Origin of the sequence: Litoribacterium kuwaitense, from assembly GCF_011058155.1 — a bacterium.
In the GTDB taxonomy this organism is placed as follows: domain Bacteria; phylum Bacillota; class Bacilli; order Bacillales; family DSM-28697; genus Litoribacterium; species Litoribacterium kuwaitense.
The window spans coordinates 1-57,671 of the sequence record NZ_JAALFC010000017.1; the positions used below are offsets into that span (position 1 = coordinate 1).

Annotated in this window: 52 protein-coding genes, 1 tRNA gene, 1 other RNA gene and 7 pseudogenes (1 of these 61 running past the window's edge); 5 read left to right on the forward strand and 56 right to left on the reverse strand. The window is 43.3% G+C overall.

All coding sequences use genetic code 11. The features are described from left to right. Both G4V62_RS10145 and G4V62_RS10150 read right to left on the reverse strand, forming a co-directional pair. Positions 1–128 (reverse strand): helix-turn-helix domain-containing protein (locus G4V62_RS10145; RefSeq protein ID WP_165201845.1); only part of this gene is annotated, 128 nt, incomplete at its 3' end. Positions 129–142: 14 nt separating this feature from the next. Next, a pseudogene (locus tag G4V62_RS10150) lies at positions 143–268 on the reverse strand (transposase); the annotation flags it as partial. Between the two features lie 193 nt (positions 269–461). Between G4V62_RS10150 and G4V62_RS10155 the strand changes: the two are divergent. Beyond that, positions 462–605 (forward strand): hypothetical protein, encoded by a 144-nt coding sequence (locus tag G4V62_RS10155; protein ID WP_165201847.1) that lies wholly within the window; start codon positions 462–464, stop codon positions 603–605. Here G4V62_RS10155 and G4V62_RS10160 read toward each other — a convergent pair. The 22 genes and pseudogenes from G4V62_RS10160 to G4V62_RS10260 form a co-directional block, all read right to left on the reverse strand. Beyond that, positions 599–1,558, reverse strand: a complete 960-nt coding sequence (locus tag G4V62_RS10160) for a D-2-hydroxyacid dehydrogenase (RefSeq protein WP_165201849.1) — start codon at positions 1,556–1,558, stop codon at positions 599–601. The two genes, G4V62_RS10155 and G4V62_RS10160, sit on opposite strands and share 7 nt — an antisense overlap. Before the next feature lie 57 nt (positions 1,559–1,615). Continuing rightward, positions 1,616–2,578 carry a peptide-methionine (S)-S-oxide reductase MsrA gene (gene msrA, locus G4V62_RS10165; protein ID WP_165201851.1) on the reverse strand — a complete coding sequence of 321 codons (963 nt, stop codon included), beginning with the start codon at positions 2,576–2,578 and terminating at the stop codon, positions 1,616–1,618. A gap of 227 nt (positions 2,579–2,805) precedes the next feature. Continuing rightward, positions 2,806–2,943: a GNAT family N-acetyltransferase gene (locus G4V62_RS20835; protein ID WP_376768307.1), complete on the reverse strand. Its 138-nt coding sequence runs from the start codon at positions 2,941–2,943 to the stop codon at positions 2,806–2,808. A gap of 303 nt (positions 2,944–3,246) precedes the next feature. Beyond that, positions 3,247–4,854 (reverse strand): DUF2334 domain-containing protein, encoded by a 1,608-nt coding sequence (locus G4V62_RS10170; protein ID WP_165201853.1) that lies wholly within the window; start codon positions 4,852–4,854, stop codon positions 3,247–3,249. A gap of 653 nt (positions 4,855–5,507) precedes the next feature. Further along, a pseudogene (locus G4V62_RS10175) lies at positions 5,508–5,783 on the reverse strand (group II intron maturase-specific domain-containing protein); the annotation flags it as partial. A gap of 15 nt (positions 5,784–5,798) precedes the next feature. Further along, a complete protein-coding gene (locus tag G4V62_RS10180; protein ID WP_312855478.1) occupies positions 5,799–6,608 on the reverse strand; it encodes an ABC transporter ATP-binding protein in 810 nt (269 codons plus the stop codon). Between the two features lie 27 nt (positions 6,609–6,635). Further along, the gene (locus G4V62_RS10185; protein ID WP_165201855.1) at positions 6,636–7,646 is read right to left on the reverse strand and encodes an ABC transporter substrate-binding protein; all 1,011 of its coding nucleotides are present in this window, start codon (positions 7,644–7,646) and stop codon (positions 6,636–6,638) included. Between the two features lie 24 nt (positions 7,647–7,670). Continuing rightward, positions 7,671–8,699, reverse strand: a complete 1,029-nt coding sequence (locus G4V62_RS10190) for a FecCD family ABC transporter permease (protein ID WP_165201857.1) — start codon at positions 8,697–8,699, stop codon at positions 7,671–7,673. Further along, positions 8,699–9,757, reverse strand: a complete 1,059-nt coding sequence (locus G4V62_RS10195; RefSeq protein ID WP_376768308.1) for a FecCD family ABC transporter permease — start codon at positions 9,755–9,757, stop codon at positions 8,699–8,701. Before G4V62_RS10195 ends, G4V62_RS10190 begins: the two co-directional genes overlap by 1 nt. A 169-nt stretch (positions 9,758–9,926) precedes the next feature. Then, a complete protein-coding gene (locus G4V62_RS10200) occupies positions 9,927–11,474 on the reverse strand; it encodes an AraC family transcriptional regulator (protein WP_165201859.1) in 1,548 nt (515 codons plus the stop codon). 422 nt (positions 11,475–11,896) lie between these two features. Then, positions 11,897–12,260, reverse strand: a transfer-messenger RNA (tmRNA) gene (ssrA, locus tag G4V62_RS10205). 82 nt (positions 12,261–12,342) lie between these two features. Further along, positions 12,343–12,810 carry an SsrA-binding protein SmpB gene (gene smpB / locus G4V62_RS10210; RefSeq protein WP_165201861.1) on the reverse strand — a complete coding sequence of 156 codons (468 nt, stop codon included), beginning with the start codon at positions 12,808–12,810 and terminating at the stop codon, positions 12,343–12,345. Between the two features lie 35 nt (positions 12,811–12,845). Continuing rightward, complete coding sequence (gene rnr, locus G4V62_RS10215) at positions 12,846–15,152, reverse strand: ribonuclease R (protein WP_165201863.1); 2,307 nt, start codon at positions 15,150–15,152, stop codon at positions 12,846–12,848. A 51-nt stretch (positions 15,153–15,203) separates the two neighbouring features. Then, entirely contained in the window at positions 15,204–15,950 is a 747-nt protein-coding gene (locus G4V62_RS10220; RefSeq protein WP_165201865.1) for an alpha/beta hydrolase, read from the reverse strand. Between the two features lie 83 nt (positions 15,951–16,033). Then, complete coding sequence (gene secG, locus G4V62_RS10225; RefSeq protein ID WP_165201867.1) at positions 16,034–16,267, reverse strand: preprotein translocase subunit SecG; 234 nt, start codon at positions 16,265–16,267, stop codon at positions 16,034–16,036. A 146-nt stretch (positions 16,268–16,413) separates the two neighbouring features. Further along, positions 16,414–17,700, reverse strand: a complete 1,287-nt coding sequence (eno, locus tag G4V62_RS10230; protein ID WP_165201869.1) for a phosphopyruvate hydratase — start codon at positions 17,698–17,700, stop codon at positions 16,414–16,416. Positions 17,701–17,806: 106 nt separating this feature from the next. Next, complete coding sequence (gene gpmI / locus G4V62_RS10235) at positions 17,807–19,348, reverse strand: 2,3-bisphosphoglycerate-independent phosphoglycerate mutase (RefSeq protein ID WP_165201871.1); 1,542 nt, start codon at positions 19,346–19,348, stop codon at positions 17,807–17,809. After that, complete coding sequence (gene tpiA, locus G4V62_RS10240) at positions 19,341–20,102, reverse strand: triose-phosphate isomerase (RefSeq protein ID WP_165201873.1); 762 nt, start codon at positions 20,100–20,102, stop codon at positions 19,341–19,343. Before tpiA ends, gpmI begins: the two co-directional genes overlap by 8 nt. Positions 20,103–20,118: 16 nt before the next feature. Next, positions 20,119–21,300 (reverse strand): phosphoglycerate kinase, encoded by a 1,182-nt coding sequence (locus G4V62_RS10245; RefSeq protein ID WP_165201875.1) that lies wholly within the window; start codon positions 21,298–21,300, stop codon positions 20,119–20,121. Positions 21,301–21,412: 112 nt separating this feature from the next. Next, the gene (gene gap / locus G4V62_RS10250; protein WP_165201877.1) at positions 21,413–22,420 is read right to left on the reverse strand and encodes a type I glyceraldehyde-3-phosphate dehydrogenase; all 1,008 of its coding nucleotides are present in this window, start codon (positions 22,418–22,420) and stop codon (positions 21,413–21,415) included. 33 nt (positions 22,421–22,453) lie between these two features. Beyond that, complete coding sequence (locus G4V62_RS10255; RefSeq protein ID WP_165201879.1) at positions 22,454–23,491, reverse strand: sugar-binding transcriptional regulator; 1,038 nt, start codon at positions 23,489–23,491, stop codon at positions 22,454–22,456. Between the two features lie 197 nt (positions 23,492–23,688). Further along, positions 23,689–23,928 (reverse strand): glutaredoxin family protein, encoded by a 240-nt coding sequence (locus tag G4V62_RS10260; protein ID WP_165201881.1) that lies wholly within the window; start codon positions 23,926–23,928, stop codon positions 23,689–23,691. 253 nt (positions 23,929–24,181) lie between these two features. Between G4V62_RS10260 and yvfG the strand changes: the two genes are divergently transcribed. Together yvfG and G4V62_RS10270 are read left to right on the forward strand one after the other, a co-directional pair. Then, complete coding sequence (gene yvfG / locus G4V62_RS10265) at positions 24,182–24,397, forward strand: protein YvfG (protein WP_165201883.1); 216 nt, start codon at positions 24,182–24,184, stop codon at positions 24,395–24,397. Positions 24,398–24,542: 145 nt separating this feature from the next. Further along, positions 24,543–24,618 (forward strand) — tRNA-Arg (locus G4V62_RS10270). A gap of 349 nt (positions 24,619–24,967) precedes the next feature. On the opposite strand, the gene G4V62_RS10275 is transcribed toward G4V62_RS10270, so the two are convergent. Next, complete coding sequence (locus G4V62_RS10275; protein ID WP_165201885.1) at positions 24,968–25,624, reverse strand: hypothetical protein; 657 nt, start codon at positions 25,622–25,624, stop codon at positions 24,968–24,970. 22 nt (positions 25,625–25,646) lie between these two features. Continuing rightward, positions 25,647–26,153, reverse strand: a complete 507-nt coding sequence (locus tag G4V62_RS10280; RefSeq protein ID WP_165201887.1) for a hypothetical protein — start codon at positions 26,151–26,153, stop codon at positions 25,647–25,649. A gap of 351 nt (positions 26,154–26,504) precedes the next feature. On the opposite strand from G4V62_RS10280, the gene clpP reads away from it, so the two are divergent. Beyond that, a complete protein-coding gene (gene clpP / locus G4V62_RS10285) occupies positions 26,505–27,086 on the forward strand; it encodes an ATP-dependent Clp endopeptidase proteolytic subunit ClpP (protein ID WP_165201889.1) in 582 nt (193 codons plus the stop codon). A 56-nt stretch (positions 27,087–27,142) separates the two neighbouring features. On the opposite strand, the gene G4V62_RS10290 is transcribed toward clpP, so the two are convergent. The 29 genes and pseudogenes from G4V62_RS10290 to G4V62_RS10430 form a co-directional block, all read right to left on the reverse strand. Next, a complete protein-coding gene (locus G4V62_RS10290) occupies positions 27,143–27,406 on the reverse strand; it encodes an HPr family phosphocarrier protein (protein ID WP_165201891.1) in 264 nt (87 codons plus the stop codon). A gap of 106 nt (positions 27,407–27,512) precedes the next feature. After that, a pseudogene (whiA, locus tag G4V62_RS10295) lies at positions 27,513–28,465 on the reverse strand (DNA-binding protein WhiA). Between the two features lie 21 nt (positions 28,466–28,486). Further along, a complete protein-coding gene (gene mgfK / locus G4V62_RS10300) occupies positions 28,487–29,470 on the reverse strand; it encodes a gluconeogenesis morphogenetic factor MgfK (RefSeq protein ID WP_165201893.1) in 984 nt (327 codons plus the stop codon). After that, positions 29,471–30,354, reverse strand: a pseudogene (rapZ, locus tag G4V62_RS10305) (RNase adapter RapZ). A 36-nt stretch (positions 30,355–30,390) separates the two neighbouring features. Then, positions 30,391–30,848 (reverse strand): annotated as a pseudogene (locus G4V62_RS10310) (NUDIX hydrolase). Between the two features lie 406 nt (positions 30,849–31,254). Next, on the reverse strand, positions 31,255–32,208 hold the full coding sequence (gene trxB, locus G4V62_RS10315) for a thioredoxin-disulfide reductase (RefSeq protein ID WP_165201895.1): 954 nt from the start codon (positions 32,206–32,208) through the stop codon (positions 31,255–31,257). Between the two features lie 38 nt (positions 32,209–32,246). Further along, positions 32,247–33,776: a tetratricopeptide repeat protein gene (locus G4V62_RS10320; protein ID WP_165201897.1), complete on the reverse strand. Its 1,530-nt coding sequence runs from the start codon at positions 33,774–33,776 to the stop codon at positions 32,247–32,249. A 786-nt stretch (positions 33,777–34,562) separates the two neighbouring features. Next, positions 34,563–35,210, reverse strand: a complete 648-nt coding sequence (gene hisIE / locus G4V62_RS10325) for a bifunctional phosphoribosyl-AMP cyclohydrolase/phosphoribosyl-ATP diphosphatase HisIE (protein ID WP_165201899.1) — start codon at positions 35,208–35,210, stop codon at positions 34,563–34,565. Beyond that, complete coding sequence (gene hisF / locus G4V62_RS10330; protein ID WP_165201901.1) at positions 35,207–35,965, reverse strand: imidazole glycerol phosphate synthase subunit HisF; 759 nt, start codon at positions 35,963–35,965, stop codon at positions 35,207–35,209. Before hisF ends, hisIE begins: the two co-directional genes overlap by 4 nt. Continuing rightward, positions 35,962–36,693, reverse strand: coding sequence for a 1-(5-phosphoribosyl)-5-[(5-phosphoribosylamino)methylideneamino]imidazole-4-carboxamide isomerase (hisA, locus tag G4V62_RS10335; protein WP_165201903.1), 732 nt, complete (start codon positions 36,691–36,693; stop codon positions 35,962–35,964). Before hisA ends, hisF begins: the two co-directional genes overlap by 4 nt. After that, complete coding sequence (gene hisH, locus G4V62_RS10340; RefSeq protein ID WP_165201905.1) at positions 36,690–37,331, reverse strand: imidazole glycerol phosphate synthase subunit HisH; 642 nt, start codon at positions 37,329–37,331, stop codon at positions 36,690–36,692. Before hisH ends, hisA begins: the two co-directional genes overlap by 4 nt. A gap of 1 nt (position 37,332) precedes the next feature. After that, positions 37,333–37,923: an imidazoleglycerol-phosphate dehydratase HisB gene (hisB, locus tag G4V62_RS10345; protein ID WP_165201907.1), complete on the reverse strand. Its 591-nt coding sequence runs from the start codon at positions 37,921–37,923 to the stop codon at positions 37,333–37,335. Beyond that, positions 37,920–39,209 (reverse strand): histidinol dehydrogenase, encoded by a 1,290-nt coding sequence (gene hisD, locus G4V62_RS10350; RefSeq protein ID WP_165201909.1) that lies wholly within the window; start codon positions 39,207–39,209, stop codon positions 37,920–37,922. The genes hisB and hisD overlap by 4 nt, the downstream gene beginning before the upstream one ends. After that, positions 39,210–39,845 carry an ATP phosphoribosyltransferase gene (gene hisG / locus G4V62_RS10355; RefSeq protein WP_165201911.1) on the reverse strand — a complete coding sequence of 212 codons (636 nt, stop codon included), beginning with the start codon at positions 39,843–39,845 and terminating at the stop codon, positions 39,210–39,212. Further along, a complete protein-coding gene (locus G4V62_RS10360) occupies positions 39,842–41,020 on the reverse strand; it encodes an ATP phosphoribosyltransferase regulatory subunit (RefSeq protein ID WP_246218377.1) in 1,179 nt (392 codons plus the stop codon). The genes hisG and G4V62_RS10360 overlap by 4 nt, the downstream gene beginning before the upstream one ends. A gap of 103 nt (positions 41,021–41,123) precedes the next feature. Continuing rightward, on the reverse strand, positions 41,124–42,062 hold the full coding sequence (locus G4V62_RS10365; protein WP_212508742.1) for a hypothetical protein: 939 nt from the start codon (positions 42,060–42,062) through the stop codon (positions 41,124–41,126). Between the two features lie 90 nt (positions 42,063–42,152). Then, entirely contained in the window at positions 42,153–42,656 is a 504-nt protein-coding gene (locus G4V62_RS10370) for an acyltransferase (protein WP_165201915.1), read from the reverse strand. Next, positions 42,649–43,293, reverse strand: coding sequence for a pyrophosphatase PpaX (gene ppaX, locus G4V62_RS10375; protein ID WP_165201917.1), 645 nt, complete (start codon positions 43,291–43,293; stop codon positions 42,649–42,651). The genes G4V62_RS10370 and ppaX overlap by 8 nt, the downstream gene beginning before the upstream one ends. Beyond that, positions 43,283–44,206 (reverse strand): nucleoside recognition domain-containing protein, encoded by a 924-nt coding sequence (locus tag G4V62_RS10380; protein WP_165201961.1) that lies wholly within the window; start codon positions 44,204–44,206, stop codon positions 43,283–43,285. The genes ppaX and G4V62_RS10380 overlap by 11 nt, the downstream gene beginning before the upstream one ends. A gap of 32 nt (positions 44,207–44,238) precedes the next feature. After that, a pseudogene (gene lgt / locus G4V62_RS10385) lies at positions 44,239–45,059 on the reverse strand (prolipoprotein diacylglyceryl transferase). Between the two features lie 12 nt (positions 45,060–45,071). Next, positions 45,072–46,007: an HPr(Ser) kinase/phosphatase gene (hprK, locus tag G4V62_RS10390; protein ID WP_165201963.1), complete on the reverse strand. Its 936-nt coding sequence runs from the start codon at positions 46,005–46,007 to the stop codon at positions 45,072–45,074. Between the two features lie 278 nt (positions 46,008–46,285). Further along, positions 46,286–46,645 carry a phage holin family protein gene (locus G4V62_RS10395; protein ID WP_165201921.1) on the reverse strand — a complete coding sequence of 120 codons (360 nt, stop codon included), beginning with the start codon at positions 46,643–46,645 and terminating at the stop codon, positions 46,286–46,288. Further along, on the reverse strand, positions 46,621–46,779 hold the full coding sequence (locus G4V62_RS10400) for a hypothetical protein (protein ID WP_165201923.1): 159 nt from the start codon (positions 46,777–46,779) through the stop codon (positions 46,621–46,623). The genes G4V62_RS10395 and G4V62_RS10400 overlap by 25 nt, the downstream gene beginning before the upstream one ends. Continuing rightward, positions 46,776–47,924 (reverse strand): DUF4097 family beta strand repeat-containing protein, encoded by a 1,149-nt coding sequence (locus G4V62_RS10405; RefSeq protein WP_165201925.1) that lies wholly within the window; start codon positions 47,922–47,924, stop codon positions 46,776–46,778. The genes G4V62_RS10400 and G4V62_RS10405 overlap by 4 nt, the downstream gene beginning before the upstream one ends. A gap of 132 nt (positions 47,925–48,056) precedes the next feature. Beyond that, positions 48,057–50,921 carry an excinuclease ABC subunit UvrA gene (uvrA, locus tag G4V62_RS10410; protein WP_165201927.1) on the reverse strand — a complete coding sequence of 955 codons (2,865 nt, stop codon included), beginning with the start codon at positions 50,919–50,921 and terminating at the stop codon, positions 48,057–48,059. A gap of 5 nt (positions 50,922–50,926) precedes the next feature. After that, positions 50,927–52,903: an excinuclease ABC subunit UvrB gene (uvrB, locus tag G4V62_RS10415; RefSeq protein WP_165201929.1), complete on the reverse strand. Its 1,977-nt coding sequence runs from the start codon at positions 52,901–52,903 to the stop codon at positions 50,927–50,929. 462 nt (positions 52,904–53,365) lie between these two features. Further along, positions 53,366–54,244 (reverse strand): carbohydrate ABC transporter permease, encoded by an 879-nt coding sequence (locus G4V62_RS10420; RefSeq protein WP_165201931.1) that lies wholly within the window; start codon positions 54,242–54,244, stop codon positions 53,366–53,368. Then, complete coding sequence (locus G4V62_RS10425) at positions 54,234–55,106, reverse strand: carbohydrate ABC transporter permease (protein ID WP_165201933.1); 873 nt, start codon at positions 55,104–55,106, stop codon at positions 54,234–54,236. The genes G4V62_RS10420 and G4V62_RS10425 overlap by 11 nt, the downstream gene beginning before the upstream one ends. Positions 55,107–55,197: 91 nt before the next feature. Then, complete coding sequence (locus tag G4V62_RS10430) at positions 55,198–56,496, reverse strand: ABC transporter substrate-binding protein (protein WP_165201935.1); 1,299 nt, start codon at positions 56,494–56,496, stop codon at positions 55,198–55,200. A gap of 291 nt (positions 56,497–56,787) precedes the next feature. On the opposite strand from G4V62_RS10430, the pseudogene G4V62_RS10435 reads away from it, so the two are divergent. Continuing rightward, a pseudogene (locus G4V62_RS10435) lies at positions 56,788–57,066 on the forward strand (transposase); the annotation flags it as partial. Positions 57,067–57,164: 98 nt separating this feature from the next. Here the strand turns inward: G4V62_RS10435 and G4V62_RS10440 are convergent. Next, positions 57,165–57,671, reverse strand: the 3' end of a protein-coding gene (locus tag G4V62_RS10440) for a glycosyltransferase family 2 protein (RefSeq protein ID WP_246218379.1). The gene runs 948 nt beyond the window's last position; 507 of the gene's 1,455 nt are visible here — the last part of the coding sequence; its start codon lies beyond the right edge, outside the window — the gene reads right to left on this strand; the stop codon is at positions 57,165–57,167.

The window sequence follows — 57,671 nt, forward strand, 5'->3', positions numbered from 1 at the left end:
TATGTATCGTTCCAACGTGCTAAAAAGTGATTATATACGAAACGAGAACAACCAATCGTCTTTGCGATTAAGATTTCTTGTTCTTTGTTTGGGTAAATACGAAATTTGTATGCTTTGTTGACCAACATTGCTTTTCACCTCACTTTACAAACATATCTTTTGCATAGTCAGACATGTCGTCGTCAAAGACTTTTCTACGGTATTTAACAACGAATACAAGGTGGTAGTACATCAGAAACACTGAATGATTATTACTATCTAATTCCATCCAAATATCAGCCTTCCTTTTGTATAAGACTGATGATATCATAGCACAAAAAAGAAACAACTTTTAGGCTGACGCCTAACCGACATTCATCTCCCACTTACTCATTGGACAACGTCCTAACATTCCTTGAAGTGGGAGTCTTCTGTCAGAAAACGATAAAAAAATCGTTGCATCAGCACTCAATAGCTTACACATGAGTTTGCCAGAGCTGAAAGAGTTATTAGCTTCATACGGCTTAAAAACGGATACGCTCTTATATGTCGGTATTAATGAAAATCGAGAGCTCGAATGGTCTGCCTTGAATGAAATTAATTATACCGACCCTGCTATTCAATAACCTAACTCGACATTGACGAGATTTTTATCTAACGTTCCATTCGACGTAAATGATGACATGTTTTCGTGAAGGATCTTGCATACACGTTCATCGTAATAGCGTGTAGACCCTGCCGTATGAGGTGTCATGATGACGTTGTCCATTGTCCAAAAAGGATGATCTTCGGGGAGTGGCTCTGGATCAAAAACATCAAGGCCCGCTCCTGCAATCTCTTCATTCTTTAACGCGTCTAAGAGCGCCGCTTGATCGACCGTTTGACCACGGCCAATATTCACAAAGAACGCGCCTGCTTTCATTTGCTGAAAATGCGCTTTATTAAAAAAGCCAGCTGTCGCTTCGGTCAATGGCAGTGTATTTACGATATAATCCCCTTCGTGTAAAGCTTTTTCCGCTTGGTCAACAGTAAATATTGTATCGAATCCACTGACTGACTTTCCGCTACGGGATACGCCGACCGTTTTCATTTGAAAGGCTTTACACAATTCTGCAGTGCGTTGTCCAATAGCGCCTGTCCCGAAAATAACAACTGTGCGATGATGCATTTCATCCCTTAAACCTGCATGATGCCATATGCCTTCTGCCTGCTGGCGAACATACTGTGGGATTTTACGCGTCCAACTGAGCATCATCGCTAAAATGGTTTCTGCAATTGGCAATGCATGAACACCGCTCGCCGTCGTCATTTTAATTCCCTTAGAAGCAAACGTTTGGATGGGAAGGTTGTCTACACCAGCACTCCACATTTGCAGCCAGTTGATCGAAGTCATTTCACTCACTGCCAACATATCCAATAATTCTTTCGTTGGCGCCGCCACAGCAGTCGCTTGATTAATGATTTCTGTATAATCTGGTTCAGGAAGGTCCGCTCTTGTTGTGATGGTCCATGACGGATGTGTTGTCTTTAGAAGCTGAACAAGCTCTTGTGTCAACTTTTTATCAATAAATAAATGCAATATTCTTCCCCCTAGAGTAAACGAGCCCTAGCAAGCGCCAGGGCCAGTGTTTATTTTTTATTTAAACAAAACTTCATATGCTTCATAGCCCTCTTCTTTTAAATCCTCTTTAGGAATGAAGCGGAGTGCTGCAGAATTAATGCAGTATCTCATTCCCCCTGGCCCTGGTCCATCATTAAATACATGCCCTAAATGCGAATCCGCTTCTTCACTTCTCACTTCTGTGCGAATCATGCCGAGAGACATATCTTTTCGTTCAATGATTTCTTTTTCATCAATCGGTTTAGTAAAGCTCGGCCAACCACACCCCGCATCATATTGATCCTTTGAACTAAACAAAGGCTTTCCTGACACAATATCGACGTAAATGCCTTCTGCCGTATTATCATAATATTCGTTACGAAAGGGCGGCTCAGTGGCATCTTCTTGAGTGACGGCGTACTGCATATCCGTTAAACGTTTTTTTAACTCTTCTTTAGCCGGCTTTTCCGTTTTCCAGTGCTTCTGTATAAAATCCGCTCGGCCAGAACCTTGACGGTATCTTTCGTAATGAGCTGGATTTTTCTTGTAATAATCTTGATGGTAAGCTTCAGCGGGATAAAAAGGTTTTGCTGGTAAAATATCTGTCACGATAGGCTTGGAGAATTTTCCACTTTGATCTAATGCCTTTTTTGATTCCTCAGCGTCTTTCTTTTGTTTTTCATTATGGTAAAATATCGCTGTTTTATAAGATTCTCCACGATCATGAAATTGTCCTCCAGAGTCAGTCGGATCAATTTGATGCCAAAAAACGCCTAGCAACTGTTCATAGGAAAAGACATTGGGATCAAATGTAATCTGAACAGCCTCCACATGTCCCGTTTGATTTGTACATACCTCCTCGTATGTCGGATTTTCTGTGTGGCCGCCTGTATATCCGGAAATAACTTCTTTAATTCCTGGCTCTTGATCAAAAGGCTTCACCATGCACCAAAAACAGCCTCCTGCAAACGTCGCTTTTTCCAAATGATCTTCGGACATCCAATATTCCTCCTTCAATGCGCTTATGTATTTACCATACCCTGTTCATCCCATTTTTAGCGAACATCCTGCTTACATTTTAAAAAATTATCAACGAAAAAACGACTTCAGCTATTGCTTTTTCGAGCAGTAACTAAGTCGTCTTTCTCAAGATTCTTATTCAGAAGCCGTTAACCTTTTGAATAGACGATAATAGTCGTGACCTTCAGGATAATTGTCCAGCTTTCCTAACACTTCATAACCACGCCTTTGATAAAAATCGGGTGCTTGAACGTTTCTAAAAGGATCAGGTTGCACCCTTTTTTGAGCGCCGTTTGTTCAGCGAGCTTCATTAATGCTTTTCCTTGTCCTTGGCCTCGAATCATCAACCCATTGAGTATTAATAGTGAATAATTTCCAATTCTTTACAATTGATATAAGCTAAAATGCCACCAACAATGGCTTTTTGTTCATCCCGTAAGATGATACCAATTTTTTCTTCATCTGAATACGAGACATATTTCTTATTAAATTGAATTAGCTTCTCGCGTACGAATGCAGCATCCTCGTGATTCAGTCCGACTGATGCTGTAAATGACTTATTCTTTTTCTCTTTCAGATGACTTTACCTTATGAGCGTTCCCGTTCTCTCTTCTTCTTAAGAATTAGTGAAAAAGCGATGAGAAGCGTTATGAGAACGACTGGAACACCCCATTTAATGAGATTTGTACAAAAATAGCCTGTTCATAATCCCCTGTAATCCATTCTTTTTCGATATCAATTTCCCCTGCTTTTGACTCAATCGCAACGCCCTCTACATGCACGCTGTTCTCTTCAGCCTTTAAGTCAAGCCACTCAGCGTTTTCAATGCTTTCCAAGTGAGTGACGACTTCTTTTAAACTATCCAAACCTAAATAAGGATGATAAAAACCGGCAATGTAAGACTTCGTTAATTTTTGCTGATCAATGATGTTCTGCACCATCTGCTCTTGTGAAGCTTCCTTATTGCTTTCTTCAATATGCCCGATCGTCTCAGGGTACAGTGTCATACCGTGCAAAAATGACGGCTTACTTTTGGAGCTAGGCGCATAAGCACCTTTCCACGTAACGTCCGTTAATTGCAGACGACCGACATAGGTAGAAAAATGGTCCGCTAACACTTCATATCCTTGCTGGGACATCGTATAATGCGGCGCTTCAAACGCCAGTGGATAAAGATCATGGGCAACGAGCTCCTTGACACCATTCGTAATGGCATCAATCGTGTAGGTTCGTTCAAACGCCCTGCCTTCTTCAATAAACGCCTGATATTCTTTTTCTGAAGTAAAGTCCTCTTTCAGCAGAATCGGATCTTCTTGACCTTGATAAATTGGACGGTCATTTTCTACATCCCAAAATTCAAAGCCTTCGCCAGTCTCTGACGTCCGATATTGGTGTCTGTATCCGTGTAAAACAATACTTGCACCGTTTCTTTGCATATATTGCAGTGTATCTACTAGACGAGTGGCATCCGAAAAATGAAAGGTATTTTCCCCATCGACATAAACTGGAATGACGGCAACCATGTAAGGAATATCCTTGTCCTTCAGATAATCAGCCACTGCCCTTAGCTGATGTGGATCGACCCGCGGATGAATGTCCTCAAGGCGCAAGTAACGGACCTTTTTTCCTTCGGTGTCATTATAAAAGGTATTTAGAAATTCGCCGACACCCTTTCCAAATGGGTCAAACAAGGTCTGCCCGGCAAAGTAGTAGTGCTTCCCTGAACCTACGAGCATTGGGATGTCTTTCTCTTCATCATGAATGCCCTGTATAAACACCGTTGCTTGCGATTGCACATCTAATTGAAAGATAATCCGATCTTCTTGCATCGTGAATACATGGTCGGTTTGTGGCAGTTGAAATCCACTAACTAATGTTTCCCCACTCACAGCAAAGAACGAAAATGACTCATTAAGCTGCTCGTAATTATGACCGAGGGCAAAGAAAGCGCCTTGATAATTTTCAGCAGCTCGTACGACATTCTCGGGCAATTTCTTTTCAGAAACCCCATAATAAATCACGTGAGTATATTCATTCCATTCGTCTGTCTGGAAATCTTCAGCGGCTCGGACAGTCATATCCGTCGAAAACTGTCCAATCAATGTGTCTAATATGCGAACTTCCTTCATCTCTTTTTCCGTATTCACACTGTATAATAGTAATGTATTCGCTTCGTCTGATGAAGCATTTCCTATCGTAGGTATATTTATGATCACACTGATCGTGATCATAAGGCTGACTAGCCATTTCAACATGATATACGCCTCCAAGACGATTTCATGTCTTTATTTTACATAAAATACGCACAAAGTACTAGGACTAAAGATTTTATTTTGTTACCATATTTTTTAGGTAGACAATGGGTTTCAGTTTAATTTAATATCATTTCAAATCATCTGTTCAACATGCAAACAAATTTACTTACCTTACATGATCATAAAACTCGCAGAAACTAAAAATTGTCTACTGAAGCGTTGAGCTACGGGCCGTTTGAGATATTATTTGACAACACAAAAAGACACAAGTGGAATGGAAAACTTGTGCCTATTTGCTTTATATTATGACGAAACCATAACATTTCCATCCGATAAAGCATAACATTTCCAAGCCGTTCGAAGGATTTTTATCGGATCCTGCTCCCTATCTGTCATTTGGTCAATTTATCCTAAAAATAGAAAAAGTCTAAACTGCAGTAAAAATGACCTTTTCCTTAACTATGGAAGTATTCTTCGATTTATCAAAAGGGAAATACTACCCCAACAAGAGCAATTCAGATGAGTGAACGTATATTTTTTATACATAATTACACTATACAAGCATAAAAGTTCCTAAAAATCGAGTAGGAGGGAGTGACTCACTCCCGTCCTCTCACACCACCCCGTATACCGTTCGGTACGGGGCGGTTCAATTAAGATAATTGACGCAAAGTTTCATAACGATTTTGCAGATTTTTGAGACCTCGGTTACTCCAGTAGGAGTTGCCGAGGTTTCTGTCTAGTATGGGGCTTTTGGAAGTGCGCCAATAGCCTTTACGGCTATTCGCCCATTCCCAAGCTTGATTTCGTGAAGTACCCAGTTTGGTAAGATTCCTAAACTTCGTTTTAAGCTTCTTCCAGTTCTTCCACAGACACATTCGTAATCGTCTTCTAATCCAGCTATCCAATTGTTTAAAGATGGAAAGTGTCGAAAACCACTTTATTCATAATGATTCCGTTGATTCATTTCTTTCTTCAGTGCTTAAGGCATATGGCAAGCAAAGCGGCTGGCCATTTCTTGGATCATAAATAATATCGCTTTTTATACCGAATATATTTTCCAACACATTCTGTGTCATGACTTCTTTAGGTGTGCCTGTTTTTACGACATGACCGTCCTTTATGCCGATGATATGATGAGCATATCGGCTGGCGTGGTTTAAATCATGAACAACCATGACAACCGTCCGCTTTTCCTCTCGATGCATCTTTTGAAGTACATTTAACACTTCAAGCTGATGAGCCATGTCTAAAAAGGTCGTCGGTTCGTCTAAAAAAAGAACTTCGGTATCTTGGGCAAGTGCCATCGCAATCCAAGCGCGCTGCCTCTGGCCGCCTGAAAGTTGATCAATAGGCCGCAATGCAAAATCATACATCCCTGTCATCTCAATCGCCCAATGAATCATTTTTTTATCGCCTTTCGTTAGTGAACCAAACCCATTTTGATGAGGTGCACGCCCGTAAGTGACAAGCTCCGCAACTGTGAGACCTTCTGGTGCAATTGGGTTTTGCGGCAGAATTGCGAGTGTTTTAGCCACCTCTTTGGTTGACTGTTTATATATTTGCTTCCCGTCTAGATAGACATGACCACTTTTTGGCTTTAACAATCGCGCCATGGCTTTTAAGATCGTCGATTTCCCTGAACCATTCGCTCCGACAAGCGCAGTCATTTTTCCCCTCGGAATGGAAATATCCAGGCCTTTTACAATAATTTTTTCATGATAGCCAATAGACAAGGCTTCGGTTTTTAACACGCTATTTCCCCCTCGTTTGTAACACCATTACTCACCTAAATGCTCAATAATGGCTTCGACTCCAGCTACTTGTCCTAGGAAGAAAGTGTCACCCACAAGCGTATCAACGACATACACTTGATGATTTTCAACCGCATTCAATCCTTGCCACACTGGGTTTTCCTGCCACACGTTAATTAAACCCAGCTTATCTTCAGCATTCATTTTACGCCGATTTTCTGCAATAAATATATGATCTGGAGCAAGTGTAGTTAATGCTTCAATACCGATTCGTCCATTTTCTGCTCTCGGTAGACCTTCTGGTGCAGTTAACCCAATTTCTTCATAATAGACAGGAAACTCATCAGGATGCATAACCGTAAAGTCTTTACCATTTGAAATCAAAAATAGCACTGTGTCGTTTGAATGAGCTTCTGCTACAGATTTGGCTTGCGTCACTTTTTGATCAAACGTAGCAAGAATTTCTTCTGCTTTTTCTTCTTTCCCTACAAGTTCAGCAACTTGTTGCAGTCGAGAGCGAACGCCGCTTGAAAAATCAATGACAGCCGTAGGAGCGATCGCTTCGAAAGTATCATATTTTTCTACCTTTCTACTTTCACTACTCATCAGCATGACGTCCGGAGCCTTAGCAACAATGGTTTCCATGTTTACTTTTCCACCTAAATCTGTGATGTCTTTTCCTTCAGCATATTCAGCAAAAATTTCCGATCGCTGTTTCGTACTTACTCCCTCTGACACAATGGGCGTTTCATCCAATGCCAGTAAGTAATCCGTAATCATAATATCAACACTGGCAATACGTTGTGGCTTTTCTTCCAAGGTTAATTCACCTTTTACATGCGAAATGGTTCTTGGAAAGGCTGATTTATTTTCATCCGAAGACTTCTCATCACTGTCGCCAGCGTTAACATTCTCTTGATCAGCCGCTACGTTTTCTTCATTCATAGATTCACCTGCGACTGCTTGAGGATCATTGCTTCCACATCCGGTGAGCAAGCCTATTGCAACAATCAAAATAAACCATATTTTTTCTTTCATGTAAAATTACCCCACTTTATATTTTTATCTTGTTCGCATTAACAAAAATAGAAAATATGGTGCACCTAACATCGAAATCACCACACCCACGGGGATTTCTGTATTCTCCATCACCGTCCGCGCGATCGTATCTGACGTTAAAACAATAAGTGCACCGACACAAGCTGTTAAAGGTAACATGCCTTGATGCTGTGGACCGACCATGCGCCTGGCAATATGAGGACCTAAGAGCCCAATAAAGCCAATTCCACCCCCAATTGCGACACTTGCCGCTGCAAGTCCCACGGCAGCTCCGAGCAAAACCAGCCGCTCTTTTTCAATCCGTACCCCAAGACTGCTTGCCGTATGCTCGTGCAAGTTCAACAAATTTAATGTCTGAGACTTGAAATAAACATATGGCAGCAAGATGACGAGCCACGGAAGCAACGCAAGGACAAATGTCCAATTGGAACCCCATAGATCCCCCATTTGCCAAGTAACAACAAATTCTAGATTTCTCGGATCAAGTTTCAGAGTAAGGATAATAGTAATCGCACTGATACCCGCAGCCACTGCGATCCCGACTAACAGCAATCGGGTCGGCGCAATTCCCCGCGACTTTTTATAACTTAACAAGTATATTAATAGTGCAGTACAGCCAGCGCCGACAAGTGCAAGAAACGGCATCAGAAAAATGGATTGCTGGGAAGGAGAACCGACTAAAGCCACATAAAGTAATACCGCTAACCCTGCGCCTGCATTAATGCCAAGAATACCCGGATCTGATAAATCATTTCTGGATATTCCTTGCAGAATCGCTCCTGAGACCGCAAGTCCTGCACCAACTAGAACAGCAATCACCATACGTGGAAGCCTTAATTTAAATAAAACGAGCCCTTGTTGCTCTGTTCCTTCGCCCATCAATGTGTTCGCGACGTCAAGTGGAGATAGCTGAAATGTTCCAGAGTTTAAGCTAATGACGAATGATAGGATTACTAGCAGAAAAACGATAATCGTTACTTTCAAACTATATAATCGACGTTTATTTTGGAAAAGATCCTGTGCTTCTTTCATTACAATACATTCCTTTCTTTCCGGGCTAAATATAAAAAGAAAGGAACACCAAGCACAGCGATAATTGATCCTAAGGGCGTTTCATACGGCATATTAATCGTTTTTGCACCTAGATCAGCAATAACAACCAACAACGCGCCAACCATTGCCGAACAAGGTATAATCCAACGATAATCAACACCGACTAAAAACCTTATAATATGCGGAACGATTAATCCAATAAAACCTACTCCGCCTACAGTAGATACAGCTGCACCTGAAAGAATAAGAACAATCATTGTACCGATCGCTTTAATCCGCTTCGTCCTTTGCCCCAATCCTGTTGCTACATCTTCCCCGAGACTCAAAATGGTGATATATCGAGAAATTAACATTGCGACGATCATGCCGCCAATCATCCACGGTGCCATGACAGAAACTTGAAACCATTCTGCTGTAGACACTCCTCCGGCTGACCAAAAAGCTAGATCATACGTCATTTGAAAAATTAATGTCAGTGCCTGAGTCATTCCCGACAACAACGAGCTAATTACAGCACCTGCAAGCACAAGCTTAACTGGCGATAGACCGCCTTTTGAAAAAGATGCAACTCCATAGACGAGACCGGCACCGAGACCAGCGCCAATAAAAGAGAAAAAAATTAAAGCCTCGAATGGAAGATCTGGAAAAAAAGCAAAAACGATAACAAGAACAAAACCTGCTCCTGCATTTACACCTAACAAACCAGGATCAGCTAAACCATTTCTAGTCATCCCTTGCATAATAGCACCAGCAACTGCAAAACCTGCTCCCACAAGTGCTCCAGCTAAAACTCTAGGCAAGCGGATATTGTGAATGATTTGATGTTCCTCATTTGCTGGAGAAAATGATGCAAAAGCATCCCAAATCGTTGACCAGCTAATTTCACGCACACCGACCATCATAGCAATCACCATAATCAACAAGAGTGCAATGGCACCTAGTAATAAAATGACCGATGCCGCAACTGGCCTTGACCTCCCCGTCACATCTGTCTTTTTCTCTGTTAAAACCTGTTCTTTCATTTGCATATTTGCCATTCACATATATCCTTTCATCACACATGCGCCCTTTGTGTAAAACGACAATTCATCTTGCCAGAACCTTTTAATAATGATAATTATTTTCATTTAGATGATCTCAGAATATTGCTTTTAGAGAAATGGACAATTCTCTAATTTTATTTGACACTTTTCCAAGTGCGCCAGGTTAGAGTAGACTTCTTAATTCACGCAACAAATATACATGCCCAGTTGCGGAGTAAGTTAGATACGGCTCTGTCGGGAATATGTGAACGGTTCCGGGAAAAAAGGCTTTCACGTCATCAATGACTTCCTCATAGGCCTCATCTGCAAATAATAAGAGATGATCACTAGGGTAATCTTTGATATGCCAAAAGGTGTCTAAGTTAATGACAGTACGATTTAACAAAGTCGAAGGAGGCATTAATTGCAAATCTGTGTATAAAACACTTGATACTTTTCTACGCTTCTCGCCAAATACTCTCATCCCACTACTACTAATACTAGCAGCCGAAATGGTCTTTCCAGCCATTGATTCTGCTAACGTTTTTTTTAGTGCATCAACCGTTTCCTCATATATTTTAATCCACGAGGCTGCTGCTACTTCTACAGAAAATAACTGAGCAAACTCGATAAACTGCTGCTTCCAGTTCTGCTTCTTCTCAGAAAGAAGCTGTGTTGGTGAGATTTGACATAGATCTTTGTAATCCCGGTGTATAGCATCCGTCCCAATAATTAAATCAGGTGCGAGGCGCTGAATTTCACTCAACTTAAAGTTTAACTTTGGAATGGAACGCAGGAGACTTTGATGGTGCTCTTTATGGCCTGGCAATGTAAAAATGTCATGATATCCACCACTTAGCAGTAAATAATCACTGACCAATGCTGGAGAGAGAACGAGTACCTTTTTCTTTAAGGCATCTCGATATTGCCTGGGCGCCATTCCGATTATTTTTTTAAAGACCCTCTGAAAATAATACTCATCCTCGTAACCAACAGCTTTAGCGATGTCCTCCATTACCAATTCTGTTGTAAACAATATTTTTTTGGATTCAAATATTCTTAAAAAGGTTAAGTACTGTAAAGGGGACATTCCGATATATCTTTTAAATGAAGCATAAAAAGCAGAAACACTGAGTCCAGCCTGTTGTGCAAGATCAGCCATTTGTATTTTTTCTGACAAATGCTTTTGCATATATTTTTGCACGGTAAAAACTGATTTTTTCACAGAGGTGGCGTGATCTTTTAGATCTTTTGTCACTTCTTTTTGTTGTAGTTCAGCCATCGTCCATATTTTTTTTAATGTTTCTTCCGCGATTTGGCTATTTGTGGAATTTATTTCGATTATAGTTTGAAAGAGCATTTTCATCATAGATGAGCCTTTGTAAACTGCAATCTTCTCTAATTTGTCATAATTCACCAATCGCCATTGCTCATGACGCCATTGTAGAGCTCCATAGTGAAATGACACGATATACCCTTGAACCTGATAAGATAAAAGTTGAACAAAAGCAGCTTGCATATGTGCTGCTGGTATATGTACAAGACAATCTTTCTCCACCTTTATATGCATATCATTAACCTTAAGAGCCAACCGACCTTCTATCACATAAATGAGTAAGTGCTCACCTTGACCTTTTTGTAATTGAGATATTGGTATTGACACAATGATTGGCTCGAGTGAAGCCTGCTTTACTTTGAAAACAACATTATTCATACTCTCTTTTCCATTCATAGATGAAGGATCTTCCCTTCTTTTCTTTAAATGATAATGATTATCATTGTAAATTAAAAATAGCATTTGAGCAAGTCGTTCCTAAAAGATGCATAAGCGTACAAATGTAATGCACAGAATGTTTCGTCATTAAAATGAGAAATGTGGCACATTTTTATTCCCCCTCTGTTGCTACCGTCCTTTTAGGTCGTAAAGGATATTGACTTGTTTATCCTCTCATCAAATGAAGTTTAATGTTCATCAGAGATTTTGCCTCAGATTTCCTGGTCATTCTCACTCCCTTAACTTAAGGGATACACTAGCTCCCAAGTGCACCATTCGGCTTTTTACGTATGCCAAAAAAAAAAAAACACAAATTTTCCAGGTGAATGGAAATTTTGTGTTTTTTGTTATATATATCCACCAAATCATATTGTATGTATTGGTGGAGACGGCGGGAGTCGAACCCGCGTCCAGAGATAACGATACTTTAGCTTCTACGAGCGTAGTCGCTATATTGATCATTCGCAACCTGTTCAGCCTAACGACAGGCTTCCCAGGAGCTAGTCTGATTAGTCTCTTCCCTCGTCCTCAGACGGCGAACTTAGGCGTAGCCCACTTCATTTGAGTCCCTGATCCTACCACATGGGCGATGGAGGGAGGAACCGCAAAAGCGCTACTTATGCAGCTGCTAGTGCGAAATTGTCTTCTTGTTTGCCAATTATAGGCGTTGGCCCGTTTAACGAGTGCGCCATCTCGGCTCGCCACTAAAGATCGACCTATCCCTGTCGAATCCGTAACGTCCCCATAGTTATTATAGGAGTACTACATCAAAGATTATAGCACATACGTACGATTTTGAAAAGGGGTAGGAACGAACAGGCGCTATTTAAGACATTTGTCTTTCCTTGAACGCCCGTTCGATATCTCTTTTTGCTTCTTTTCGTTTTAACGTTTCGCGCTTATCGTGCTGCTTCTTCCCTTTTGCTAACCCAAGCAACACTTTGGCATATCCATTTTTAATATAAAGCTTGAGTGGTACGAGTGCATATCCTTGTTGCTGTGCTGCACCAGTGAGCTGGTTGATCTGCTTTCTTCTTAACAATAACTTTCTTGTGCGCAATGGTTCATGGTTGTGAATATTACCTTGTTCATACGGGCTAATATGCATGTTGTGTAAAAACGCCTCGCCACTTTCGATCCGGGCAAACGAATCTTTAAGGTTGACGCGTCCGGCACGGATGGCTTTGATCTCCGTACCTTTTAAAACGAGGCCCGCTTCAAAGGTTTCTTCAACTGAATAATCGTGACGCGCTTTTTTATTTTGCGCCACTAAACTTCCTTCCCCTTTTGGCATCTCGCTTCCCCCTTTAGAGCAATAGCATCCCCTATTTATTTCTTCCGCTTTTTCCGTTTTTTCTTATTGGAAGGCGCTTCTTGGTAAAATGGCTTTTTGCCATTACGCTTTTTCTTGTTTGATTTTCCAGACGACTTTCCTTTTTCTTGCCCAGAAGAAATGGACACTTCTTTTTTATTTGAGCGGCGCTGTGGGTTTTTCTTTGGCTTCATATCCGCCATCTTAAAGTCAATGGCGCGTTCGTCGATATTCACCTGTAATACTTCAATGGTGACTTCGTCTCCAATGGTAAAGACATTGCCAGTCCGCTCACCGACCATCGACATATTCTTTTCAACAAACCGGTAATAATCATCCGTCAGATAGCTGACATGGACTAAGCCTTCGATCGTATTCGGAAGCTTAACGAACAAACCGAAGTTTGTCACGGATGAAATGACGCCGGTAAATGTCTCGCCAATTTTGTCTTCCATAAACTCAGCTTTTTTCAAGTCATCTGTTTCTCGTTCGGCATCGACAGCACGTCGTTCCATTTCTGACGTGTGTTTCGCAATGTCAGGTAATTTTTCATCCCAGCGCTGCTTCGTTTTCTCATCAAGCTTGTCTTGAATAAGATATGTTCGAATTAACCGGTGAACGATTAAGTCTGGGTACCGGCGAATCGGTGACGTAAAGTGGGTGTAAAACTCTGTCGACAAGCCGAAGTGCCCGACACTCTCTGGAGAATATTTCGCCTGCTGCATCGAACGCAGCATCATTGTTGAAATGATCGGTTCTTCTGGCGAATCTTGCACCGTTTCAATTAACGACTGCAACGAACGTGGATGAACGTCATTGGCGGAGCCTTTGACGCTATAGCCAAATGCAGTAATCATTTCAAAGAAGCGTTGTAATTTGTCTGGATCAGGGTCTTCGTGTATACGATAAATAAAAGGAACGTCGAGCCAATGGAAATGCTCAGCAACGGTTTCATTCGCTGCAAGCATAAATTCTTCAATGATTTTTTCTGCGATTGAACGCTCCCGAAGAATGACATCGATCGGCTTTCCTTCGTCGTCTACGAGCACCTTTGCTTCCTTGAAGTCAAAATCAATCGCACCTCTGCTCATTCGCTTATTCCGTAAAACGAGAGCGAGCTCTTCCATCTGTCTAAACATTGGTACAAGGGCATCATACTTTTTTATCAGTGCTTCATCCTGATGGACGAGAATATCCCTAACATCGCTATACGTCATTCGTTCACTTGTGCGAATCACGCTTTGAAAAATGCGATGGTCGACAACATCTCCACTCGAGTCGATTTCCATTTCACACGACAACGTTAAACGATCGACTTGTGGGTTTAAAGAGCAAATGCCGTTGGACAATCGATGAGGAATCATCGGAATAACGCGATCAACGAGATAGACACTCGTTCCTCGCTCAAGCGCCTCTTTATCAATTGGGCTTTTTTCTGTCACGTAATAGCTGACATCAGCAATATGAACACCGAGTAAAAAGTTACCATTATCGAGTTTTTTTACACCAACCGCATCATCCAAATCCTTTGCATCTGCCCCATCAATGGTCACAATCGTTTCGTCTCGCAAGTCTTCTCGATGTTCTATTTCATCTTTAGAGATTTTTTCAGGGGTATCAGCCGCCTGCTGCAAGACCTCATCAGGGAAATCGATTGGAATGCCATTTTTATGGATAATAGAAAGAATATCGATCCCAGGGTCATTTTTATGCCCGAGAATTTCAACAACCTTTCCCTCTGCACTCATGCGTCGTTCCGGATAGCTCGTCAATTCAACAACGACTTTATGACCTTCAACCGCGCCAGCTGATTGTTCTTTAGGAATAAAGATATCCGTGGAGATTTTCTTATTGTCTGGTTCGACAAATCCAAAGCCCTTGCTGGCGACATATGTGCCGACGACGCGTGTAATCCCACGCGTTAGAATTCGGACAACGGTCCCTTCGCGGTTGTTTTTTGTTTCGCGTGAACTAAGCCTTACGAGCACCTCATCGCCATGCATAGCACTCTTTAAATCGGTTGGCGGAATAAAAACATCCTCTTCGCCATCATCAGTCACTAAAAAGGCGAAGCCGCGTGCGTGCGCGCTGATGATGCCTTTCACTAAATTCATTTTTTCTGGAAGCCCGTATCGATGACTCCTCGTTCTTACGACAAGGCCTCTATTTTCAAGATCGACAAGGGCTTGAACAAATGTTTTAAACGATTCTGCATCGTCTATTTCAAACGCTTCTTCAAGCTCCTTGACTGTTAATGGCTTATAAGCCTCTTCTTCCATAAATTGCAGCAGTGATTGCTGATAGGTTTGATCATCGTTCGACATCGTTAACTACTCCTTTGCCGGATTTAACATCCGTCAATTGCTTGTTTTACTTTAGCTTTCCCAATTCAGCCCTTGAAGAAACGCATAAATATCTTCATGGAGCTGATCTTTTTCCGGACCGAACGTGATCGCATGCCCTGATTTTTCATACCATTGCAAGTGCTTCTCTTCTGAGGAAATGTTTTTATATATCATCGTCGCCGAATCAGTGTTAATCATTTTATCTAAGCGTCCCTGGGCGATCATCGTTGGAGCATACACCAAATCCAGTTGTTCTCCAATTCCATCGATCAGCTTCTTTGAGCGTTCAAGGACGGTAAATGGCTCTTTTTCCAGTGCACTAAGCTCCTCAGCCACTTGCTCTTCATTCTTTCCTTCCAACTGTTTGATTTCCTTGGCACGCGCCATCATCCCCGCCTTTAAGCGGTCCTGATGATCTGCGATTGTAGGGGCACACATTGGAATGGCACCGACGACCTCGGCTTCAGTAGCTAATTTTAATGAAAAAACTCCACCTAATGACAAGCCACAGACGGCAATCTTGGAGTGTCCAAGGCTTTTTAAATGCTCATAACCTTTTAAAACATCATCCCACCAATCTTCTGGGCCGGTATGTAATAATTCTTCAATTGGCACGCCATGACCTGCATAAATGGGGGCATGACACGTATAACCATTTTTCTCTAAAAAACGTCCAAGCATGCGCACATCACCGGAATGTCCTGTAAATCCATGCAGCAACAAAACCGCTCGATCTCCACCTTGAAAAGTAAATGGCTTCGGTTGTACGACTTTCATTATATTAATCGCTCCTCAATTGTATTAAATCTGCACAAAAATAAAACAGCGAGCAGCAGCTGCCACTCCCTGTTTAGTTTATCTTACACATTAAAATAAGCAACCGCAATCGTAAGTATGAAAAACAAAACTGCAAAAACAATCGTCAATTTATGCAGTATGGCCTCCATGCCACGTGCTTTCTGCTTACCGAACAATTGCTCCGCACCACCAGAAATGGCCCCTGAAAGACCAGAGCTTTTTCCAGGCTGTAAAAGTACAAGCGCAATAATCGCGATACTCACGACCACTAGCAATGAAACGACTAGAGCATGCATATGAGTGAACCTCCTAATGTCCCGCCAGTTTTCTAAAACAAATGTATCATAAGTTCGTTTCGAGAACAAGCACAGCTTGTTCTGACGACCGTCCATCCCTGGCTTACAAATTGAAAGCCCCTCGTAATAGAGGGGCTTCTACGACATTATTTTTTAATGTTGTAAAACGCGTCAATGCCTGCGTAGCGACTTGTAAAGGCAAGATGATCCTCGATACGAAGGAGCTGGTTGTATTTGGCAACGCGATCCGTTCTCGAAGGTGCACCTGTCTTAATTTGTCCAGCATTTGTTGCAACGGCAATGTCAGCGATTGTGCTGTCCTCGGTTTCACCGGAACGGTGAGAAATGACAGCCGTGTAGCCAGCACGTTTTGCCATTTCAATTGCGTCAAAGGTTTCTGTTAACGTACCGATCTGATTCACTTTAATTAAGATCGAGTTTCCAATCCCTTTCTCGATTCCTTCAGAGAGCTTTTCTGTGTTTGTTACGAACAAGTCGTCACCGACAAGCTGTACTTTTTCACCGAGACGCTCTGTTAAAAGCTTGAAGCCATCCCAGTCGTTTTCGTCTAAGCCATCTTCAATCGAAATAATAGGGTACTTCTCACATAGAGAAGCGAGGTAATCGACCATTTCCGCTGACGTTTTCGATACGCCTTCACCGGATAGCTGGTACTTGCCGTCTTTATACATTTCTGAAGCGGCAACGTCCATAGCAAGGTAAATTTGTTCGCCAGGTGTATAACCGGCTTTCTCAACAGCTTCAATGATGGTTTGCAATGCTTCTTCATTGGAACCGAGGTTAGGAGCAAACCCACCTTCATCACCTACAGCTGTGTTGTAACCTTTTTCTTTAAGAACACCTTTTAAGGCGTGGAAGATTTCAGCGCCCATTTGCAATCCGTGCTTAAAGCTTTCAGCACCGACAGGCATGACCATAAACTCTTGAATGTCTACGTTGTTGTCAGCGTGCTCTCCGCCATTAATGATGTTCATCATTGGCACAGGCAGTGTTTTTGCGTTGAATCCTCCAAGGTATTGATACAACGGAATTTCAAGGAAATCGGCAGCGGCATGAGCAGCAGCCATTGAAACGCCAAGAATTGCGTTAGCACCAAGATTTCCTTTGTTATCTGTTCCATCAAGGTCGATTAATGCTTCGTCAATTGCTACTTGGTCTAATACGTCAAAGCCTGCAAGCTCTGGAGCAATTTTTTCGTTAACGTTGCTGACGGCTTTTAGAACACCTTTACCAAGGAAACGATCTTTATCGCCATCACGCAATTCAACGGCTTCATATTCACCAGTGGAAGCGCCGCTTGGTACGAGGGCGCGTCCAAAAGCACCAGATTCTGTATGCACTTCTACTTCAACGGTTGGGTTACCGCGCGAGTCAAGTACCTCGCGAGCAAATACATCAATAATTAAGGACATCTGTGTCCCTCCTCTTTATCATAAGTTTCATGTGTATTCAGAAGTGTTGCTGACGGCTGAAAAGGTCAGGAGCGTCCTCCGACGTTTTTCCGTTAGCATTCACTTCTTAACTTTCGTTCTGAATCAAGGATTCTCCTGTCATTTCTTTCGGTTTTTCGATTCCCATCACTTCAAGCATCGTTGGCATTAAGTCACCAAGCTTACCGCCTTCTTTTAAGGTGTGGTTTGCTTGAGTCAAAATAAGAGGCACTGGATTCGTCGTATGAGCTGTCATCGGCTGATCGTCAACCGTGATGACCTCATCAGAATTTCCATGATCCGCTGTGATCAGCGCCACACCATCTTTTTCGACAATTTTATCAACGACTTCACCAAGACATTCGTCAACAGCTTCAACCGCTTTGATCGTCGGCTCTAATTTACCTGAGTGACCGACCATGTCTGGATTAGCAAAGTTTAAGATAATCGCATCGAACTCATCACGATCCAGCGCTTCTAAAAGTGCATCCTTAACCTCATATGCACTCATTTCCGGCTTTAGATCGTACGTAGCCACTTGTGGTGAATCGATTAAAATTCTTTCTTCGCCTTCAAACGGTGCTTCTCTGCCACCACTGAAGAAGAAAGTCACGTGCGGATACTTTTCAGTCTCAGCGATACGAAGCTGCTTCTTCCCTGCCTGAGAAAGCACTTCTCCCATCGTATTGTCCAAATTCACCGGTTTAAAGGCAACATAGCCGTCAACCGTTTCACTGAATTGGGTGAGACAAACGAAATAGAGATTCTTTGGCGCTGCCTCGCCTCGGTCAAATTCACGAAAATCTTCATTCGTAAAGGCGCGTGAAATCTGAATGGCGCGGTCCGGCCGAAAGTTGTAGAAAATGACGGCATCATCGTCTTGAATCGTCGCTGTCGGCTCTCCATCCTTCGTGATGACAGAAGGAAGGACAAACTCATCATAAATCTCTTGTTCATAATGATCTTTAACGCACGCTTCAGCGGATTCATAGGCAGGACCTTCGCCATACACCATCGAACGATACGATTTCTCAACGCGATCCCAGCGATTATCTCGATCCATAGCGTAATAACGTCCTGAGATCGTAGCGATTTCGCCAACACCATACTCAGCCATTTTTTCCTTCAGCTCAGCAATAAACTTTTCTGCCGACTGCGGTGCTACATCACGACCGTCGAGGAAGCCATGAATATAGATTTTTTTCAAGCCCTTTTCACTAGCATATTTTAAGATCGCATAGAGGTGGTGAATGTGGCTATGAATACCTCCATCAGACAACAAACCAAAAATATGAAGCGCGCGGCTGTCTTTTTCAAGCACGTGGTTAACCGCACCTTGAATGGTCTCATTCTCGTAGAAGTCGCCTTCCCGAATCGACTTGTTCACCCGAGTCAAGCTCTGATAAACGATTCGTCCTGCACCGATATTCAAGTGACCAACCTCAGAGTTCCCCATTTGGCCATCCGGTAATCCAACGGCTTCACCGCAGGCGGTTAACGTCGTATGAGGATAGTTTGACCAATAACGGTCAAAATTGGGCTTTTTCGCCTGAGCGACAGCATTCCCTTTGACCTCATCTCGACAAGCAAAGCCGTCCAGGATGATTAGCGCCACTGGTTTTTTAGCCATTGGAGGACGCCTCCAACAAGGCAATAAACGAATCTTGTTCAAGGCTAGCGCCGCCTACGAGGGCACCGTCAATGTCGGAGGCAGCCATATATTCTGCAATGTTACCTGGCTTGACGCTACCTCCGTACTGAATGCGTAGCTTTTCTGAGGCCTCTTGACCGAATTGGTCGAGAACAACGTGACGAATCGCAGTGCATACCTCGTTGGCATCATCAGCAGTTGACGATTTCCCTGTACCAATCGCCCAAATCGGCTCATATGCGATGACAACTTGCTCTGCTTGCTCAGGAGTCAATCCTTCAAGCGCCTTCATCACTTGATCTTCGACGATGTCGTTCGTTTCGCCTGCTTCACGCTGCTCAAGCGTTTCACCTACACATACGATAGGTGTCAACTCATGCTTAAAGGCAGCATGGACTTTTTGGTTTACTGTTTCGTCTGTTTCAGCAAACATTTCTCTACGCTCAGAGTGACCGATGATCACGTATGTAACCCCTGCATCCTTCAAGGCGAGTGGACTTACTTCGCCTGTAAATGCCCCAGAGTCTTCAAAGTGCATCGTCTGAGCACCGATGTGAACAGTGCTGTTTTTCGTCTCTTCTACAAGGGCTGGAAGAAATAAGCTTGGTGAACATACAACTGCATCAACTTTTTCTTCGCTAGGCAGACGGTCTTTGATCGCTCCAATAAAATCAATTGACTCTTGTAATGTTTTATTCATCTTCCAGTTTCCTGCAATAATCGGTTTACGCATGCGCACTCACCTTCCTTTACTTATCGTTTAAAACTGAAACTCCTGGTAATTCTTTACCTTCCATAAACTCAAGCGAAGCGCCTCCACCTGTTGAGATGTGATCCATCTCCTCGGCTAAACCAAATTTTTCAACGGCTGCGGCTGAGTCACCACCACCGATAATCGTATACCCAGGTGCTGCGGCCATCGCTTCAGCGACTGCTCTCGTTCCGTTTGAGAACGTCTCCATTTCAAAAACACCCATTGGTCCATTCCAGATAATTAACTCTGATTTTGAAATGATATCGCTATAAAGCGCGCACGTTTCTTTACCGATATCCATCGCTTCCCAATCAGAAGGAATGTTATCAATTGAGACCAATTGCGTGTTTGCATCATTAGAGAAGTCGTCGCCTACTAAAGCATCCTTCGGCATATAGAAGTTGACACCATTTTTCTTTGCTTTCTCCATAAAGGATTTGGCAAGGTCAATTTTATCTTCTTCTAACAGTGATTTACCAATTTCGTGACCTAAAGCTTTCACGAAGGTATATGCTAAACCACCGCCGATGATTAGATTATCTACCTTGTCAAGCAAATGGTCAATGACGCCGATTTTGTCACGTACCTTTGCTCCACCGATAATCGCTGTAAATGGACGGTCTGGCTGCTGTAAAGCACTGCCTAGAACTTCCAATTCTTTTTCCATTAAGAAGCCTGCACACGCTGGCAAATATTCTGCCATCCCAACCGTCGATGCGTGAGCACGGTGAGCGGTACCGAATGCATCATTCACATAAACGTCTGCTAAATCAGCAAAAGCTTTGGCTAAGGCTTCATCATTTTTTTCCTCACCTGCTTCAAAGCGAACATTTTCGATCAGAAGGACATCCCCATCATTTAAGTGTTGAATGGCTTCATTGACCTCGTCACCAATCACATGATCCGTTTTGTATACAGGCTGATCTAATAAATCACTTAAACGTTTTGCAACAGGGTCCAACCGTAATTCTTCGACGACTTGACCTTTCGGACGGCCAAGGTGAGAGGCAAGGATGAGCTTTCCTCCTTGATCAAGAATGTACTGAATGGTAGGAAGCGCTGCACGAATACGCGTATCATCACTTACTGTACCTTCATTCAAAGGGACATTAAAATCAACTCGGCAAAATACGACCTTGCCTTGTAGCTGGATATCCTTTACGGACATTTTTCCCATTGTGTTCGTACCTCCTTTTTTCAAATCAACTTTTACATAGGAGAAAAGGGAAGGTCATTAAAAGTTTGACGGACAGTCCCGCCCTCTTCGTTGCCTCCCCTCATTTAATAAATTACAATCCTTTTGCAGCGATATATGCAGCAAGGTCAACGACACGGTGTGAATAACCGGATTCGTTGTCGTACCAAGAAATGACTTTAACCATTTGGTCTTCCATGACCATTGTAGATAGTGCATCAATTGTAGAAGATGCCGCGCTACCATTGTAGTCTTTAGAAACGAGTGGCTCATCACTGTATGCAAGTACACCTTTCAATGGGCCTTCCGCAGCTTCTTTAAATGCCGCATTCACTTCATCAACTGTTACATTTTTATCAACTTCAGCAACAAGGTCAACGAGTGATACGTTAGGTGTTGGAACACGCATCGCCATTCCGTTAAGCTTTCCGTTTAACTCAGGAAGTACGAGAGAAACCGCTTTTGCTGCACCTGTCGTCGTTGGAATGATGTTTTCAGCAGCTGCACGCGCACGACGGTAGTCTTTATGAGGCAAATCAAGAATTTGCTGATCATTTGTGTAAGAGTGAATTGTCGTCATCATGCCGCGCTTAATGCCAAATTTCTCATGGAGTACTTTTGCAAATGGAGCAAGACAGTTTGTCGTACAAGATGCATTAGAGATGACATCATGGTTTGCCGGGTCGTAATCCTCTTCGTTTACACCCATAACGACTGTAATGTCTTCTTCTTTTGCTGGAGCAGAGATAATGACTTTTTTCGCACCAGCTTCAAGGTGTTTTGCAGCATCTGCACGTTTAGTGAAAATACCAGTTGACTCAACGACGATGTCGACACCAAGTTTATCCCAGCCTAGTTGTGCAGGATCTCTTTCAGCAAGTACCTTAATCTCTTTGCCGTCAACGACAAGGTTGCCGTCTTTTGCAACTACCTCAGCTTCAAAAGTTCCGTGAACTGAGTCATATTGAAGCAAATGAGCTAACATCTCAGCATCAGTTAAATCATTTACAGCAACGATTTCGACCTCAGAATTCTTTAGTGCGGCACGAAATACATTTCGTCCAATTCGTCCAAAACCGTTAATTCCCACTTTAACTGTCATGATGTTTCCTCCTTAGAATTTTTAATATATGCATTAAAGGGATAACCCTCTAACGAACGCTTTTGCTGCACCCTCATCAGTAATTAAATGAGTGCGCTTTTGTTCCTTCATACAAGCCCGAATCGCCCTTGCCTTTGACGCGCCACCAGCAACAGCAATAATGGTTTCCACAGTGTGCAAGTCTTCGAGCTGAAGCCCGATGGTTTTCACCTTATGAATCACTTCACCATCATCGTTGTAATAAAACCCGAAAGCTTCACCGACAGCATTTTGTGCCTGGATATTTTCAAGGTCTTTAGGACTCGTTTTTCTCCGTCTTGCCATGCTTAAGGCATCCCCAATCCCGTGTACGACCATTGTCGCCGATTGAATTAAATCGAGCACTTCCTTCACGGCAGGTTCACGAACCATAGAGTCGAAAGCAGACTGACTTAACTGATCAGGAACATGAAGTAAGCGATATTCCCCTTGAGCCCGCTCCGCCATTTTGGCGCAAATGGTATTCGCTTGAATATCCACGTTTTCCCCAAGTCCACCGCGGGCAGGAACAAAAAGCTGCCGCTGACTTTTTCTGTTTTCCGGTGTCATCATCTCAGCGACTGCGGCCATCGTTGTACCACCAGTAACTGCGACAATATTGTTTGCCCCGAAAAAGCCTTTCATACACTGAACAGCTGCCCGCCCAAGCTCTTTTTTCACCCAAGGTATTTCATCACTGTCCCCAGGTACGACAACAACGCCTTCTAAATTGAGAGCCGACGCAAGCTGTGATTCCAAGTCTTTTAAACCAGAAATCTCCTTCATCGTATCCTCTAATGCAGTGATCAGAGGCTCTCCTTCTTCAGCGAGAACCATACCGTTGCTAAAAACATGAATGAGACCCTGCTCTTTTAAGAAATCTACTTCAGACCGAAGCGATCGCTCTGAGAGGCCAAGGCTCGTCGCAAGTGACCTCCGACCAATGGGCTGCATCACGCGGATGTATTGAAGAATTTGATACCTTCGTCGCAACACAAGCATCATATCTGGCAAGAGCTTTTGCTGCAGATCAACGAGCGTACGAAATTGCATGCCTTAAATCTCCTTTTTACCACCGGGTCAAAAAACGTCCCGTGTAGTCAGAATGCGTCCCAGGCGACGCAAAATGAAAGAAACAAAAAATCTTGTTTCATCCTCATTGTAGCAGTTCATACAAAGTTCGACAACTTAAACATGCAAAATGTCTGATATTTATAAATTTGATAGCGTTTCCATATAGGAATTCATGCTTATTGTTCTTTCAAAAGACGTTCGACGTCATCCCAAGATATGCTTCCTTTTGCAATGATGTGTCCATGGCTAACAAGCACGGGAATTTCCAAATGAAATTTTTCAAGCAGACGGTCATCGTCTTCAATATTGATTTTAGAAAGCTTAAATTCGTACTCTTGTTGTAGAATTGACAACATCGCTTCAGCATCTTCGCAAAGCCCGCAAGCTGGACGCGTATATAAGATGAGCTCTTTCATGTTATTCTCTCCTCATTTAACAAACTTAGCCAAGAAGTCCCCATCCTCAATAAATCGTAAAGTCATACCTCATGAGCAGGCGGGTAATGAACTGGCTTTCGGTCAAGCACTCATGTTACTTCGCCGTGAAAGTGAGAAGCTCCCGCCTTAAGCGAAGCTAAGAGACTTGAGTGGTTCACCATAGTCTCTACATCCATTTTGCTTTATACTAATAAAAGGTCCTATATTTTATTTCGTTTAAGAGGTGTTTACGGTGAATCATCAACTATTTTCTGTCGATTATTTTGTCGATAGCTTTACAGCACACGCTGAGAAACATCATGAGATGCGTACTCAGGACGCCATCAACGCATATTATCGTTCTGTCGTGTCGACGTTAGTGCAAGATCGACTAACGAAAAACTCGGAAATAATGCGCCGCTTGAGAAACTTAGACGAAGCGTACACGCAATTTTTTCAGTCCAACTAAGGATACAATACAGTGCTGCTCATGTAAAAGCTTCCCCCTGACAATATACTAAGGGGGAATGCGCTGAAAAATTATGAAATAGTTTAAATTCTATTGACAAGGAAGCAGATTTCTTATATGATAGTGGCTGTCTTGAAATTAACATGCGCTCGTAGCTCAGTTGGATAGAGCGGTGGTTTCCGGTACCACGTCTGCCGGGGGTTCGAATCCCTCCGAGCGCGTCATAAAAAGTCTTTCATTGGCAAATTTGTCGATGAAGGGCTTTTTTTATTGAACGATTGTCGGGTTGCAGTCTAACTTACCATCCGGTTACTATTGATTTATTTTGCTCACGAGTAATTTGAACAAGAATCATGCTCCTATTTCTTGTTTGCACGCACAACCATTTGAATCTGTTGAACTTCATCTCAAGAAGCGGTACGCTACGTTAGGAAATTCGCATTGAAAGAGGCGGGGGATCGTAAACGATATAAAAATTGTGAAAGCCGATGGTCATTTAGTTGGTGGCAGAGTAACTATTAGCTCTTATATCAGGTGATCGTGTAGCTTTCAATGTCGATAACAAAAAGTTTAATCCTCCTCCAGCGCTTCAACCTCAACTTTGAGCGAAGTGTTTAGATCAACATTAATAAAACGATGCACGTCATGAAAAATCGCCATTGCATACATATCTTTATTTAATACTTGTAATGAATAGCCTGAGAAATGACTTTGAATTTTTTGAAGTGTTTCTTCAGTAACTCGTTCCGTAGGGATTTGTTCTGTAAATTCCATCGTGTATATTTCGGCTGGGTTTATATCCAAAATATTTATCTCTTCCGTTGTATGACTGTACGCACGGCCAAGCAGCTCCTGTAAAAATGGTGGGTATTCCAAAGCATAATGCAGATCTTTTTTAGCAACTTTCAATTGTTGCAACAGAGCCTCATCAAATGCATAATCGAACCGAATTGTCATCTGATTCGCTTCATCGATATCGATCGCCATTTTTTCTAATGAAAAATGGGTTGCATTCAACTTGCTTTCGATCGTTTCCCTATTTATTGGCTTTGATGTTTCCAATGAGACTTCGCGACGTGGTTCATCGTTTATAGACACTTGCTCCAATGTGTTTTTATCTTCATTCAATGTTTCTTGTTTAGTCTGCTCACCGTCTAGTGTAATTTCCTCACTCGGAGAACACCCAGCAAAAAATAAAGCTAGAACGACTATTCGTAAATTTCTCATAAAGAAGAACACCCCAAAGTCATTACAATTTTTCTTTTGCTGCAGTTGCTCCAATTGTCCATTCTCCATATACTTGATTTCTTTCAACTTCACGCCCATCTTGATAGCGAATTTCCCAGCCTGCTGTCTTCACGATCATTTGACCATACTCTAATAAATATGTTGAATGGCTTGGGATTACAAAATGTACCGAAGTCCGAGTACGATCCGATTCCCCTAACTCAATTAACGGCTCGGCTCCTACCTCTTTAACCATTGCAGCAAAACTAGCTGCAGAGGACACGTTTGCTTCAGTAGACAAGGTATCAGTCACTTGAAAGGTTGCGATGCCGGATTCGCTTGTATTGTTGCTATACTCATGCTGTAGCGACATGTGTGGCTCAATATCTTTCGTCACCAGCTCGTAAACCCAGCCCTCATCCCGCTCACTTACATCATGATTGTCTGTTGAAGAAGCGGTTGTCACGGAAAGCAGACCTACGACGAAGACTATAGCAGTAAACACCTTTAGTTTGAATACATTCTTCATAGAACACTCCTTTTTATGAATAAACTGTACCATCCCAGAAGTTCCTAATCAATTCCTTTTGCACTTATCTATAATTTACGAACCATATATCCTCAATGGTGTAAATGATCTTTTCACTTTATCACACATCAGATCATTCGACAGTGACTATTTTGCATACTCCAAAAACGCAGTTATTAAGATTGTTTATAAAGAAGTGCCGCAGGGAAGAATGAATAAGGGCATCGCAAGTAGAATACATGTTACAATAGGTGAAAAGGATAGCAAGCAAATCGTTTGACCTTTTTTGACCTAATGAGTATGATAGGTGTACATAAGTAATATCACTTGAACTAAGGAGGAAATGAAACCATGAATCTCATCCCAACCGTTATAGAACAAACAAACCGTGGTGAACGTGCCTACGACATTTACTCACGCTTGTTAAAGGATCGTATTATTATGCTCGGCAGCGGCATTGACGATAATGTTGCAAACTCAATTGTTGCCCAGCTCCTTTTCCTGCAAGCAGAAGATCCGGACAAAGACATCTCACTCTACATTAACTCTCCAGGTGGTTCCATTTCTGCGGGCATGGCCATTTACGACACGATGCAATTCATCAAGCCAGACGTATCGACGATCTGTACGGGAATGGCTGCATCGATGGGTGCCTTCCTTCTAGCCGCCGGTGCAAAAGGGAAACGCTTCGCCCTGCCAAACAGTGAAGTGATGATTCACCAGCCGCTTGGAGGCACACAAGGTCAAGCCTCTGATATTGAAATTCATGCGAAGCGAATTATTAAAATGCGTGAAAACCTAAATAAAATTCTTGCTGAACGTACGGGGCAACCGATCGAGACGATCGAAAGAGACACGGACCGTGATAACTTTATGTCTGCCGAAGACGCAGTTCAATATGGTTTGATTGACGAAGTCATGAATCGCAAATAATTAACGTAAGTAAACAACCAGCGCCAATAAGAGCGCTGGTTGTTTTTCTTTCTGTTCTAGGCAACTTCTTCTCTTTGAACGAAGGCAGCGAGAGCGTTGATTGCTTCCTCCTCATCCCTTCCATCTGCTGAAATGATGATGTCTTGATCGGCTCCTACGGCTAGGCTCATGAGCCCCATGATGCTTTTCGCATTCACTTTCTTTGAACCTTTTTGTAAATAAATATCTGAAATAAATCGATTCGCCTCTTGAACAAATATAGCTGCTGGCCTTGCACGCAAACCTGTTTTCAACTGTACAGTCACTTGCTTCTCTGTCATATCATTTCTCCTCCTCGATATCTTTGAAAGCGCTTTTATTTTTTCGTGATATGCAACCGGAAGAAAAAAGCTTGCTTCCTCCGGCCGATTTCTTAGATGTGTATGCTTACACTTGCTCGGGTGATTCACCTCGACGCAACTTTTCAGCAAAATCATCAATCTTTTTTAGGCGATGATTAATTCCTGACTTACTAATTGTTCCATTCGTCGTCATCTCGCCAAGTTCCTTCAAAGAAACGTCTTGATATTTCACCCGTAACTCTGCAATTTCGCGAAGCTTTTCTGGAAGTGCTTGGAGACCAACGCTTTCTTCAATATAACGTATATTTTCTACTTGACGCAAGGCTGCCCCAATCGTTTTATTCAAATTGGCTGTTTCACAATTGACAAGACGATTGACCGAATTTCTCATGTCTCTCACAATGCGCACATCTTCAAAATGTAATAACGCTTGATGAGCGCCAATCAATGTCAAAAAGTTAGAGATTTTTTCTCCCTCTTTTAAGTATACAATAAAGCCCTTTTTCCGTTCCAGCGCTTTAGCATTTAAGGAGAACTCATTCATTAATTGCAGCAATGACTCATTATGAGATTCATATTGCGAAAAAACTTCTAAGTGGTATGAAGAGGTTTCCGGGTTATTGACGGAGCCTCCTGCGAGAAAAGCACCACGTAAGTATGCTGTCTGACAACATTCATTTTTAAGCGATGACGAGGAATTTGCTGCCGGAAAGAAAAAGGCGGCTCAATAATGCCGAGATCTTGTAAAATCTCAGACGCTTTTTCCTGCAAACGAACAATATAAACGTTATTTTTTTTCAAGCGCATCTTTTTTCGCACGAGCAGCTTCATCTCGATGTCATCGTAGTTGCGCTTCAGCAATGTATAAATTCTTCGTGCAATCGCCGCATTTTCAGTTTGCACATCTAAAGTGATGTGTTGATTTGTAAGCGATATCGACCCATTCATACGAATCAACGCCGATAGCTCGGCCCGTTCACAGCATGGGTCTGAAACCCACTGTGTCAGTTCTTTTTTTATAATTGCAGCAAATGACACAGCCGTTCACCCCTTTTGTATTTACCTTTGGTACAATCCTTTAGCCTCTTGGCCAGCTAAGCGGCTGATAATCCCTGCAATTTGCGCCGTATCATGACGAACCGCTCCACTATGAAGTTCAACAAAGTTCCCTTTAATTAATTGAACGCCGAGAGATAAAAGCAGATCTTCGTCAAATTGCACCGGCTCCGCATCTTCTTCTGCATACTTGCGCAACGTTTCATAAGGGATCATTTCCTCGTTCACGATAACAGTATCGATACTATGACTTCCCAAATGATCGTAAATCGCTCTTAAATGGTCGGCTGCACTATAGCCTGTCGTTTCACCAAGCTGAGTCATCACGTTGCATACATACACTTTTTGCGCCGTTGTTTGCTCGATGGCTTCAGCAATACCCGGCACAATTAAGTTTGGCATAATACTCGTATATAGACTGCCCGGACCGATGACAATTAAATCGGCTTCGTGAATGGCATCGAGCGCTTCTGGTACAGGCGTTACGTTTTCCTGATGGTAATAAAGACGGTGAATCCGTTTGCCCGCCTTTGTAATAGAAGACTCTCCTGAAACCGTTGTACCATCCGTCATCACCGCATGCAAAGTGACGCATTCATTGCACGCCGGCAAAATCTTTCCTTTTACTTTTAGCACTTTTCCCATTTCCGAGATCGCCGTCGTAAAGTCACCAGTCAACGAGGTCATCGCCGCGAGCAGCAAGTTTCCGAGTGCATGACCGGATAATGAGCTTCCTTGAAAGCGATGCTGAAACAATTCTTCGATGAGCGGCTCGACTTCTGACATCGCAGCAATGACATTTCGTATATCCCCAGGCGGCGGAATATTGAGCTCATCTCTTAGCTTCCCAGAGCTCCCACCGTCATCGGCCACTGTAACAATCGCGGTTAAATCGACATCATAATTCTTTAACCCCCGCAACATGACTGAGAGACCCGTACCTCCCCCAATCGCAACGATGCGCGGCTTTTGATGTAGTTCGGTCATTTACACCAAACCTGCTTTAGTTTTATGGGCATCGCGATGATGAACCTTAACCTTGTATTCATTATCGAAGTGATTTCCCATGTATTCAGCCAATGTTACGGAACGGTGCTTTCCTCCGGTACACCCAATGGCAATAATGAGCTGGCTTTTTCCCTCACGCTTGTAATATGGAAGCATAAATTCAAGGAGGTCGGTCAGTTTTTGAATAAACGTTTGTGTCTCAGCCCATTTAAGCACATACGAAGACACTTCCTCATCCATCCCTGTTTTTGGCCGCATATGCTCAATATAATGAGGGTTTGGCAGGAAGCGTACATCAAAAACGAGATCCGCATCAATCGGGACCCCATATTTAAAGCCGAAGGAAATCATATTTACAGTGAACCATTCTTGCTCATGATGAGAAAACTGCTCAAGGATTTCTTCTCTTAACTGTCTAGGAGACAGATCGGTCGTATCAATAATTTGCTGGGCACGTCCTTTCAGCTCTTCCAGCATTCGGCGCTCCATCTCAATTCCGACCAATGGAGAACGGTGCGTTGCTAGAGGGTGAGAACGACGTGTTTCTTTATATCTAGATACTAGCACTTGGTTTTTCGCATCTAAATATAAAATGGTCGGGTGCAACTGATTGGCCGTATCAAACTGATCGAGCACTTCAAACAACTGATCAAAAAATTCGCGCCCTCTTAAGTCCATAACGACAGCCGCTTTTTTCATAGTGGCATTCGATCCTTGGAGCAATTCGTAAAACTTTGGAAGCAAGGCAGGGGGCAAGTTGTCCACACAATAATATCCTAAATCTTCAAAGCTACGCATGGCGACCGATTTTCCCGCACCGACATGCCGGTAATAATAACGAGCTCTTGTGATGCATCTGTCATTTAATTTCAACTCCTTCCGAATTCCATAAAGTCGTTTTATGATGGATCAAGACGGTAAGAAATTAATTCATAATCCGGCGTATACGTGAATGTTCCGTAAATGAACCCGCTTCCTTGAATGACATAATCTAAGATGTGGTGATCTCCTGGAGCCATCGGTAGTGATGCGATTTTTTGCTTATGCTGCCACTCCAAATGCCCTTCTGGTGAGTGACTCATGACCTCACCATCAAATTGCGTCGATAAAAAAGTGAACATCATCCATTCCGACACGATCGTTCCCTCATCTTGAATAGTAAAGGTAAATACGCCTTTTAATTGAGGAGCCCTCAGATAAAGACCGGTCTCTTCTCTGAATTCACGCCGCACCGTATCGCGGATGGATTCGCCGATCTCCATTTTTCCACCTGGAGCGACCCACCAGCCGCGTCTCGGCTTTGCAAAAGAAGGAGATGGTCATTATCGAATAAAACACAATTTGTGACTCGCTGCACGGCTTCTCTCCTCCTTTAGATCAAATGTCTAATCTAAAGTATACTATGTTTTATCATACGCCTCAATTCATTCGACGTACGGGTCAAGAGACAGACAAGATGATTTTACAAAAGCAGGAAGCACATTGAGCAAACCAAAGATGAGTCGTTGTCAGACACGCAAGCACACAGTCTTTACGAAACGAGAGAAAGTGCATTGTTTATTAAAGCTCATGGCCTTACTTTCAGCACAGGACGATCATACAGCCACTCTCCAAAATACAAAAAAAGAACGCGAACAAAGTTGCTGTTCGCGCTACTCTAAATATGTTTAAAAAGGGGGTCAATTTATATACATTATACATTGTGAGTATTGCAGGCGTATTACACAATGTTTAAAGCCAAATGACATTGTGTGAAAGTTTTATTAAACAGTTTGTGTCGCTTCTTTTTCGGCAAGCTCTTCAACAAACGCCTGAGCTGACTGTGCAGCAATACTACCGTCTCCGGTTGCTGTTACAATTTGACGTAACGTCTTCTCACGAATGTCCCCAGCAGCAAAAACACCTGGTACTGATGTTTCCATTTCTTCATTGGTCGGGATGTACCCTTCCTCATTTGTTATGCCTAAAGAAACAAAAGGGTCACTTAACGGCAACATTCCGATATAAATGAACACACCGTCTGTTGGAATGGTCTGTGTTTCACCCGTTTCAGAGTGTGCGAGCTCAATCTTGCTGACTTTTCCGCCTTCACCATGGATCTCTTTCACTTGGTGATTCCAAATAAAGTCGATTTTATCATTTTCCATAGCACGTTTTTGTAAGATCGGCTGCGCTCGAAGCTGATCACGTCTATGAACAATGGTTACCTTCTTGGCAAAGCGGGTTAAATACACCCCTTCTTCACATGCAGAGTCACCACCGCCAATGACGAAAATCTCCTTGTCTTTGAAAAAAGCTCCGTCACATACGGCACAATAGGATACGCCGCGACCGGCATACTCTTCTTCACCAGGCACACCAAGTTTTTTGTAATGCGCACCTGTACTAATAATGACTGAACGTGCTTTGTACTGCTTTGAGCCGGCATCAATTAATTTATATGATCCGTGGTCGACGATACTTTGTATATCGCCATAAGCGTATTCAGCTCCAAATTTCTTCGCATGCTCAAACATTTTTGTCGATAAATCCGGTCCTAAAATATGATCGTATCCTGGGTAGTTCTCAACGTCTTCTGTATTGGCCATCTGGCCTCCGGGAATTCCCCGTTCAATCATTAAAGTTGACATATTGGCTCTGGATGTGTACACCGCAGCGGTCATGCCTGCTGGGCCAGCGCCGATAATAGCAGTATCATAAATGTATTCTTCTGACATACCGTTCCCTCCTGTGATGCATGATCGATCTGTTCTCATCATAATAGGTCTTTTGGGAGGCGTCTATTTTTTTGCTTGGAGAGCTCTGTTTTTTTCACTTCACTCATCCATTGAAGCACTGATTTCAATGCTTCGGGTCTACTATGATAAAGCGTGCAGGCTTCCTCTGCAGTCAACGTTGTTTCGCTGGTCACATGAATCGCAGCTGCCCACGCCGCTCCCGTTTGCCCAGACAGTTCTGCTTTAACAATCTCCGTATACCAGTCACACCACTTTGTAAGCAATTCACGCCATTGGGCTTCATTGTCCGCACAAGACGTTTCCAAGTATTGGGCCACTTCAAAAAAGAGCGCGTTCTTCTGTTGGTCGTTCTTATTCAATATTCGATTTGCTATCTCTTTGGCTGTCGAGTGTAGAGGATAGCGATCAAGATCTGTTTCCTCAAGCTGATTCACTTTTGCCAACAAATAAATCGAGTACAGCTGCTTAGCTGGTGAATCTACAGAAAACAACCCAATGATCGATTCCTGGACCGTCCCATCCCCGCCAAATGCTGATAAAGTTGGGCGAAGCCACGGTGGCTCTTGATCTAAAACCTCGTCTGCTCGACTGGCATGTGACCATACTTTTTGCGCAAGTGAGGTGCGACCAGTGTGAAATGCACATAAAGAAAACCAATAAAAAAACGTAACATCGCACGGATAAGAGCTACGATATAACGGATATAACTTGCGAAAACCTGCTTCGTGTTCCCCAAGAATGGCAAACGTTGCGCCAAGTTTGTATTGTACGTCGGGCAACAATGGGTAAACATTTCTGAGCTTAGCAACGACAGACGCCCGCTTTTCTTTATTACCCATATAGTGATAGAATACGGCAAAATTACAAATGGCGTGCAAATTCCCCGGACTTTGCTCAAGGACGTCGTTGAGTGTACGAAAAGCCTTAGCAATACTCCCTTGGTAAAAATAGGCGAGGGCGAGATTGTTATGCGCCGCCCAAAATGTTGGTTGCATTTGTATAATGTGCTTAAATTGCTGCTCCGCTTTTTCAAACAGACCTTTAGCAAGCCAATCTTTTGCCTCTTCCTGCATCATTAATATTGAATCTTCGTCCTCTAGCCAGTCATCGGACATGACAGCAATCAAATCTTGAGCTTCCTCATAAAAATCGCCATTCGGCTCTGCCTGCAAATATTTTTTTGTATAATAAACCGCATCGTCAAAGCGACCGAGATGCGCAAAATTGTTAGCGACAAGAAAATAAGCTTCTCCCATGCCTTCTTCATCCCGTTTAAGAAGAGGAATTAGCCATTCATTTGACTTTTCATATTGTCCTGATTCAGCAAGACAAAGACCGAGCTGTGATTGATAAAAAGCATCGTCAGGGCTTTTGGCAATCGCTCTCTTCAGCAGCTTCTCCGCCTTTTGAAACATTGAATGCTTGAGGGCTCTTGTAGCCATGTCGAAAAGCTGCTCACTACTCAGATCGAAGGGATATACAGAAGCTACCGACTTGCTGCTCGGATAGCTTTCATTCTTCGTTCCATCCCACACCTGATTTGACATCATCGAGCCTCTCCCTTCTTCTAGTAATCGTTGTCCAAAAGTCGAGTATATCATAGGATTCGCTTTTCTGATACTAGTTTATGAATGCTTTTAACATAGCCTATTTCCAGATCGTAAAATCAGACACGTTCTTATGCTGCATTGAATAATAAACACGATTCAGCGGCGGACCTTACGTTAATCATTATACGAAGAAATTCTGGAAGTAGGAAAACGACATCAGCATAAAGACTGCAAAATGAATTTGGTCGGTGGACCCCTCTTAGTTTCGTCACAACCTGCTAAAAGTTAAAGCTAAAGAAGGAAACCTTTTTATCGATCGAATCCGGCAAATCGCAGAATATGGTAAACGTCACTGTGCATTTGTCATTGTGGAAGGCATTTTGTAAAAAGACTATTACGGCGACATGCTTCACCACTTCATCCATTACTTTAACAATCATACAGCTACTTATTAATTTGATCTGATTTCTTCTGTACCATTACTGTGCTACAATGCCAGCCCGAAAGAATGCACTTGGAGAAACTGCTCTACGCGCTTTTGGGAAGCTAAACGATGTTCTGGAAACCATCTTGACGACCACATGTCACAGGGCGACATAGTGAACCTGATACTCAATCAACTCAATCTGTTAACACAGCCATCGTTTAAGTGTGTAATGTCCTCGTCTCGGTTGCATGCTTCCTCACCTGAAAGCTTATAACTACTGGACAAAATGCTCTCAAGATCACTGAACACGTAAAAACCCGGTCACCCTAACGATTAAAGGTGCCGGGTTTCCTGGCTTATTCTTCTGACGCTTTTTCTTCTTTCGGCTGACTTCGCTCATGCAGCACTCGAGCAACCTCTTGAATAGGAAGATCTTGTTCTTGCAGTAAGACGAATAAGTGATACAGCAAGTCTGCCGCTTCCCATTTTAACTCTTCAGCATCACGGTTTTTCGCGGCGATAATGACTTCTGCCGCTTCTTCACCGACTTTTTTAAGAATTTTATCAATGCCTTTTTCAAATAAGTAGGTCGTGTAAGCACCCTCGGGCATTTCTTTAAATCTCGCCGCAATCGTATTTTCTAACTGAGTGAGTACATCGCCTATCGGTACAATGACGCCTTGCTTGTGAAATAAAATATTTGTGAAACAAGAACGTGTGCCTAGATGACAAGCAGGACCTGCTGGGACGACTTTAATGACTAATGTGTCTGCATCGCAATCGAAGCGAATCTCCTGAACGGCCTGAACATTACCAGACGTCCCACCCTTGTGCCACAGCTCCTCTCTTGATCGAGAGTAAAACCACGTTTCTCCTGTCTGTAATGTTTTCTCCAAAGACTCCTTATTCATAAACGCGACCATTAAAACTTCGAGTGTATTTGCATCCTGAATGACTGTAGGAATCAGTCCTTGAGAGTTAAAGGTAAGCTGGTCAACATTCATCGAATAAGCACTCCTTTCTCACGTAAAAAGCGTTTCACTTCTTCAACAGAAGTTTCTCTGTAATGAAAGATGGAAGCTGCCAACGCTGCATCTGCTTTTCCATTTTCAAAAACGTCTAAAAAATGCTGTGCTGAGCCAGCACCACCTGAAGCAATGACCGGAATCGATACACTTTCACTGATTTGCCGCGTGAGCTCGATATGAAACCCATCTTTTGAGCCGTCCGCATCCATACTTGTTAATAAAATCTCGCCTGCGCCTCGTTCTTCAGCCTCTCTCGCCCAATCTAACGCGCGTCGCTCGGTCGGCTTCCGTCCGCCATGCGTGAATACATAAAAATCGTTTCGTTCTGCATCATAGCGTGCATCGATCGCTGTGACGATGCATTGTGCGCCAAAGTAATCTGATCCCTCATTAATGAGTTCTGGTCTGAGTAAAGCTGCCGTATTGACGGATACTTTATCAGCACCTGCCCGCAGAATTCGTTTCATATCCTCTAAGCTATTAATACCGCCACCAACGGTAAATGGTATGGCTAACGTCGCTGCCACTTCACGGACGACATCGACCATCGTCTCGCGTCCTTCATGGGAAGCCGATATATCTAAAAACACGAGCTCGTCGGCACCTTGCTCGTTGTAGAACGTCGCAAGCTCGACGGGATCACCTGCGTCTCGCAATGAAACAAATTGAACACCTTTGACGACACGGCCTTCCTTCACATCTAAACATGGGATAATTCGTTTCGTAATCATTGGCTTGTCACCTGCAATGCCTCAGTCAATGAAAAGCGACCATCATATAATGCTTTCCCTGTAATCGCACCCGACACCCCTTCTGCATATCTTTCTTTCAGTACGTTAAGGTCTTGTAACGAGCTGACGCCTCCGGAGGCAATCACAGACACCCCTGTTGCTTTCGCCAAAGCGATGACCTCTTCAACGTTCGGACCCGCCAATGTGCCGTCCTTTGCAATATCCGTATAGATAAATGTCTGCGCGCCTGCCTCAGATAACGCTTTGCCGAGGTCGACAGCTTGCACCTCTGATGTTTCCAGCCACCCTTGAGTAGCAACCATGCCGTTCCGCGCATCAATGCCGATGACGATTTTTTCACGATACGTTTCGAGCATGCGCTTCGTAAATACAGCATCTTTGACGGCAACACTCCCGAGGATTACCCGCTCGACTCCTAAGTTTAAGTACGTTTTAATCGCTTCTTCAGTGCGGATTCCGCCGCCCACTTGAATCCGTGCGCCAGAAGCTTTTACTGCCTCAGCAATCGCTTCATGATTCACAGGTTCACCAGCTTTAGCACCATCTAAATCGACCATGTGCACCCACGTAGCACCTTCCTCTACAAAAGAAGCCGCCATCGCTGAAGGAGATTCACCATAGACTGTTTCTTTATTATAATCGCCTTGGTAAAGACGAACGCAGCGTCCTTTTAAAATATCAATTGCCGGATAGATTGTAAAACTCATGCCTTCTTCCCCTCACCTTCCGTCTGCATCGCAAATGCACGTAAGATCTCCATTCCTGTAGCGCCGCTTTTTTCGGGATGGAACTGCGTACCCATCACATTGTTTTTCCCAACAACTGCCGGAACGTCGACATCATAAGCAGCCGTCGCCCACACTTCATTTGGATCTGTATCAGCGATGTAGTAAGAATGGACAAAATAAACGTGACCTTCTGGAACCCCTTGCAGTAATGGGGCGTCACCATTTGTATAGGATAGCCGGTTCCAGCCCATATGTGGAACTTTATAGCCCGTTCCGTCAGAAAAAGCGCCTGAAAATCGCTTTGCCTGGCCTTTTAATAGTCCCAAGCCACGGGTATTTCCCTTCTCCTCGCTTGCTTCGTATAAAAGCTGCATGCCTAAACAAATACCGAGCAAAGGGACACCAGCTTGCACCTGCTCAACAAGCCATTTGTCGAACCCGTTTTGCTGAAGGGCGGTCGCAGCGTCTTTAAAGGCGCCGACACCTGGTAATAGTAACCCCTTCGCATGCGCGAGTTCATCCGGATTTGCTGACAGGACATAATCGTACTCAAGACGTTCGAGCGCTTTACTAACACTAAACAAATTGCCCATGCCGTAATCGACGATACCGATCATTTTACAGCTTTCCTTTCGTAGAAGGAACGCCTTTAACTCTCGGATCAATCGCCACAGCTTCATCGATTGCACGAGCTAAGGCTTTAAAGGAAGCTTCAATCATATGGTGGGTAATCTTTCCATAGTGGATAATGACGTGAAGATTCATCCGTGCTTCAACAGCGAGCTTCCAAAAAAATTCATGGACCAGCTCCGTATCGAACGTACCGACTTTTTGTGCTGGAAATGTTCCCCGCATTTCTAAGTGCGGACGATTGCTGAGATCAACAACGACTTGCACCAAAGCATCATCCATCGGTACCCATGCCTGCCCATAGCGACGAATGCCTTTTTTGTCTCCAACCGCTTGCTTCAGCGCTTCCCCTAGACAAATACCGATGTCCTCTGTCGTATGATGGTCGTCAATGTCCACATCACCGTGCGCTTTCACCTTGAGATCAAAATGTCCGTGTCGAGCAAATAGATCGAGCATATGGCTCATAAAAGGGACGTTGACGTCAATATCAACCTGACCTTCTCCGTCCAATCCGAATTCAAGCGTAATATCCGTTTCGTTTGTTTTTCTCGAAATCTGTCCTGTCCGACCTGTCATGATTTTTCCTCCATTCTTACCTCAACCGCACGGGCATGCGCTTCAAGCTCCTCAAGCCTGGCGAACTCGGCGATTGAAGAAGCATTTGCTTGCAGTGCTTCTTCACTATAATGAATAATGCTCGTTCGTTTCATAAAATCTTCTACGCTTAACGGGCTAGAAAATCGCGCTGTCCCATTCGTCGGCAACACATGACTCGGACCAGCAAAATAATCGCCGACGCTTTCTGCGCTATAAGGACCGATGAAGATCGCCCCTGCATGGCGAATACGATCAAGACAGGCATAAGGGTCTTTAACCATGAGTTCTAAATGCTCAGGGGCAATTTTATTGATGGCCTGAACGACTTCATCAAGCGATTCAAGCACATACAACCCGCCATAGCTCTCCAATGAAGCGCGTGCCACACTCTCTCGAGGAAGCCTGCTCACTTGAGATTCTAATTCTTCCGCCACCTGAGTGGCAAAGGGCTCGCTCGTCGTTAGTAAAATCGCTGAGGCAAGTGGGTCATGCTCTGCCTGTGACAATAAATCCGCCGCCACGACACGAGGGCTAACCACTTGCTCATCCGCAGCAATGACAATTTCACTCGGACCGGCAAACATGTCTATATCAACATCGCCGTACACTTGTTTTTTCGCTGTCGCAACGTAGATGTTACCAGGGCCAACGATTTTATCCACCTTTGGCACGGACTCTGTCCCATATGCGAAGGCGGCAATCGCTTGCGCACCACCCATTTTATACACTTCATCGACACCTGCAACTGCACATGCCGCTAAAATGCCTTCATTCATTTGCCCCTCTGTATCGGGAGGCGAAGCGACGACTATGCGCTGGACACCCGCCACCTTTGCCGGGATCGCTGTCATTAATACGCTGGACGCTAACGGCGCACTCCCTGCCGGAATGTAGATGCCTACCGAGTCAATCGGCGTCTGCTTTTGCCCTAAAACAGCCCCTTGATCTGTCGTCATAAACCAATTTTTAGGGAGGGCCCGCTCATGATAGGCTCTAATATTTGCCGCTGCTTCCTCCATCACCTTCTTCATCTGAGTGTCCACATTTTGCGCGGCTTTTTTTTGTTCTGCTAAAGAACATTGGAGGTTCGCCTTTTCAAGCTCTACACCATCAAACGTTTTCGTGTACGAAAGGAGCGCCTCGTCGCCGCGCTCACGAATATCACGGACAATATTTGCGACTGTTTCAGCGACCGATCCGTCAGATGGATCAACGCGGCGTTCGATAGGCATCTGAGAGGCAGATGTGCGAATGGGTTGAATCATTTATGAGCCCTCCTTCTCGACAACAGTTTTTAACCGTTCCGTCAAATGACGAATCGCATCGTCTTTTAGGCGATAACTGACAGGGTTGACAATGAGCCTCGATGTTATATCACGTATGTGCTGCATTTCGACTAGGCCATTTTCTTTTAATGTTCTCCCGGTCGACACAATATCAACAATTCGCTCTGCTAAACCGACCATCGGTGCGAGCTCGATCGAACCATTTAACTTAATGATTTCCACTTGCTCACCTTGTTCGCGAAAAAATTCTGAAGCAATTCGTGGATATTTTGTCGCTATTTTGGGCGCAAATAAGTCAGGCGTTGCTCCAGGCAATCCTGCCACCGATAAATGGCAACGGCTGATAAGAAGGTCAAGGACTTCATATACATTTCGATTTTCTTCAAGCAATACATCTTTACCGGCAATCCCGACGTCCGCCACACCATGCTCGACGTACACAGGAACATCTGAAGGCTTTGCAAGGATGAAAGTCATATTCTCAGCAGGCGCTTTTGCAAGAAGTTTTCTCGACAGGTCAAAGTCTTCAGGCAGATCGTACCCTGCGCTTCTGAGCATTTCAATCGCCTCATTAAAGATCCGCCCTTTAGGCATCGCAATCGTTAGCGCACTCATCCCTGTTCCCCCTTACCTGTCGTATAATCGAGATCGATGTCATGATTCTCGCGAAACGTATCAATATCCTTTACCCCATTGATATCTTGAGTGACAACTGTGTCCCCTTCTAAACGAAGGGCATTTGCTCTTTGAATCGCTTCTGCTCGCGTCGCTTCATCAAATAGTATCGTTTTCGGCTTTGGCTCTTTCACATCCCCGGGAGCAATTGCCGCTAAACGATCGAGCCGCAGACCAAATCCGGTCGCTTCCGTATCGCGCTCAAATTTGCCCATAAGACCGTTATAACGTCCGCCATTACAGAGTACCGCGCCCATATTTTGTGCATAGCCTTCAAATAAAATCCCGGTGTAATAACTCATGTGGGACACGAGGCTGACGTCCATCTTCACGTATGATTCCAGCCCAGCCTCTTTCACATATTCAAATAATGTGTTCAACTCATGCAATGCTTTATGCGTCATCCCGTTAGATGCTAAGGCACTCGCTGCTTCAAACCAATTTTCATTTGCTCGTAAAGTGAGCACATTCCTAAGTTTTTCCTTAGCTGCATCACTACACGTCAATTGATCAATCATTTCTGTATATCCGACAAAGTTTTTATTGTACAAAAAGCGCATTAAGGATTCTGCGAGGTGGTCATCGTCAAGAAGTTCAGCAAATAACCCTTTTAAAAAGCCAATATGTCCAACAGTGACCGAAAATTCTTCGATGCCTGCCGATTTTAAGCAATGAATCATTAACGTTAACACTTCAGCATCGGCACTCAAGCTTCCATCACCAATCAGTTCGACACCGATTTGTTCAAATTCAGCCGGCTTGCCTCCTTCTTGCTCCTGAGCCCGAAACACATTGGCATCATAGGAGAGGCGTAAAGGATAATCCGTCTGTTTAAATCGTGAAGCTGCTATTCTTGCAATGGGCACGGTCATATCTGGTCTAAGGACGAGTGTATGCCCTTGCTGGTCAAGAAGTTTAAAAAGTTGTTGATCTGAAATGGCCGATTCAGCACCAACCGTTTCGTAGTATTCTAACGTTGGCGTTTGCACTTTACGATATCCCCAAGAACGAATCGACTGCGAAACTGTTTGGCGAATGCCCTGCTTTTTTTCGACAAGGGCAGGCAGCGTGTCGCGCATTCCGAGTGGTTTTTCAAACATAAACAAAGATGACATTTTTTCACCCCAACATCCTTAAAATCCTTTAGTTCGCTAATAAGCTAACAAATTGAAGTAATGTTAGTCTACATGCTCAATTGGTCTGTGTCAAGAAAGCTTGCTAGTCTTGACTATCTAAACGGGCAATGCAAGCCAGGCTGATGGCTAGCCAATATTGCACCTTATCTTCAAGTAGTGACGGCTCAATTTTCAATAGGTCATAGCCTCCTTTATCGAAATGCACCGCCTCATCTTCCGGAATGGCATCTCGATACATCCGCAACATTGAACCAGAGGGTCGGTCCACAGCAAAAACATCTCGGAAATGAACAGCCGTGAGCTCAGCCACTGGCGTACCCTCTTCTGTTTTCACTTGAAAATGAAATGTCTTGAACTGTCCATTTACAATGAATCGTTCACCTGAGGAAAAATAAATACGCCATGTAGGAGCGAGCCCTCCTTTTCTATGTAAATCAATCTCACCAGCGAAGTGTTTGATCTGAAAAGTTTCCGACAAAAATGGACGGAGACTAATGAGATTTGCAAATGTGTAAGCAAACTCTTTATAATGTGAGGTTTTAGTACGAAGTGTCGCTAATTTCGAACCATCCATTCGAAATAAATAATTCGTCATTTTCCAGCTTGGAAGGTGCTGGAGCAATAAACGAGGGGCGAGTCTTTCTTGTTCAGTATTTTCGCTGGCGTTTCTTTCTTGTTCAGCACCCTCGTCATTTTGACGGTAGTCGTGTTTCGCTTGATTCGTTTTTTCGTCATTTTCACAATTGGGATGTCTCTCTTGTTCATTGTTTTCATCATTTTGACGCTTGGCGAGCGCTCTCGTTTGTTCAGCAGTCGATTTTTTGCGCGCATAGTTCGCACTTAATACGAGAGCGATAACGCCGACTGCCCATTCAATTGTAAACAGCCAAGCATCTTCGTCAATATCCCACGAAAACAAGAGTGCTGCCGCCCAAAATAAAGCGCCAACGGTGAGTGCTGCCAACGCTATCCATGCGAGTCGGCGCGAAAGACGGGCATAATATACAGAACGGTCCAACATTCTTCCCCTTCCTCATCACAAAATTATTCATCTATCTTTAACCGCTTTCTCTCTTGAACGACAAAGAAGCAGGCTTGTAAAAACCCGCTTCTATTCTTTCTCTTTTTCTTCCTTTTTCGTAAGCTGTTGCATCGGATTCCCTCCTACGAAAGCGCCGGCAGGTACATCTTTATGTACGAGTGTGCCTGCTGAAATGACAGCACCGTCACCAATCGTTACCCCAGGAAGAATCGTTGTGTTTGCACCAATCATGACGTCACTACCGATCACAATATCCCCAAGACGATATTCAGTAATTAAATATTCGTGCGTCAGCATCGTCGTATTGTAGCCAATGACACAATTTCGACCGACAGTGATCCGTTCTGGATACAGAATATCCGGCACGACCATCACAGCGAAGGCGGTGTGATCGCCAATATTCATTTTTAAAAAAGTTCGATATAACCAATTTTTTAAGGAGAAAAATGGTGTATACCGCCCAATTTGAATAACGATAAAATTTTTAACGACCTTCCAAAATGAAATGGTTTTGTACAACTGCCACAGTGAATTCACTTTCTCGACGGGGTACCGTGTCGTTTTTCTACTCATCGTCTTCTGTCAGCGGTAATAAATCCGACATATGTTCCAACCAGTAATCGGGCTTTAAAGCTTTTAAAAACTCGTGATCTTTAATGCTCCACGATACACAAGCCGTTTTGACACCCGCACGTTGCCCAGCTTCAATGTCATGAGAATTATCACCGATCATGATCGTTTCTGCTGGAGAAGCCTGCAATTTTTCCATCGCTAATAACACAGGTTCTGGATCTGGTTTAGCTCGATTCACATCATCCAAAGCGATCACCACTGGAAAAAAAGAACGTAAACCCATGATCTCAAGTCCTCGGTATGCTGTGTCTTTCATTTTCGTCGTAACAACACCAAGCTTGATCCCCTGCCGATCAAGTGCCTCAACGGTTTCTTGGACACCTGCAAACGCCGTTACCATCGCATCATGGTTTGTTAAATTATGATCTCTATACATACCGACCATTTCCTCCGACAGGTCTTGATCAAGGTTTTCAAACGTTTCATACAATGGTGGACCGATAAACGGGAGAACATCTTTCCGTTTGTATTGCCCAGGATAATAATGGTCTAATGTGTGTAAAAATGAAGAGATGATTAAATCGTTCGTGTTGATGAGTGTGCCATCGAGATCAAACAAACATGTTTTAATGCTCATACGTCATTTCCTTTCTTTTTGCAACCGGTCGCGCACGGTTCCATATCGCTGCAACGACGATCGTTAATACAATGGCTGTGACGAGCCGAATGACTAACAACGGCCAAACTGGAATGCCTAAAGGAATAAAAATAAGTGTATCCTCAATCACCGCATGACAAGATACGAGGAATATCATGGCTAAATAGACATCCTTTTTCGACACGCCATCTTCTTTCACCGCTTGAATCATCACAGCCGAGCCAAACGCTAAGCCGAAAAGAAGACCTGATGCCAATGTCGTGGACGTATTGGGCGCCATTCCAAGTGCCTTTGTCGCAGGAGTCATCCAGCGGGAAAACCGATCGACCCAGCCATAATCCTTAAGCCCTTGAATGACAACCATTAAAGGGATAACGATCATCGCCAATTGTAAAATACCTAATGCCGCTTGCTCAAGCCCTAACAAACCGATCGACAGCCATCCTTCAGGATTTGCTCCTTCTTCACTGATTGACGATCCCGTACGCGCAAGACTTTGTCCCCCTGACCAAAAGTGGTGGATGAGAAATGCTGACACGAGAGCTAGGCCGATACGAACGGCATAGACAACCCATACCTTGACACCCACCCTGGAAGCAACCACACCTTCAATCAAAAGGTTATGGGAAAAAGAGAGCATGACGGCTAAAATAAACACTTCTTTCACCGTCAAACTTAAGCTTAAAATAGCCCCAATCGCCGCGTATAAATTTAAGAACTGTCCAAGAATCAGCGGGATGGCTGCTTCCCCAGAAAGTCCAATCCAGCCCATCAACGGCTGAATAAACTGGACAACCCACGGAAGCACTGGCGTATATTGCAAAACCGTCACAAGCAACGTTATAGGAAAAATAACCTTTCCTAATGACCACGTCGTCGACAGACCCGTCATAACCCCTTTTTTTAAGGTTGCCTTCACGGGCGCTACCCCCTAACGTCATCCAAGTAGCGTGGATTGTTTTTTAAAGTCATACGTCGATATACCCAAATGCTGATTGCACCGATAATTAAGACGATAGAAATAAATTGCGCTGTCCGCAGTTCACCAAACATATATAGACTGTCCGTACGCATACCTTCGATAAAATAACGCCCGAATGAATACCAAATGACATACGATAGAAAGAGTTCACCACGCTTTAAATTCACCTTGCGCAGCGAAAGTAGGATGGCAAAACCGAGGATATTCCAAACAGATTCATATAAAAATGTCGGATGATAGTATGTACCATTAATGTACATTTGATTAATGATCCAATCCGGAAGAAACAAGCCCTCTAAAAAGCTGCGCGTTACTTCTCCACCATGTGCTTCTTGGTTCATGAAATTACCCCAGCGCCCGATCGCCTGCCCAAGTATAATAGAAGGTGCCGCAATATCAGCGATTTTCCAAAACGAAATACCACGTTTTTTGCAAAAACAAGCGCAGTCAGCACAGAACCAATTAAAGCCCCGTGGATTGCAATACCTCCGTTCCAAATGGCAATGATTTCATTCGGATGCTGAGAATAATACTCCCATTCAAATATCACGTAATAAATCCGCGCAGAGATGATCGCGATCGGAATCGCAAACAAAAGCAAATCAGAAAACAGATTTTTATCCAAGCCTTGGCGGACGCTTTCGCGCGAAGCAATCCAAAGCCCAAGAATTGCACCGGCAGCAATAATCATGCCATACCAATGCACCTGAATAAAACCTAAATCTAACGCTACAGGATCGAGTGGCTGTATTGTACTAAGCATCAAATCTCCCCTTTAAAAATCTTCATGTACAGAGTCATCAATTACATCAGTTAGCTTTGCGGAGAATTGCTCAGCCGCATTAACCCCCATCCGTTTTAAACGGAAGTTCATTGCAGCCACTTCAATAATGACAGCTAAGTTACGACCAGGACGAACTGGAATCGTAAGCTTAGGAATATCAACATCAATGATCTTCATCGTTTCTTCTTCTAAACCGAGCCGATCATACACTTTGTTTTGATCCCATAGCTCTAAATTAATGACAATCGAGATTTTTTTATAATTGCGGATTGCTCCTGCACCAAACAACGTCATTACATTTATAATTCCGAGACCACGAATCTCTAGTAAATGTTGAATAAGATCTGGTGAACTACCAATTAGTGTTTCATCGTCCTCTTGACGAATTTCAACACAATCGTCGGCAACTAAGCGATGTCCTCGCTTTACAAGCTCCAGCGCTGTTTCACTTTTACCGACGCCGCTCTTCCCGATGATCAGTACACCTACACCGTATAAATCGGTGAGAACCCCATGGATCGCCGTTGAAGGAGCAAGCTTACTTTCTAAATAATTTGTCAGACGGCTTGACAAACGGGTCGTCTTCATCGGAGAACTTAAAATTGGCACATCATCTTTCTTCGATGCTTCAATCAGCTCTGGAGGAATTTCCATCTCTCTGGATACGATGATCCCTGGTGTAATATCAGTACAAAGCTTTTGCATGCGCACTTTTTTTTCCTGATCATCCAAACTATTGAAAAAAGACAGCTCTGTTTTCCCTAACAATTGAAGCCGTTCAGCTGGATAATGAGCAAAATAACCGGCCATTTCTAAACCTGGTCGGGAGATATCACTCGTCACAATCGGACGGTCTATACCTTCTTCTCCACTAACCAATTCTAATTGAAATTTTTCTACGACATCTTTCATGCGGACCTTAGGCATTTCATCCATCCCTTCTTTGCTCAATCTCTCCGTCAAAAAAACATCACCTTATTGTAGCATGGGCACCCTAGTGTAGCAATTTAGCCAGTCCGATATCTACAAAGCTGTCAAATATTGATTTCATGAACCTCTTTTAACTCATCATGAATCGCATGAGTAGCATTCCTCTTCTCAAAACAAAAAACACTCCTACGAAATGAGGAGTGCGAGTCGCATAAATAAGCTTTTTGTTTAGTACATCGTCAACCGCATGTATTTCATGTCAATTCGAAAGCATGCTAACGCCGCTCACGAAGACGATCTAAGATAAAGTTTTGAATGACTAAATTGGCAACTGAAATTAATACAGAGGCAATAACCGCAGTGAAAAAGCCGTCCAGCAAGAAGGAATCTCCCATTAGCTGAGCCGTCAAATAAAGCGTAATGGCATTAATCACAAACAGAAATAAGCCGAGGGTAATAATGGTGACTGGTAAAGTTAATATAATGAGAATTGGCTTAATAATGACGTTTAATACTGCCAAAATAAAGCTGGCAAGAAACGCAGCACCTACACTGCTGATCAAAATTCCGTCAAAATAACTGGACAATGCCATAAGCAACAACGCATTAATTAACCATTGGATAATCCAGCCCATAAAGGTAACCCCCACTTACAATTTTGACTTAGCTTACACGACTGTAGCAGCTGAAAAATGCCGCCTGTATCTCGTAGAGAATGATGATGGAGACGTTCTTGCTTCATCACGCCTCCATACATACGACAACTCACATATATCTCTCCTTGTCCTTCATATGAACCGTAATCCCTCCCGTTTTCGCCGTAGCTACGAGAAGCATAGGGCTATCCACATCCCCTTTTTCAAATACATAACGCTTCTTAACAACTTCTCGTACGTCTTTCGTAACACGAACATCGGGCAGGGTGACTTTTAAATCGCCAAAGGTTGACGCCAATTGTCCATGGACATTTGTATTTTCCGGAAGTCTGACGTCGATACTTCCACTTGTTGTATTCAGCTTCAATAGCTCAGCATCACTGTCTAGAGCGGCAGAGACACTACCATGGAAGCTTGAAGCAGTCAGCTTACGAAAAATGCCTCGACTTAAAATAGTGCCATTAACAGTTTCTAACTCTGCTTCGTTTACAGAACCTTCTACATGAACATGACCATTGACGGTTTCTACTTCAAGCTCTTCCATCCGCACGCTCTCCAACGTAATCGATCCGTTTGTGTTCTTCAGCTCACCACGTTTGCTAACCATACCATTCCCGTTAAAAGAGCCATTAAACATTTCACAATCAAACTGTTCCATCTGTTGAAAAGGAATGACAAGCTTGCACTCGGCTTTAATTGTCTTTTCTTCAAGACGAAACTTAAACGTCTCATCATTAAATTCTGTAAATGCCTTCTGCAAGAAGTGACGTTTCGCTTGTTCTTTATATTCGACTTGATACACTTTAGCATAACATTCCAAACGAATTTCTGGTACATCCGCCGCAACAATTTCAATATCTCCATTATATAAATAAAGGTCGGCTTTCTTCACATGGGCATCTTGAAATAGATACGTATGATGTACTTCTTCAAAATGTCCAAAGTTTAAATCAAGGTCGGCTCGGCGAATTTTATCAATTGCTCCGCCGATAAAATCAGACCATTTTGCCTTACGGATAGACTCTTTATCGGTCTTATTCCCCGTCTCATCGTCATCTACTAAATGGACATTTGTCGATAACCCATACTCTTGTTCCGGTTGTGGCTGTTTTTCAGCTGAAGACTCTTGTTTAAGCGGTTTTTCAACTGTATTTGAAGGATTTTCTTCTTCGGCTTCTAACAAGATTAGAGCTTCATCAATCGTTAATTTACCCTCCTTCACTCTTTGGAGGATCTCCTTACGCTGCGTCGTACTCAACAGAACCACTCTCCTGTTCATCACCAATTCTCATAGACGTCCGTCTACTGCAAAACGCCGTTGATACGTTTATCGTATAATGGAATGATTGTTGGCCGCATCCGTCTCTAGACCGAGCGATCATCGAAGCTGTTAAAAAGTCGCCTCCGCTAATTGCTCCATCATCCGCTTTTGATCACGTTCAAGAATAGGACCTAAATATTTTCCTGTATGAGAAGCTGTTACTTGGGCAATGTCCTCAGGGGTTCCTGTCGCCACGATCGTGCCACCCCCATCCCCGCCTTCTGGTCCAAGATCAATAATATGGTCGGCTGTTTTGATGACATCTAAATTATGTTCGATGACGAGCACCGTATCTCCATTATCAGCGAGCCTTTGTAGTACAGACAGTAACCGTGATATATCATCCACATGAAGACCTGTCGTCGGCTCATCTAATATATAGAGAGAACGTCCTGTCGAACGGCGGTGTAGCTCAGAAGCTAACTTCACCCGCTGTGCTTCTCCACCAGACAGCGTCGTCGCTGGCTGTCCTAGCGTAATATAGCCAAGACCTACATCCGCAATTGTCTGTAGTTTCCGCTTAATTTTCGGGATGTTACTAAAGAATTCCAACGCATCATCGACGGTCATAGCTAAGACATCGGCAATGTTTTTTCCTTTATATTGCACGTCGAGCGTTTCCCGATTATACCTTTGCCCCCGACACACTTCACAAGGGACGTAAACGTCTGGCAAAAAGTGCATTTCAATTTTAATAATCCCATCGCCCCGGCAAGCTTCACAACGCCCACCCTTGACATTAAAACTAAATCGTCCCTTTTTATATCCTCGCACTTTAGCTTCGTTTGTAGACGCAAACACGTCACGGATATCATCAAACACGCCTGTATACGTCGCCGGGTTGGAACGAGGCGTTCTGCCAATTGGCGACTGATCGATATCGATGACCTTGTCAAGCTCTTCCAGTCCTTCCATCGTTGTAAATGCCCCTGGCTTCACTTTGCTTCGATGCAGCTTTTGCGCTATGTTTTTATAGAGAACTTCATTGACGAGCGTACTTTTACCCGAACCACTGACCCCTGTGACGCAAATAAACAGACCGAGCGGGAATGACGCCTTTACATTTTTTAAGTTGTTCTCCGACGCGCCTTTGACCGTAATGGCACGCTCAGTAAGCGCTCGACGCCTTGCTGGCACAGGAATAAACTTTTTGCCTGATAAATATTGTCCCGTCAAGGAGTTTGACGCTTTCATGACATCTTCAGGACTACCACTCGTGATGATTTCTCCGCCATGCACCCCCGCCCCTGGGCCAATATCGATTAAGTGATCTGCAGCGAGCATCGTATCTTCATCGTGTTCTACGACAATCAGTGTATTCCCTAAATCCCTCATCGATTTTAAGGTTGCTATTAAACGATCATTGTCCCGTTGATGCAAGCCTATCGACGGCTCGTCAAGAATGTATAGGACCCCTGATAGCCTCGACCCGATTTGCGTCGCCAAACGAATCCGCTGCGCCTCACCACCAGATAATGTCCCCGCGGATCGACTGAGCGATAAGTAGTCTAGTCCAACATTGACGAGAAAACTGAGACGCTCTTTGATTTCACGAAGAATAAGCTGACCAATCCGCAATTCTTTTTCCGTTAAATCGAGCTGCTCAACCCATGCATAACCATCATTTACTGATAACTTGGTAATTTCTCCGATATGTTTTTCATTTATTTTTACCGCTAATGCTTCTTTTTTAAGACGATGCCCCTTACAAGTTGGACACGCCTTTTGGGACATATATTTTTCCATTTGCTCGCGTACATAATCAGAGCTCGTTTCACGGTATCGCCGTTCTACATTTTTTAGCACGCCTTCAAATTGGATGTATTGCTCACGCACACGTCCAAAGTCATTTTCATAACGAAAATAGATTTTTTCTTTGCCGCTTCCATTTAATAATATGTCCATTTCTTTTTCGGAAAGCTCTTTTACCGGTGCATCCATTGGAATTCCATAATGATCACAAACACTCTTTAAAAGCTCAGGATAGTATTGTGAACTCGTCGGCTCCCATACACTGATCGCGTGCTCTTTCAAACTTAACGAACGATCTGGAATGATGAGATCTACGTCGACCTCGAGCTTTTGTCCAAGACCGTCACAAGACGGACAAGCACCAAAAGGAGAATTAAATGAAAAAAGACGTGGCTCAAGCTCTCCTACAGAAAAACCACAGATCGGGCAGGCGTGATTTTCACTAAAGAGGAGCTCCTCGCCATCGATGACATCGATCATGACCTGCCCTTCGCCTAAACGAAGTGCCGTTTCTAATGAATCTGCCAGTCTTGAAGCGACCCCTTCTTTAATAACAACGCGGTCAACGACAACTTCGATATCATGCTTCTTATTTTTTTCGAGCTGAATATCATCATTAATGTCACGTAGCTCTTTATCTACACGAACACGGACGTAGCCTTGCTTTTTTATGTCTTCAAGTGTTTTGACATGCGTACCCTTTCGACCAGAAACGACGGGCGCAAGGATTTGCATCTTCGTCCGTTCTTCGTAGCTCAGCATTCGATCGACCATCTGCTCAATCGTTTGTGACGTTATTTCTGCCCCATGCTTTGGACAAACAGGCTTCCCAATACGGGCAAATAATAAGCGCAGGTAATCATAGATTTCAGTGACTGTTCCGACTGTGGAACGCGGATTTCTGCTCGTCGTTTTTTGGTCAATTGAAATTGCTGGAGATAACCCCTCAATAGAGTCGACGTCGGGCTTATCCATTTGTCCTAAGAACTGCCGAGCGTACGCGGATAATGATTCGACGTACCGGCGTTGTCCCTCTGCATATATCGTATCAAAAGCAAGAGAAGATTTTCCCGATCCGGATAAACCGGTCATTACAACGAGCTGATCTCTCGGAATTGTGACATTTAGATTTTTCAAATTGTGGGCGCGTGCACCTTGAATTACGATCTTATCAGTTGCCATTCTTTTCATCCTTCCGCTTTCAATTCGAGGACGGCATCCCTTAACTGAGCTGCTTTTTCAAAATCAAGGGCCTTCGCTGCTTCTTTCATTTCTGTTTCAAGTTGCGTAATTAGCTTGTCTTTTTCTTTCTTTGACAATTGATTTGCTTCCTTGTCAGCAAAGTATGTTGTCTCTTCCTCCGCTACCGACGTCGCTTGAATGAGACCGCGAATGTCTTTTTTAATGGTTTGTGGTGTAATCCCATGAACCTTATTGTATTCTTCTTGAATTTCACGCCTGCGTTTTGTTTCTTCTATTGCGACCGACATCGCTTCTGTGATCGTATCAGCATACATAATAACGTGACCATTTGCATTCCGCGCAGCTCTCCCCATCGTCTGAATCAATGAGCGCTCCGAGCGAAGAAAGCCTTGTTTATCTGCATCGAGAATCGCGACGAGGGATACTTCTGGGATATCAAGCCCCTCCCTAAGTAAGTTAATCCCAACGAGCACATCATATTTGCCAGCACGAAGATCACGGATGATCTCAATTCTTTCTAACGTTTTGATCTCCGAATGAAGATAGGAAACTTGTACACCGACTTCTTTTAAATAATCGGTTAGATCTTCTGACATTTTTTTCGTCAGCGTCGTAATGAGTACCCGCTCATTCTGTTCCACTCTCTGCCTAATTTCTGATAGCAAATCGTCAATTTGACCTTCAATTTGGCGCACAGATACCGTCGGATCTAACAAACCGGTCGGACGGATGATTTGTTCAATAACCCCTGGTGAATGCTCATATTCATACGATCCAGGCGTGGCAGATACATATACGAGCTGGTTTGCTTTTTGCTCAAACTCGGAAAATTGGAGAGGCCTGTTATCCAACGCAGAAGGCAGTCGAAAGCCGTGGTCGACGAGCACTTGCTTCCTTGCCCGGTCTCCATTAAACATGCCGCGGACTTGGGGTAACGTCACATGTGACTCATCGATCATGATGAGAAAATCCTCTGGAAAATAATCGAGTAATGTATACGGGGTGGACCCTGCCTCACGCAACGTTAAATGACGTGAGTAGTTCTCAATGCCAGAACAAAAGCCCATTTCGCGCATCATTTCAAGGTCATAATTGGTGCGCTGCTCAAGGCGCTGGGCTTCAAGAAGCTTGCCTTCCTCATTCAACTTGTGCAGCTGCTCTTTAAGCTCTGCCTCAATTCGTTCGATTGCTAATTTCATCTTTTCTTCCCGAGTGACGAAGTGAGAAGCGGGGAAAATAGCGACGTGCTCGCGCTCACCAATGATTTCGCCAGTCAGAGCATCGACCTCGCGGATCCGATCAATTTCATCGCCAAAGAATTCTACACGGAGACAATGCTCATCTCTTGAGGCAGGAAATACCTCAACGACGTCACCCCGGACACGAAACGTCCCCCTTTGAAAATCAATATCGTTACGGTGATATTGAATGTCAACAAACCGGCGAAGGAGTTGATCCCGTTCAATGGTTTGGCCGACACGAAGAGAGCAAACCATCTCTTTATATTCTTCTGGTGAACCGAGTCCATAAATACACGACACACTCGCAACGATAATAACGTCCCGGCGTTCAAACAAAGCACTCGTTGCCGAATGTCGTAATTTATCAATTTCATCATTTATACTTGCATCTTTTTCAATGAATGTATCCGTTTGAGGCACATATGCTTCCGGTTGGTAATAATCATAATAGCTGACAAAATATTCAACCGCATTATTAGGGAAATACTCTTTGAACTCGCTGTAAAGCTGGCCCGCCAAAGTCTTATTATGCGCGATAACGAGCGTTGGCTTATTCACTTGCTGGATGACATTCGACATCGTAAACGTTTTCCCTGTTCCCGTCGCTCCTAGCAAAGTCTGGTGACGCTCCCCTTGCAAAATTCCGTTTGAGAGCTGTTCAATGGCCTTCGGCTGATCTCCCTCTGGACTATACTTTGATACAACTTGAAGCTGTTCCATTGTATTTCCCTCCCTTACATATCATTCGTAAGTAATTGTATCACATTTCCGGTTAAAGTCACGCAAAAATCGAACGGACATTCGTATATTCATTGCCACACAAACGGTCTTTCCATAGAGGAAAAGACTTCCTCTTTCCAACAATATAATGCCCTTATTTGCGTAAGCTAAAACAGAGCCCTCTCCTTGCCTAAGAAAGACATTGGTCAAGTCCCCCCATGTCATTAGTTCAATTTCACTCCTATTTGATTCATTAAAAAAAGCTGCCAGCACACGATGCCCGCAGCGTAGAGTGTAGACAAAGTCTTTCTTCGTTTTGTTTACACTCTTTTTTTTCGAGGAAAATGAACACCTCACAAACAGCCCAGCTTAACCGCTTGTCACGACTTACGAAGAAAAGCGAACACACACGGATAGAACTTTCATTCATAAGACCCAGCGGACGAGGAGCAAAGCAGTAGCCTACCCTTTACTTCCTGTTAATGCGATTCCTTCAATAATTTGACGCTGAGCAACGACGTAAATGACCAAAACGGGAATGACAGAGATTGTCGTTCCTGCCATAAGAAGTGCCCAATCCGCAGCGTACAGCCCTTTAAAATAATCGAGCAGTAATGGGACGGTGAACAATTCAGGAGAAGACAAAAAGACTAAAGGCTGGATAAAGTTATTGTAAATCTGTATAAACGCAAAGATTCCGAAGGCCGCTAAAGCCGGTCGTACGAGAGGCAGTATAACGTGCCAATAAATCCGTAAAGGGTTTGCACCATCTATAACTGCTGCCTCTTCAACATCGTCTGGAATACCTTTAATGAACTGACGAAGTAGAAAGACACCAAATGCATTAAAAATGGCATTCGGAACAATCACAGACGCATGTGTATTCAGCCAGCCGAGCCATTCCATAATTAAATATAAGGGAATCAGCGTGACCTGCATCGGAACCATCATCGTCGAGAGAAAGAGAATAAAGAGAAACTCCCGACCTGGAAAGCGGATTTTTGCAAACGCATACGCTGCCATTGAAGCCGTAAGTAATTGACTGCCAACGACAATCAGCGCAATATAAAACGAGTTAAAGTAAGCTTTTCCAAATGGCATGGCTTGTAAAGAATTGATGAAATTCTCCCAAATAAATGTTTCTGGAATTAAAGTTGGTGGGACGGCAACAATTTCTTCAAACGTTTTAAACGAGCTAAGCACCATCCAAAGAAACGGCCCAACCATAAATAGTGAAGCGACGATCAAGACAAGATGAAGCAGTAGCTTAGGATAGCTTTTCGCTATTGTTCGTGGATTCGCTCTTGTCTGCTCATGCACTGTTCCTACTTTAGCCTTCATAGTGCACCCACTTTCTCGAGCCGAAGAACTGAATTAGCGTAAAGATGAGAATAAAGGCAAACAAGATGACTGCAGCTGACGCGCTTGCACCAAAATCAAATTTTCGAAAAGCTGAATCGTACACGTGATAGACGAGAGTGTAGCTTGCTTTTCCCGGACCGCCATTCGTCATAACAAATGCCTGGTCAAACACTTGGAAGGACGTAATTACACTCATAATAGCAACGAAGAACGTCGTTGGTGAGAGAAGAGGCAATGTAATTGACCAAAACTTTCGAAATGGAGTAGCCCCGTCCATTTCTGCCGCTTCATAATATGTCTGAGAAATCCCTTTTAGACCTGCTAGAAAAATCACCATATTATAGCCAAGCTGCCACCAAATGCTTAAAATGGCGATGGAAGGAATAACCCACGTCGTACTCGAAATCCAGCGCGGTCCTTCAATACCGAAGTTGGCAAGAAACTGATTAATAATACCGAGATCTGCATTATATATCCACATCCATATGACGGAAATTGAAACAGAGCTCGTAACAACTGGCGCAAAAAAGAAAAACCTGTACAACTCTTTTCCTTTAATATTGTTTAATGCTAAAGCGACGAGTAATGCCAAGATGATGCTAATGGGGATATAAAGGACGGAGTAATAAAACGTATTAATGAGCGCAGTATTAAACGCCGGGTTTTGAAATTGTAGAATAAAGTTTTCAATCCCGATAAACACCGGCGAACCGAATCCATTCCACTGCGTCAGACTCAATCCAAAGGCAAAAAGTAAAGGCAATAAAGAGAAAACAAGTAAACCGATAAGCTGAGGCGCAATAAGGATATAGCCCCACTTTTTTCGTGATTTGTTATTCATAAGGCTCCTCCTCGTATGAGAGTAGTAAGAACTCTTCCAAGACGAATTTCTAATTCCTTATGCTTTAGTGCTTGTTTATGCAACTGTAGGCTTATAATGCTTCTTCTTGTGCATTTTTCATAAATCTCGCCATTTCAGCAGCGTCCCTTAACGTAGCCTCAACACTTCTCTCTTGGATAAACATTAGCTCATAAATATCAGTGAGCTCGACTGTTAAACTCGGGATACGCGCTTCGTCCTCCAACACTTTTCCTTTGTTCAGACCTTCAATCAGGTATTCGGAATGTTCCGGGGGTGATCCTTCGACAATATCTTCCAACGAATTGACAGCAGGAATCGCATTTCCATTATCCGCAAGACGCACTTCCTGTCCTCGTACAGAAGTATAAAAACTCACAAATTTTTTCGTCGCTTCTGGGTGCTTCGTATTTTTGTTCACCCCGACATATGCAATTGAAATCAGAGGCTTCGCTTTCACATCTCCATTCGTCGGCCAAGGAATATAATCAAACTCTAAATTGTCCGCATCGAGAAACATTGGTGTCAGCCAACGCCCGGCACCAAGCATCGCCACTTGCTTTGAAAGGAATAACGCTTCTTGCCCTTGTCCTTGTGGAAGTGACCCGGCAAAAATTGAGTATTCCTCATCAATTAAGTGCCTCATAAACATAAAAGCTTCTTTTGTTTTAGCGTCTTGATCAATCACAACATCGCCTTCATCGTTAAACATTCGCCCACCATTTGACCAGACCCAGTTATAAATACCTGAGGAACCGCCATCTTGTACAAAAGCATATTTACCTGCTCTTTTAAACTCGGCAGCAATATCTTCAAATGTATCCCACGTCCAATCCCCATTGTCATAAAACTCCTGGGGGGTAGGGATGCCAAGCTCTTTAAACAAACCTTTGTTGTAATAAATGAGATTTGGATTTGAATCAGGCGGGATCGCGTAAATCGTATCTCCCTTCTTCGCAGGCCCCCAGACAGAGTCTGGAAAATCTGACTCTTTCACGTAGCTTTCATTACTATCCATAAAGTCACTTAAAGGTAGTAGCGTATCATTGTTCACTAAGAAACCAACTTGACTGTCGCTAATATAAAATGCATCTGGAGCCTGACCGCCTTGTAACCTCGTAATTAACGATTGATCGTATGTGCTTGAAGGTGAAGGTACAAGTGTGACCTCTATTTCTTCTTCAAGATCATTAAATTCATCAATTGCCCTTTGATAAACTTCGAGCTCTGCCGGATTTCCCCATGCAGTAATTGTAATATGCTTCACTTTATCATCAGTATAATTTGAATAATCTGATGATTCGCACCCTGAAATGATGAGACATAACGTAATCACACAACCGAGCCGTATGAGCCAATGACTTGTCGTCACAAAAAGTGCTCCTCTCCGATTGAAATATAAGCGCTTCATTTAAAAATCATAGCACAGGTCCTAAGTTTTTGACAACGCTTACAATATATATGGCTGAAGCAACAAACATATTCTTTTAAACTTAAACATGAAACGCACCACGTCACTCTTCTGCTATTAATATCACCTATACAACTAGCCTGCATGTTGATGAATGCTAGTTGTTGTACTGAAAAGCATTAGGCTTTTCACCGTTATTCACATCGTTTGCTCTTTTTGCTTCCACAATTTCTGATGACAAATTCCGAATAATCTTTAGGTGATCAGGCGGTCTTGACGAATGCCAAAGAACATGATCGCGGCCAGTTGGAAGTGCTCGTCGATGACAAGGAATGCATGTATGTGTGCGACCGAAGATACTTGGATTACGAACGGGTCGACTGCATGACGGATGAGGGCTATTTCTTTATATCTCGCCTGCGGAAAAATGCGGTCGTTCGGTCACTCGAACACTTCAAATTGCCGGACGACTCTGACGTGTTGTCCGATGAAATGGTCGTCATTGGCACCACGCAAAATCGATCGGAAAACACAGACGGAATATTCGGAACATATTTATGCGACGCTAGTGAAAAAAACACGACAAACGAATCCCACGATCTCGTTTGCCGCACTCACCTGTATTACTGTTAGAAATGATTTTGCTTTTGTTCAGATTGACTCATGTCATTTTGAATAAAACCTTTACGTTCCATCTTCCCCCACTCTTTCCGTCTTAATATGGCAGAGAGAATCCCTTCAAAACGCCAAATTAAACTGATTGGACGAAACCAAAAAACTTCGGTAAACGCTATTAAGAACAGGCGGAGAGTATCGGAAACTGAAGGATACGATTTTTGGCTCCACGCTTCAAATACAACAGACATCATAGAAAATACAGAAGCATAAAGTAGAAATAAAAGTGCGAGCAAGGCGGCAAACAAATAATAAACGTCTCCCATTAACAAGGAGATAAGCAAAAACAAATAGCCTCCTAACTCAATAATGGGCCCTAAAAATTCGATTATCCAAAAGTAAGGAAAGGAAATCATCCCCAAATATCCATAACGTGGATTTAATGTCATTCCTCTATGTCTCCATAAACTTTCAGTTAATCCTTGATGCCAACGTCTTCTTTGTTGCCTTAAATCTTTCAA

Bases quoted from the DNA above. Each gene is read 5' to 3' on its own strand.
- G4V62_RS10155 (WP_165201847.1), top strand. From the start codon at position 462: ATGAGTTTGCCAGAGCTGAAAGAGTTATTAGCTTCATACGGCTTAAAA.
- msrA (WP_165201851.1), bottom strand. From the start codon at position 2,578: ATGTCCGAAGATCATTTGGAAAAAGCGACGTTTGCAGGAGGCTGTTTT.
- G4V62_RS20835 (WP_376768307.1), bottom strand. From the start codon at position 2,943: ATGATTCGAGGCCAAGGACAAGGAAAAGCATTAATGAAGCTCGCTGAA.
- G4V62_RS10170 (WP_165201853.1), bottom strand. From the start codon at position 4,854: ATGTTGAAATGGCTAGTCAGCCTTATGATCACGATCAGTGTGATCATA.
- G4V62_RS10185 (WP_165201855.1), bottom strand. From the start codon at position 7,646: ATGAAAGAAAAAATATGGTTTATTTTGATTGTTGCAATAGGCTTGCTC.
- G4V62_RS10190 (WP_165201857.1), bottom strand. From the start codon at position 8,699: ATGAAAGAAGCACAGGATCTTTTCCAAAATAAACGTCGATTATATAGT.
- G4V62_RS10195 (WP_376768308.1), bottom strand. From the start codon at position 9,757: ATGGCAAATATGCAAATGAAAGAACAGGTTTTAACAGAGAAAAAGACA.
- G4V62_RS10200 (WP_165201859.1), bottom strand. From the start codon at position 11,474: ATGAATGGAAAAGAGAGTATGAATAATGTTGTTTTCAAAGTAAAGCAG.
- smpB (WP_165201861.1), bottom strand. From the start codon at position 12,810: ATGCCAAAAGGGGAAGGAAGTTTAGTGGCGCAAAATAAAAAAGCGCGT.
- rnr (WP_165201863.1), bottom strand. From the start codon at position 15,152: ATGTCGAACGATGATCAAACCTATCAGCAATCACTGCTGCAATTTATG.
- G4V62_RS10220 (WP_165201865.1), bottom strand. From the start codon at position 15,950: ATGAAAGTCGTACAACCGAAGCCATTTACTTTTCAAGGTGGAGATCGA.
- secG (WP_165201867.1), bottom strand. From the start codon at position 16,267: ATGCATGCTCTAGTCGTTTCATTGCTAGTGGTCGTGAGTATCGCGATT.
- eno (WP_165201869.1), bottom strand. From the start codon at position 17,700: ATGTCCTTAATTATTGATGTATTTGCTCGCGAGGTACTTGACTCGCGC.
- gpmI (WP_165201871.1), bottom strand. From the start codon at position 19,348: ATGGCTAAAAAACCAGTGGCGCTAATCATCCTGGACGGCTTTGCTTGT.
- tpiA (WP_165201873.1), bottom strand. From the start codon at position 20,102: ATGCGTAAACCGATTATTGCAGGAAACTGGAAGATGAATAAAACATTA.
- G4V62_RS10245 (WP_165201875.1), bottom strand. From the start codon at position 21,300: ATGGGAAAAATGTCCGTAAAGGATATCCAGCTACAAGGCAAGGTCGTA.
- gap (WP_165201877.1), bottom strand. From the start codon at position 22,420: ATGACAGTTAAAGTGGGAATTAACGGTTTTGGACGAATTGGACGAAAT.
- G4V62_RS10255 (WP_165201879.1), bottom strand. From the start codon at position 23,491: ATGCAATTTCGTACGCTCGTTGATCTGCAGCAAAAGCTCTTGCCAGAT.
- G4V62_RS10260 (WP_165201881.1), bottom strand. From the start codon at position 23,928: ATGAAAGAGCTCATCTTATATACGCGTCCAGCTTGCGGGCTTTGCGAA.
- G4V62_RS10275 (WP_165201885.1), bottom strand. From the start codon at position 25,624: ATGAGAAATTTACGAATAGTCGTTCTAGCTTTATTTTTTGCTGGGTGT.
- G4V62_RS10280 (WP_165201887.1), bottom strand. From the start codon at position 26,153: ATGAAGAATGTATTCAAACTAAAGGTGTTTACTGCTATAGTCTTCGTC.
- clpP (WP_165201889.1), top strand. From the start codon at position 26,505: ATGAATCTCATCCCAACCGTTATAGAACAAACAAACCGTGGTGAACGT.
- G4V62_RS10290 (WP_165201891.1), bottom strand. From the start codon at position 27,406: ATGACAGAGAAGCAAGTGACTGTACAGTTGAAAACAGGTTTGCGTGCA.
- mgfK (WP_165201893.1), bottom strand. From the start codon at position 29,470: ATGACCGAACTACATCAAAAGCCGCGCATCGTTGCGATTGGGGGAGGT.
- trxB (WP_165201895.1), bottom strand. From the start codon at position 32,208: ATGTCAGAAGAATACATTTATGATACTGCTATTATCGGCGCTGGCCCA.
- G4V62_RS10320 (WP_165201897.1), bottom strand. From the start codon at position 33,776: ATGTCAAATCAGGTGTGGGATGGAACGAAGAATGAAAGCTATCCGAGC.
- hisIE (WP_165201899.1), bottom strand. From the start codon at position 35,210: ATGAATGTTGACCAGCTTACCTTTAACTCTCAAGGACTGATTCCTACA.
- hisF (WP_165201901.1), bottom strand. From the start codon at position 35,965: ATGATTACGAAACGAATTATCCCATGTTTAGATGTGAAGGAAGGCCGT.
- hisA (WP_165201903.1), bottom strand. From the start codon at position 36,693: ATGAGTTTTACAATCTATCCGGCAATTGATATTTTAAAAGGACGCTGC.
- hisH (WP_165201905.1), bottom strand. From the start codon at position 37,331: ATGATCGGTATCGTCGATTACGGCATGGGCAATTTGTTTAGTGTTAGT.
- hisB (WP_165201907.1), bottom strand. From the start codon at position 37,923: ATGACAGGTCGGACAGGACAGATTTCGAGAAAAACAAACGAAACGGAT.
- hisD (WP_165201909.1), bottom strand. From the start codon at position 39,209: ATGATTCAACCCATTCGCACATCTGCCTCTCAGATGCCTATCGAACGC.
- hisG (WP_165201911.1), bottom strand. From the start codon at position 39,845: ATGAGTGCGCTAACGATTGCGATGCCTAAAGGGCGGATCTTTAATGAG.
- G4V62_RS10360 (WP_246218377.1), bottom strand. From the start codon at position 41,020: ATGTCATCTTTGTTTATGTTTGAAAAACCACTCGGAATGCGCGACACG.
- G4V62_RS10365 (WP_212508742.1), bottom strand. From the start codon at position 42,062: ATGTTGGACCGTTCTGTATATTATGCCCGTCTTTCGCGCCGACTCGCA.
- G4V62_RS10370 (WP_165201915.1), bottom strand. From the start codon at position 42,656: ATGAGTAGAAAAACGACACGGTACCCCGTCGAGAAAGTGAATTCACTG.
- ppaX (WP_165201917.1), bottom strand. From the start codon at position 43,293: ATGAGCATTAAAACATGTTTGTTTGATCTCGATGGCACACTCATCAAC.
- G4V62_RS10380 (WP_165201961.1), bottom strand. From the start codon at position 44,206: ATGACGGGTCTGTCGACGACGTGGTCATTAGGAAAGGTTATTTTTCCT.
- hprK (WP_165201963.1), bottom strand. From the start codon at position 46,007: ATGCCTAAGGTCCGCATGAAAGATGTCGTAGAAAAATTTCAATTAGAA.
- G4V62_RS10395 (WP_165201921.1), bottom strand. From the start codon at position 46,645: ATGGGCTGGATTATCCAATGGTTAATTAATGCGTTGTTGCTTATGGCA.
- uvrA (WP_165201927.1), bottom strand. From the start codon at position 50,921: ATGGCAACTGATAAGATCGTAATTCAAGGTGCACGCGCCCACAATTTG.
- uvrB (WP_165201929.1), bottom strand. From the start codon at position 52,903: ATGGAACAGCTTCAAGTTGTATCAAAGTATAGTCCAGAGGGAGATCAG.
- G4V62_RS10420 (WP_165201931.1), bottom strand. From the start codon at position 54,244: ATGAAGGCTAAAGTAGGAACAGTGCATGAGCAGACAAGAGCGAATCCA.
- G4V62_RS10425 (WP_165201933.1), bottom strand. From the start codon at position 55,106: ATGAATAACAAATCACGAAAAAAGTGGGGCTATATCCTTATTGCGCCT.